This window comes from Shewanella sp. NKUCC01_JLK (genome assembly GCF_019345615.1).
GTDB classification, from domain to species: domain Bacteria; phylum Pseudomonadota; class Gammaproteobacteria; order Enterobacterales; family Shewanellaceae; genus Shewanella; species Shewanella oncorhynchi.
The window spans coordinates 1-57,671 of the sequence record NZ_JAHKRD010000006.1; the positions used below are offsets into that span (position 1 = coordinate 1).

Consider the following 57,671-nt stretch of genomic DNA (forward strand, 5'->3'; position numbering starts at 1 on the left):
GATTGTAGTAATCTTCATAGGTGGACCCGTCCTCTTTCTGATGAGTTTTAGCGACTACATCGTGGCCCATTGCGAGGCCGATTAAAAGTGGATGGGTCCATTCCATTATCCCTGTTTTAGAAGGTCACTGGTGCAGCAATGACAATCTTAGGTAAGTTATCAATACCTATGTCTGCCCTAAAAAGCATTTGCCCCAAAGCTTGCTAGCACTCGTTTAGTAAATCGAAAACTTACGAACGAGTTTCCCTACAAATTCTTATCTGTTTACCCAATGTTTGGCCCTACCGTAAAGCGACTAACAATGTATGGGTATACAGTCGTATTTAAATTTAGATGCTTTTGAGCGTTTTTAAACTCATTATTTTGCGCGTTTATCCAGCCTAAAATTAATAAAACCCTTTAAAATCACTTGTATATGCTTTTCCAAAATTAGTTAATAGGTTTGGAAAACGCGCATGCGCGTTTTTCCAGATGGTGTATTGGATGAAAGACTGATAAATTCTCTTTAATACATATAGTTAACTGTGCGCGTTTTTACTGGTCTAATGAGGTAAACGCGCATGCGCACTAATAAAATGTTAGGCATGAATAATGAGTCGTAGATACCTCAATCTTCAGGAAGCAGAGACGGCGCTTAAACGAGAAAAGGCAGTTGAGTGCTTTCTTGGTGGCTGCGAACGCGATGGCCGTGCTGGCATAAAGTGGCTAAGCATTCGCGGTTCCGGACCCGGAATAGATGTGTCACTTTATGAAACAGCCGATTTGGGTGATGAATCATTCCTTGATATTTATGAATTTGGTCCGCTTGATCCAGATCTGGAGCTTGAGGAGGCCGATGAAGTCATATCGTTCGCTTCGTTTGGCCAAGCGATAGAGTTTATTGAACAGAGATTCGCTGGATCATCTGAAAGGTTATTGAATGAGCTAATGGTTCAAGAAGAATATGCCGACTTTATATCGAGAGGCAGGAAGTAGAAATGCCTAACAATCGCAGGCACAGCGACGGCCTTTCCGTTGCGGCTACGCCTTCACTGCAAAGCCGCGCGTGCTGCAGGCGTTAAGTGGCCTATGAATAAGCGGCAGATTGTCACATTAATGCATAAGCTCCATTACGGAGATGTGGATACTTCAGATGGATATGAGCATCTGATGGTAGATGGGAAGCTTGAACTATCTAAGTTTGAGCGGTTTGTTTACAGATACATAAACGAACCAAATATGGTGTTTTATGCTAATTCACAATTGGCTGGGGTCGGAGATATTCAAGATGCATTTGAATTTACGAGAGCAAACATGGCAGAAAGTCGTATTCGTATAGCCAGCAAAGATTTCCGGGCAAAAATTATTATCGAACCGATCGGAGCAGGCATCGGCCACTTAACAAGTCAAAGCACTCAGACGCCGACAAGCGGCGCTGGTGTTTGAAGCGTTATATGTCATTTAGGAAAGTTCGATGAAATGTCCCGTGTGTTCTGAGGAGTTCGGTTACTTACGATTGAAAGACTTGGAAAAAACAAAAAAGGAAACATTATTTCATTGCCCTAAATGCTCGCAAAAACTTAGCAATTCATCACTATTAGAAATCCAGAGGAAGGTAGATTTTTTCATCTATGGAGGACTAGTTTTCTTGATGGTAGTGCTTGGGATTGAATACATCGTCTCAGGTGAGTCAATGAGCACAGTTTCTACAATTTTAATAATGACTATTTGTCCTATATCGTTGCTTTTAGGTTACTTGCAAATTAAAAAGATAGATACAGCAGAGTATCGGAAAGCTGGTGAAAAAAATGCCATATAACAAGTTACTTAATTTCGTTCCGGCCACAAAAAGCGTGGCCTCCACGGGACTGCCTACGCTTCGCTGCGGCAGCCCATTAGTAAAGCGTTAGGCAACACCAAGGTGCTGTGGATTATGAAAAAAGGAGATAAGGTGTCTAGTACGGTAAAGTATGTTATAGGTTTAGGGATTCGAGCTCCAATAAAATCAGGACTATATAAAGTTGATTCCAAAGAAATAATTGTGAGCTATCCCAGAGTTTTTGACTTTGGAATCGAACTGGAACTTCCAAAGTCTCTAAGTACTCAATTCGAAGTTACATGGGATGATCCTGTTTCCTATCGTAGATTGAAAAGTGATACTCATGAAAGGTTTCTTCCCAAATACGAAGCAATGGCAGCAATAAATAAACTATTACTTGCATTCAAGTTGTCAAGAATTGGAAATTCAGAAGGCAGCGGCGTTAGAAGTGTAGGAAGCTGTGACCAACTTTACAGTTATGCTTTAGTCGATAATAGTTTCCAAGGTCTGACTGTGGGTTTAAAGATTCAACAGCAAGATTACCCTCATTTAATGCCTAATGCACAGCATCCAGAGGATAATGCAGGTACTACGGAAATAGCGAAGCGGTATATCGATAACGATGAGCCTGTAATTGCAAAAAGAATTGTACGCTCTTTTGAACTTATAGAGTTGGGCTTGTTCTCTGAATCTTTACTTGTTTCATTCTCTATACTAGATGATGTTACTCAGATGATGCTTCAGGAGTTGCACCATAGAGTCCATAACTCGACTGTTGAAGAACAAGAGAGATACACAAGTAATATTAGAAATAACAGGTTAGAACGTTACTTAAATTCATGCTTGGAAGATCTACATGGTAAGAAGATGCAAGATCTATGGGGGAGTTTTAACACAGCGATTATATGGTTTAATCAACTTCGAAATCAAATTGCACACAATGGAGCTTTAATCACTCACAGCGAGGCAAAGGTGGGTTTGTACGTAGCATTAAAAATTATTATTACACTAGATCAAGAACAACTATTACGTTCGGGTGTTAATGCTGACATGTATAGAGCAGCCAAAATGCAAGCATCTTGGAGCGAAACCCCTCCTAGTTGGGTTCCTTCGGGACAAGCTGCATCATCAACAGACTTTAGTGGGTAGAAACTTAAGTAGACTACCAACTACTTGCTGGTAGTCTAGTTGCCTAACAAACGCTTCAAGAGGGACAGCCAACGCGTGGCATTTTTACCATGCGTTGGTTTTTGTGGCTACGATGTTATGCGGAAAGTTGGTCGTGGCGTTGTCTGCCCCTTAAGCGGGCGTTAGCCCTTAATAGGAATATAATCTTGAAATACTTTCAAAAAGGCAGTGGTGAATATTTAGTCTTGGTTCATGGAGCATTAACAGATGGCTCTATGTGGCTCCCACATGTAGATTCCTTGGCTCAGTATTTTGATGTCGTTTCAGTGACTTTAAGTCATTTTGATAATGATGATAACTTAAGTTTTGGTCTTAATTCACACGCTCAAGAACTATGTGGCCTTGTGAAACAGTTAGTTTCAGAGAAGCCCGTGAATGTTGTTGGTTGGTCTTATGGTGCCGATGTTGTATTGAACATGATAGCAACGTCTCAATTGCCACTGTCTAAGGTGTTTTTGTATGAGCTAGGGTATCCCGGCTGTGTTCAAGAAGATGAAATGAACACTTGGGTTGCGGATGCAAATTCAATGTTTGAGCCTGTTTTTAATCATGTACATCAGGGGAACTTGAGTTTAGCTGTTGAATCATTGATTGATGGTTCTGGGAATTGTCCGGGTTACTTTGATAAACAAGCCACTGAGATAAAGAGTTTACAGTTAAAGCAAGCTTATACATTGCCTTTGCAACTAAATCAGCAAGAACGTCCATCGATTGATGTCCAAAGTCTATCGAATATTGAGCTGTCTTTGATATTTGGGTATGGGGATAAAACACGAGACTTATTTAAACTGGCCACACAGAGTGATGCACGAGCGTCGAGATGCTCAAAATTGGTGGTTATTGAAAATGAATCCCACATGCTACCTCAAGAAAATCCAGAAAAGTTTTCAAGTTTACTCATTGAATTTCTGGGTAAAAAGGGCTAACAAACGCCTCAAGAGGGACTGTCAACGCGTAGCGTTTCCAGTCCCATTGAGCCGCGGTGGTTACGGTTGTTGTGATTGAGTTTAGTGGTAATGCGTTGCCAGCCCCTTAGGCGGGCGTTATGTTGAAAAAATGGGAGTTCTAAATGAATGAAGGTGTTCGAGAGGGGGAATGGATTAAAGTCGGGGTTAACGACATAGATGCATATGTATTTAAAATCATATCAAGCACTGAAATTTTAGCTGGCTATTATCAAAATAGAATAAAAGCTATCAAGGAAGCATTTGTTTGGAATGGAACAAAATGGGATTTCAAAAATTCTAGTCCATCTGGAAGTTATCTTCGGGGTTCTGACGAAGCTTTGGTAAAAAAAGGCCCTGCTAACTTTTAATAAAATATAGGAATATTGAAATGTCTAATATTGAAGTAACTCTCCCAGCCGTTGATGGAAGTTTATATTGCCCACACGAGTTTGGTGAATCATGCAAACTGGCAATACACACTTTATACTCTGATGATTTTGCTGCACCTCCTAGAAGTATGGTTATAGAGGTTAAAACCAACAGCGGAAAATCAGTAAAGGTCTTTATTCCTTATGATCATGAAAGTCTTGCATCAGTCCAAATTGACGGCCAAGAAATTTAATAACATAACAAGGCGTTGCAACTCGCGCCTTCGGCGCTGGACAGTTTTTAAGTTGAACTTAGCGTTACCCATAGAAATTTTAATTCGAAACTCACTAATTCGAGCTAAAAGTCTAACTCGGAAATGTCCCAAAGTGTGTTGCGTATGTCTTTTAAATGTACAGGTTACGTGAATGCACGAAAGGTGTACCTAGTTAACTGGACACCCAGCCTTAATGGCGCAGTTGTTAACCTCCGACTATGCTTGGGTTAAGCATTAAACAAGGAGGTTTGTATGCCGCGCCCTCGCAGAACTCAAATTAGTCTTGAAGATACGCCCTATTACCATTGCTGTAGCCGCGTTGTTCGGCGTGCGTTTTTGTGTGGCGATGATACCTATTCTGGAAAAAACTATGACCATCGCCGTGGTTGGGTTGAGTCACTACTGTTTGAACTTGAAGCCGTTTTTGCCATTGATGTGGCAGCCTTTGCGGTGATGTCGAATCATCTGCATGTGGTGCTGCGGGTCGACATCGACAGTGCCAATCGTTGGACTGACCGCGAAGTACTTGAGCAATGGCATAAGCTGTTTAAAGGTGATGACTTAACGCAAAAATTCGCCAAAGGTGAGTTAGTTGAAACTCACGAGGTCAACCGATTAAGGCATTCAATCGCAATTTACCGCAGCCGATTATGCGATATTTCATGGTTTATGCGCTGCCTTAATGAACCAATAGCAAGACAAGCAAATCAAGAAGATAACTGTACTGGCCGTTTTTGGGAAGGACGGTTTACCTACTTCTTTTATAGAGAATCAACCCTTACTCGATGAAGCCGCTGTGTTAACCTGTATGGCCTACGTTGATTTGAATCCGATTAGAGCCCAAATAGCGGATACGCCAGAACAATCCGACCATACCAGTATTCAGATGCGCATTCGGGCCGCATTAAAAGGTGAACAACCTAAAAATCTACTGCCTTTTATCGGTAATGAGCGCGAGAACCAGCCCAATGGCATTGCGTTTTCCTTAACGGATTATCTCGAATTAGTGGATGATACAGGCCGAATCATCCGCAATGATAAACGTGGGGCAATAAGTGAAAATGTCGCTAAGTTACTGACAAGATTAAATATCTCACATGACAATTGGCTCAAGCTGTCCACTGAATTTGGCAAGCTATTTCATGGTCCGGTGGGTACGCTGCAAGAACTCACTGATTACTATGAACGTCTAGAAAAGCGACGACGGCACTTTGCGGCAAGCTGTCAGCACTTTCACAGCAACTAACTGTAATACTGCTTAACCAAACCAATCATTGCCCATGTGTTTTATTGGGTGGGTTAGCATGTCTTAAATACACTAATTTTTAATGAGTTAGCTCATTTCTATGCCTTAGCTTTAGCTCTTCAACTTTTGATGACTCTCATTTAAGCAATTTTAGCTCGTACAAGTTGTAGACAAACCAAAAGTGCATTATGTTGTTGATCTAAAATGGATGGCCAGATTTTTTGTCCTCACGATACAGTTCAAGTTACCAGAGGCATTAATTACTATAAAGAAGTGTATAAAAATGATAGCAACACCGCTAATTTGTCTGATTCGTGCGATGATTCGAATGGATTTCAAATAGTAGCGGCCACAGGAATCGGGGGCGGTGGCCCAGATAGTGGCGTTGAGCCTAGAATACCAGGTAGCGGAACAGTCAAATATAAATATTCATGTGAATTATGGAGATTCCCTAATGGTCTTGGCGGTTATTACTTTATGAACAGAAATTGTAGATACAAAATAATTCCACATTAATACACCTAGGTAGTTTTAAATGATATTACAAAAAACACTTATCTTATTAATGGCTTCAATATTGATAGCTTGTAGCCCTAACTATAATGAGAAGCTAATTACTGAAGCTGATATGATCAGTAATGTTGAGACTTTAATGGCTAAAATTAAGAAATATAACATCAAAGAAATTTCTTACTACTCTGAAGAAGTAATCATTTTAAATGGAATTGTTATTAATCCCCTTAAAAAAACTTTTGGAAAAAGTCCTAACGGTGGTTTTATGATGACTTATACAGAAAAAGCCGCAAAGAAAAACTTTGAGAATTGGAACCAAGTTCTAGTCGAAGCACAGCCCCCTACAAGCTTATCCCAAGATAACCTAAATGAGATACTTGTAGATATGGCTGAAATTGGCGTTACTGATTTGTTTGATGACACCGAATATAACACCGTTCGTATTCAGTGGGGGAATTCTGTGATGTCGGGAATAAACGGCCTAGTTTTTGGTGAGAACAAAGATGCAGAAGCATTTCAAGAATACGCAAAATTTGATGTGTTCAAAAAAATATCAGATGGAACCTACTTCTTTCAATTGCTTTAAATAGTCTTTTTATCTATTGATAATCCAACTGTTTCAGGTTCTCAAGCGGATAATTTTTAAATCTACAGATTACACGAATGCACGAAAGGTGAGCAATGGTGATTAGCGAGACGACCGTCCGCCCCATGGACGGGGGCAGTCGAGCATCCAAGGATGGACTTGCTGCGTGTCGGTGAGTAAGTACCATGGCAAGCCTGTATGTGTGGATACCAGCCAACGCCTAGCAACTAAAATGACAGTTCACTCAGCTATACTAGCCTGCAGAATTTTCCAATGCGTTTTTACCAAATCGAATTGACTCATCATTGCTATTAGTACTGTCAAATCAGTCTATAAAAGCAGTCGGCATTTATTAAGCCGCATTTAAAAGCTCTAAAAGCAAAACGCTCCACAGAGACTGTAGAGCGTTTTATTCAGCGAATGGCATTACAATAGCAGATTAATACTTGTGTTAGCCTTTCATGTCCTTTTCCATATCTTCGTAGGAAGTATGGCGAACGTCTTTGCCTTTCACGTAGTAGATAATGTATTCACAAATATTTTTACAGCGGTCACCGACACGCTCAACTGCGCGTGCAGCCCATAATACGTCGAGTATGTCTGGGATTGAACGCGGATCTTCCATCATATAGGTCATTAACTGGCGAATAATGCCTTCATATTCACGGTCAAGCTTAGCATCTTCTTTATGCAGCTCTAACGCGGTATCGGCATCCATACGGGCCAAGGCATCTAAAGTCGCATGCAACATCCGAGTCGCATGACGCCCCATATTTTCAATGCTAACTAACAAAGGCTGCTGATTATTCAAACGTTTATCTAATGCCGCTTTTGCAATCCGCACACAGGCATCACCAATACGCTCAAGATCGGCGATAGTTTTTGAAATAGCGATAATCAAGCGTAAATCACTGGCCGCAGGTTGACGCTTAGCAATAATACGCGTGCATTCTTCGTCAATGGAGACTTCCATTGCATTGACTTTATGATCGCCTGCAATCACCCGCTGAGCTAACTCGGCATCGAGGGCACTTAAGGCATCAATCGCCTGCTCCAGCTGACGTTCAACCAAGCCACCCATCGCGAGCACTCGATTACGGATATCATCCAGCTCAGCGGTGAACTGACCCGAAATGTGCTTACTTAAATTCATGTTTTCCATTGCGTTCCAACCTGTTACTTAACTGTTGACCCATACCAAGCCTTGGTGGCCTTATCCGATACTCAAGCGATTAACCGTAACGTCCTGTGATGTAATCTTCAGTCTTACGTTTTTTCGGCGTGGTGAAAATCGTATTAGTATCAGCATATTCAACTAATTCACCCATATACATAAAGGCCGTTTGATCCGATACCCGCGCCGCCTGTTGCATGTTGTGAGTCACGATAACCACAGTGTATTTCGTCTTAAGCTCAGTGATTAACTCTTCAATCGTCAGCGTCGAAATCGGATCGAGTGCCGATGTTGGTTCGTCGAGTAATAGCACTTCTGGCTCAATGGCTATCGCACGGGCAATCACCAGTCGTTGCTGTTGACCGCCAGATAAACCAAAGGCGTTATCGTGCAATCTGTCTTTAACTTCGTCCCAAATCGCCGCGCCGCGCAATGAACGCTCAGCCGCTTCGTCGAGTTCACGACGGTTATTCAGCCCTTGCAATCTCAAGCCATAAACAACGTTTTCGTAAATCGACTTAGGGAAAGGATTTGGGCGTTGGAACACCATACCGACATTACGGCGCAAAGCCGCGACATCAATCTTTTTGTCGTAGATATTCTGGCCGTGCAGCAATATCTCGCCGCCAATATGACAATTATCAACTAAGTCATTCATGCGGTTAATACAGCGCAATAGTGTCGATTTACCACAACCACTGGGGCCGATAAAGGCAGTAACTTGCTTCTTGGGGATCTTCATCGATACATTAAACAGCGCTTGCTTATCACCATAGCGCAAATCTAAGTTACGGATCTCCAGCGCGGTGTCGTTCTGGCTTAAGTTAGCTAAATCAAAGTTATTGGTTTTCATTGCTGTCGAATCTATAGAAATCATATTTAGTCCTAATACTTTCAGGATAATCGCTGATTAGTGCTCAAGCGAACGATATTTTTCACGTAAGTGGTTACGCACGCTAATGGCCGTCAAGTTGAGTGCCACAATCACAGACACCAGCAAGAAAGAGGTCGCATACACCAGAGGACGTGCCGCTTCAACGTTAGGACTCTGGAAGCCCACATCATATATATGGAACCCTAAGTGCATGAACTTACGTTCTAAATGCACAAACGGGAAGTTAAAGTCCAGTGGTAATGTTGGCGCTAATTTCACGACACCCACCAACATCAGCGGTGCCACTTCACCGGCAGCACGAGCGACCGCCAAAATCAAACCCGTCATGATCGCTGGACTCGCCATCGGGATCACAATCCGCCACAGGGTTTCAGCCTTAGTCGCGCCCAATGCCAAACTACCTTGACGCACCGCGCTTGGAATACGACTTAACCCTTCTTCAGTCGACACAATAACCACTGGCAGCGTCAAAATCGCGAGGGTTAATGCAGACCAAATCACCCCTGGCGAACCAAAGGTAGGAGCAGGCAAAGCTTCAGCGTAAAACAATTGATCGATGGAACCGCCCATCATGTACACGAAGAAACCTAAACCGAATACACCATACACAATCGAGGGCACACCCGCTAAGTTGATTACCGCAATACGGATCATCTTAGTAATAGGGCCTTTCTTAGCATATTCATGTAGATAAACCGCCGCAACCACGCCAAATGGCGTCACGATAACCGCCATCAACATCACCATAAATACAGTGCCGAAAATCGCGGGGAACACGCCGCCCTCAGTGTTGGCTTCACGCGGATCGTCACTCATAAAGCGTCCAATACCGACAAACCACTTACCAATTTTGCCTATGAGTCCTAAGTGATTCACATAGGTCACATCAAGAACGGTATCGAGCTTCAGTTCAACTTCTTCGCCGCGCATATCTCGGACAATAACCGAGTCACGCGCCGCATCATCACGCAGGGCAAATAACGCTTTTTCAAGCACTAAGTAATCTTCTTGCAGTTGAGCTCTCTTGGCGACCAACTCAGCTTTAATACTGTCGGTCAGTTCCCCATCCAGCTCGAAACGACGCTCCTGCAAACGCAATTTTTCAATGGCGTAGTTAATCGAGCCAATATCTTGCTTCTGCAAATCGACCGCTTTGTCCGATAAGGCAACTGCGCGTTCGATATGCTCCATTAAGGAAGATTCAATCGCATCATTCACTAAATCGAGACGCTTGCCATTTTCAATCACAGCTATCGGATAACCGTAGAAGTTACCGTTTTTAGCCCGCTCGATCAGTGCGACCTCGCTTGGCACAGAACGGCTAACAATGTCCGTACCTAATATCCAGCGGAAATCCAAACCCACAAATTCACGGTTACCGGTTTTCACTAAGTAACGGGTCACAAACTCGCCCGGATGTTGCTTAAACACGTGTCCAGCAGCAATCAAACGCTCAGTCGGTACTTCTTCCCTATCGTAAACCTCACCAATTAAGGTCGAACGTACACCCGTGTTATCTTCAAGCTCCCACTGGTAAACGGTTGCAGGCCAAAAGTAACTTAAGCCGCGCCATGCGATTAACAATAATAAGCCTAAGACGGCAATCAAACTGATGCTCACGGCACCGCCCGTCATCCATATCCATGGCGAGCCTGATTTTACCCACTTACCCATTGCACAAACCTCTCAAGGTCACTGGCGAAATAGTATTTAATGTCATTGTCTTATCCCCGTTACAGCGAGCTATAGCGTTCACGTAGACGCTGTCTCACCACTTCTGCAATGGTGTTAAAGAAGAATGTAAAGATGAATAGTACGAACGCAGCAAGGAAGAGCACACGATAATGCGAGCTACCGATAGCCGATTCAGGCATTTCAACCGCAATGTTTGCCGCCAAGGTTCGCATCCCTTCGAACACACTCCATTCCATGATGGCAGTGTTACCAGTGGCCATCAGTACGATCATGGTCTCGCCAACGGCGCGGCCAAGGCCCATCATAATGGCCGAGAAAATTCCCGGACTGGCGGTTAACAACACCACGCGTGTCAATGTCTGCCAAGGCGTCGCACCTAAGGCTAAGCTGCCGTTAGATAAATGACGCGGTACAGAGAAAATGGCATCTTCAGCGATGGAGAAAATCGTTGGGATCACCGCAAAGCCCATGGCAATACCGACCACCAGCGCGTTACGTTGGTCGAAGGTGATCCCCAGTTCGTTAGTGATGAATTGACGGGTATTACCATCAAACAGCGCCACTTCGATGATTGGGCTGACCGCAAAAGAGAACCACCCCACGAAACAGACCACAGGGATCAACATCAGCTCTTGGTACACTTCGGGTAAACGTTGTTTCCACTTACCCGGCAACCTACTCCAGCCATAGGCAGATGTGAGTATCGAGGTCGGCAATAAGATCAGTAGAATTAAAATGCCGGGGAGATGCTCTTCAATCAGTGGCGCTAACCACAGACCCGCCAAGAAACCTAAAATCACCGTTGGTAAAGCTTCCATGATTTCAATGGTCGGTTTCACGAAACCGCGCACTTTAGGCGACATAAAGTAAGCAGTGTAAATCGCACCAGCAACGGATAAAGGCACGGCAAATAACATGGCATAAAATGCCGCTTTCATTGTGCCGTAGGCCAATGGCATTAAGCTCAGCTTAGCTTCGAAATCGTCAGAACCTGAGGTCGATTGCCATACATATTTAGGCTCTGGATAACCTTCATACCACACTTTGTCCCACATAGCGCTCCATGACACTTCTGGGTGGGAGTTTTCCACACTGAAGATATGCAGCTTTTTGTCCGCCTCAACGACTATGCCATTTGAGCGTGGGGTAAAGCCCATTTTACCGGGGTTTTTAAGGTCAAACTTTGCATCAAACAGTTCACGATGACTCGTGGTATAGAGTAGTGTTAGCTCACCCTCAGGGCTCACTGTCGCGAAACTCTTACGATAAAACTCAGAGGCAATCGAACTAATGGGCGATAAGTCATCAAACTGACGAATCTCTTGATATAAACGCCCTTTTTCACCATTAACTTGGAAGTACTGCGCCACAATACCTGTGTCATAACTGACCAGTAATGAACTCGCTCCCGCCAGCAAAGCCACGTTATTGACTTGTGCCTTAGCACGTTCAACATCAATCACCTGCAGCAGATCTAAGCTGTCAGTATCACGGATGTCATACACGAAAATTTTATTGCCAGTTTGCAACATCAATTGACGTTGATCGGGCGTCATCAGCTCGTGGGAGACTTTCTTCGGCGCATCTTGAATTTGTGACGTCGTAGAAACCCACTCCACTTCTTCAGTCATCATGTTCTCTTGCCCTTCGAGACGAGTGAGGCGCCAAACACCACTTTCATCTTGATAAGCAAAACTCATTTTGTCTGAGCTATAAGTGAAGGTCAGCTTATGAATCGCGCTGCCCGTCTCATCGACGGTAATGGGGGTTTCACCTGCGGGATAACGCAGTTTAGGTGTGATTAAACGTTTGTTATTGGGGTACGTTAAACCAAACTCTAGGCCCGCCACTATGACCTGACCATTACTTAATCCCAGCGCAAAACGTTGTTCGCTCGGTACAGCAACGGCGGCGCTGGTGACGGTAACACCCGCTGGTAACGTCGGGGTAAAGCTAGAAAGTAAGCTACCGTCGGCAACAGTATAGAAGTCCACTTGACCATGAACACTCACACGGTACATCACCTCATTTTGCTCTTCAGCACCCACCATTAAGGTCGGCACATCCGCGTGTTGATAGCTCACACTCTTAACGGGTGTGACATCAGCACTGTCGAAAATGGGTTTAATCACATACAACAGATAAAAGAAGATCAACAATAAGGCGACAAATACCATAGTGCCGCCGATAGTGACGCTGATTTGCGCCGCTTTATCCTTAAATGCCCTGCGATTCGAGCGTCCGCCTTTAAGCATACTGTGCGATGCAGAACCAGGTTGAGTGACCTGACTTTCCATTAAGAACCTCTATTATTAATAGCTAGCGAGTTTTTTCGCTAGGATTTGCCGAGTGCTATGCTTACACTGTTTGAACGTAAACTGAGCAATAACAACATCCTTTATTCTAAGTGCGTTGGATTATATGACGCAAAGATGACAGTTGTGTTACACCCCGTTTTAAAACAGGTGCCTTTTACAAAAAATAGGAGTCAGTCACTATGCTACGATACTTAATCACACTACAAGCACCTGATAGAAAAGGATTAGTAGAACAAATCGCCCATGCAGTGAGTCGTCATGGCGGCAACTGGCTCGACTCAGAATTACGCCATATTGACGGTGTCTTTGCCGCGATATTGTTACTCAAAGTGCCGTCACTGCGCATGGACGAGCTCATTGAGGCCCTAGAATGCATCGATAGCCTGTCCCTCACCTACTCTAAAACCTCGGTCGCCCTTAAGCCCATCAAACGCTTAAGTTACAACCTAGTGGCCTATGACAGACCCGGACTTGTGCTCGATATATCCAATAAAATCAATGCAATTGGCATCAATATCGAGCAGTTTAGTAGTCAATATGAAACCGCAGGCCACACAGGTATAGCACTCTTTCGGGCCACCATTGGCCTTGGACTCACAGATCTAGCCCAAGAAGATCAACTGGTAGAATCCCTCTATGCTCTTGGGGATGATCTCGTGCTCGATAGATTAAGCCGTTAATCTTGTTTACTTTTACGGCAAGCTAACACTTAGCACACCAACATATTTAGAGAGTGCACTCGCAATGGCACTTTCAAAAAGCACTTTAAGAGCGCTTAAAGCAATGCTTAAAAACCGATATTCGCGACAAGGTGTTCAAATTAAGTTAAGCCAGTGCAATCAATACTGGATAGTTGGAATAGTTAGAATGCGCATAGGAATCAGGCAAGTGGGTTTGTAAGTTGATGTCATCATTCGAAATTTATTAACCATCTAATAATGCTTAATATTTTTACTATAAAAAGCCCACAAAACCCGATTACTGAACAATAAACACACTAACACCAACAAAATTTAATGTTGTAACTGCCTTTCGATTCATGCTCCCTTGGTAGAATAACCCACGAAACACCATAGCTCCGGTTCAGAATGACCACTTTGCCGCTTTCGAGCTTTACCATCTTTATGTTTTATCAATTATTTTAGGGAGTAGTACGTATGGAGCAGTTATACGAACTGGCCCAAGCCATGATACACAATGATCTGGCGGTTTTAGCCAATCCTAAAATCGCCATCATGGTCAGCGCATTAATTTGTGGCTTTTTAGTGTTAGAAAATGGCTTTATTCCCACCGCATTTTTACCCGGAGATAGCCTACTCTTTCTCACTGGAGTGCTGATTTATCAAGATATTCTTCATATCGGTATTATGCCGTTATTGGTTCTAGCAACCTTTACAGGTACAGCTATAGGTTATTTACAGGGTCGATTTTTAGGGCATACCCAAATTTACCAAAAACTGCTGTCGAATATTGATATCAAACATCAGGAAAAAGCGACCCACCTTATTGATAACTATGGAGTGATAACCCTGCTACTCGCACGTTATATTCCTTTTGTTCGTACCGTTTACCCCTATATTTTAGGTGCAACGGGTATTTCTTCCCGTCGTTTTTTACTCATTAACTTCATCAGTTCAATGGTGTGGATTTTTTCCGTTGTTGGTTTTGGGTATCTCATTAGCCATACCCAATTAGCAACAAAATACCAAACACAATTTATGAGCATAATCATTTACTTACCAGTAGCCCTGCTTACTTTCGGTATTATTGCCTTAGTGTACAAATGGTTAAATAAAACAAAAGAGGTTTAGGTGCACTCAGTCAATCGACTCACTTATCGACTTACTTATCGAAAAATCCTATCTAAACTGGCTTGGATAATCTTGTATACTGACGGCCACGCAATGACGATATAACGAAAGCGTGCAGTTAGATGACGCGCAACAAGTGCAATATCAACTCATTGTTGGTGATGAGTTACTCCCGCTCAATCCATTGATAGGCAAGCAATTAACCTTGACCCACACGGGTAATATCTTCTGCTGCAACTGCGGTAAAAAGAGCAATATTACCCAGCCGCGTGAGACTTGCCCAAACATGTTGCAACTTTGTAGTTAACCCCTCTCTGGGATCGGTTACTTTTTCGCTCGCAACTGCAAGCGCTTAGCTTGACTGAGGATCTCATTTAAAAACACGGAATCCGTTTGTTTTGCTAATAGCACGGCTTTATCGGAGGCTCTTATCGCCTGTTCAAGTTGTCCATCCAGATCATAGGCGGTCGCTAAACTGTCCCATAACACCTCTGAATGAGGAAACGCACGCGTCCCCTCTGCGAGAATTTCAACGCCCCAAGCCGTTTTTTGTTCATAAGTGGCCTTGAGCCCATAAACATTATATTGCTGAGCAAAGAGTGGAAATTCATAGCCAAACTCAGCGCTCTTTTGCCGATAGAACTGTTTTATATCCTTAAGTGGCATAACGGCAATTTCAGGCACGGCATTCCAACCGGCAAAAAGTGTCTTTAACGCCTCAATATTGCCTACAAGCGGCGTACTGTCGTGGGTTTCATCGGGAAAGTGCTTGTAAAACCAATGCAATTGCTTTGATGTGTTATCCGTAGGGCTTGTACCTAAGCGGTCTTGCAACTGCTTAATTTGCGCCGCAAACGCGCTCGCCATCTCATTGGGCTCACTTGCCATACTCAAAAACCAGCGCAGTGGTTTCGCACGCTTAGCTTGTAATAACTCGACCGACTTAAGCACTAGCCAATCACTGTCCCACCATAAACTGGGACTGATTGAAATCACCGCATCAAATTGGCTATTTGGCGTCAAGGCGACATAACTGCTAAACAGCCCCGCGAAGGAGTGACCCGTGAGTATTTGATAATCTGAGGTGCGGTATTTTTTGCCTAACTCACTGAGCAGCTCTTGCTCTAAAAACTGCCTGAACCTTTCAGCACCACCGGAGCTGTCTTTAAATTTATCGATTTGAGTCGGCGTGAAATACTTCATTCGTTGATCCGAACTCACGCCAACGGTGATCATTTCTGGAATAATGGCATAAGTACTTAAAAAACCGACATTCGCAGCCACATGCTCAAATTGGGTAGAGCCATCTAGTACGATTAATACCGGATAGTTAAAATCGTTGGAATGTGCATAGGTATCTGGCAAATCGATTTGTAAGTTGATGTCATCATTCAAGATTTCTGAATAAATTACCGTCTTATCCGTCTGTGCGAAGACAACCGTTGAAAAGAAAAACATCAGCACTAAAACCAACCGCATAAGTACACCTCTATTTGTAATGCTAGGTAACTTACTGGTTTTTATCATAAGACTCAAATCATTACCCTCAAAAAGTCTAATTAAGACGATGGAGTTGAGTACAGTTTACAAAGACGCACTTAATCAGCTCATTCAATCGACTCAGGTCATTAACGCCATCAATCGACTTACTTATCGAAAAATCCTATCTAAACTGACTTGGATAATCTTGTATACTGACGGCAACGCAATGACGATATAACGAAAGCGTGCACTAGAACGCATGATGAGCGACTAAGCTGCACCAGAACGCAACACATTAGGATGACCATGTTAGGAACGCTAAAAAAGATGCGCGTGCAGTTAAATGACGCGCAACAAGTGCAATATCAACTCGTTGTTGGTGATGAGTTACTCCCGCTCAATCCATTGATAGGAAAGCAATTAACCTTGACACACACGGGTAATATTTTCTGCTGCAACTGCGGTAAAAAGAGCAAGAAGAGTTACTCGCAGGGCCATTGTTTTGTCTGTATGCAAAAGCTGGCGAGTTGCGATATGTGCATCATGAAGCCGGAAACTTGTCATTACGACCAAGGCACTTGCCGCGAACCAGAGTGGGCCCAGAGCCACTGTTTTGTGCCGCATTATGTATATCTGTCGAATACTTCGGGCGTTAAAGTCGGCATTACCCGCCACACTCAACTGCCCACCCGTTGGATTGACCAAGGTGCTACCCAAGGTTTACCGATTTTTAAAGTCTCAACAAGACAGCTCTCAGGCTTAGTCGAAGTAGAATTGGCAAAACTGGTTAATGATAAAACCCATTGGCAAGCCATGTTAAAAGGCCATGCCGACGATATTGATTTAAATGCTAAGGCTGCGGAACTGATCCCACAAATTGAGGCTAAGTTGCACGAAATCGGCATGCAAAAAGGCGATTACAGTATCGAGCGTTTGCACGAAACGATTCAGCCAATTCATTATCCAATTGACACCTTTCCGAAAAAGATCACTTCGCACAATTTCGATAAAGATGTGGTCGTCAGCGGAATTTTGCAGGGGATCAAGGGGCAGTATTTAATGTTTGATACGGGCGTGATTAACATTCGTAAGTTTTCATCCTACGAGATCACAGTCGAGCACGACTGAAACAGTCTGAAATCAAAATGGAACTTCCCTCCGTTAAAATGAAAAAGCGCGGCAGTTTTCACTGTCGCGCCCTTTATTGAGATGGCTGTCACTAAAGTACCATGTCCCACAGTTCAAAAATGGGAGCTAGCACCACAAACATGGGACCAAGACACCTCAATTAAGCACTAATCCCGTTTATCTGGCGAATGCTCCAACCAAAATGCTGACTCAATTCACTTAGAACTGAACTAAAGCTCAAACGCTGACTAAAGAGCCACATTAACCGACGGCATATTGGCCAACATACTGGCAATGAGACTGTCGAAATTTTCGGTTAGCTCATCCATCTTTTTAATGTTGCCAAAACCTTGGGCAAGCACTCGCCAAATTGGCTCATCAACGCCCTGTATTTTAGTGGGTTTAAAGAGCGCTATCACCACGGTACCTTTGTCATACTTTTGGGTATTCACACCGTCGGTTGACAGCCCAGCGACTAACCCTGTCACTGCCAAAATTTGTTCATCGCTCATTTCAGTTCCCATAGCGACGCCAAAGCCAACCTGAAAATCCGCCAGTAGTGGATCTTCGACCCAGCGATATCCCTTACTCTGCAAAGTTTGCTTTAATACGGCTTGCATGTGTTGCAACACTGGCTGCGGATCTAAGCGTTTATCTGTGATGATTTTTTGAAATTTAGGATGCCAAGTGAATGTCATTGCCGTTGACGGTAATTCACTGAGATCGCCAGACATCACGATTGTGGTTCGCAACGGCTGCGCCGCGTTATCCGTCACAGTCACGCACCCAGTAAGACCTAAAACGCTGCTAAAAAGCAGTATTAACACTCTCAAATACCGACTTAACACTCGGTCGGGAACCCAGCAAGGAACTCGACTGAACTGTCGATTTAGCACTCCACTTAGCTCACTATGTAATGATGAATTCATCATGCCCTGTTACCTCAATCTATAAAATGCTGTCTAAGGATAGTTGCTATTACTAAAACTGAAAGCTGATATCCATCATAGTGTTAAATCAGCATATTCCAATATATCTTGATATTCGTACTAACACAGAAAACCATCAAACTGCGCTAGCCCTATTCTCACGCCATTAATCCCATCGAGGCATGTACATATTTTGTTATTCTTTTTAGTTTATAAACTCGCTATGTCGTATAGGCGCGGCAACATTTAATCGCTAGAATGCCTCGCCTGCGTTGCAATCAAATGTCGCAATTATAAATAATAGCAACACAGTATTGCGTACCGTCCGATGAGTAAATCGCAGGCTCAATGCGGCAAATAATCACAATGCCATAAAACTAAAATAAAGGTGTGGATCTATCTATGGAGTTAATACTCGCTATCGCGTTGTTTGCCTTTTCATCTGGGATCACCCCAGGGCCTAACAATATTATGCTAATGACCTCAGGGGTAAACTTTGGCGTAAAACGCAGTATTCCGCATCTTATGGGAATAAGCCTTGGCTTCCCGACCATGATCCTCGCGATAGGTTTGGGCTTAAGCGCCCTATTCCAAAGCTATCCTATCATCCATCAAGTGATTAAAGTCGTCGGCATAGGTTACCTTTTGTATCTGTCTTGGTTGATTGCCAACAGCAGTAGCAAGATGGAAGGCAAAGCCATTGCTAAACCCTTCAGTTTTATCCAAGCCGCGGCCTTTCAATGGGTCAACCCTAAGGGCTGGATCATGGCCGTGGGCGCGATTGCGACGTTCACGTCAGTACAGCAGGATTTGACCCCGCAGGTCATCACTATCGCAACGGTATTTTTGTGCGTCGCATTTCCCTGCGCTATCGTCTGGCTAGGCTTTGGCGTAGCCCTTAAACGCATTTTGAAAAATGAGCGCCAACAGAAGATTTTTAATATCAGCATGGCGCTCTTGCTTGTGGCGTCTATCATCCCTATGATCGCCCCCTAATTTTTAAGCACGAGCAAACGACCGCCATGAACGAAATTGACATGATCACTCAACAAACCGACAACTGGGTGAAAAAAGTGATCATGAAATACAATATCTGCCCCTTCGCCAGACAAGAAGTCGAACGCGGCAGTATTCGGTATCTGGTGGTGGAACAAACTAAAGTCAAACAAGTGCTTAAGGCATTGATCGAAGAATGCCAATACCTCGACGCCCACCCCGAAGCCGAAACCACACTGTTTATTCTACCCCGTGGTTTTGAGGGGTTTTATGCTTATCTCGACCTCATCGACATGGCAACCGATACGCTTATCGAACACGAGTACGAAGGCACTTATCAACTCGCCACCTTTCACCCAGACTATTGTTTCGATGGTGAACCACAGGACGGGGCAGCCAACTTCACCAACCGCGCGCCCTACCCAACCCTGCACATCATCCGCGAAGCCAGCATGGAGTTAGCCCTTGCTAACTACAACGATCCCGAAACCATCCCAGAACGTAACATCGCCTTTTGCGAACGTAAAGGCAGCGACTTTTTCGTCAAACTGTTAGCAGAGTGCATGGGGAAATCCTCATAACAGTCCAAATACGGCAGCTTTAATGAGATTGCGGCCCTTATCACTGAAACGGATGAAGCCCTTTTCGATGATAACGTCAATATCCAGCCAACCTATGTTGAGCTAATTAAAGCGATGATTGTTAACCATGTAGGGCTTGAGCAAGGCAACAAGATAATCGAGCAATTGGAAATCAGGGCCTACTAATTAACGTAGATGTTAATGATTTTAAAGTGTTTAAAATCAATTTTATAAAAATCTATCGGCCAGCATATCAGCAACATCTTCATCATGGTCGATACTAAAGGCCATAAAACCATCGGTTTTAGGAATCGCTTGATAGACTTCAGTTTGTGTAAACTGCACTAGGCATTCGTTAAACACTGCGCGTATTTGCCGTGCTATCTCCTCCCACTCACTAAAGTCATCCTCGGGTAAGCTCTGTTGAATCGTCTGCAACTCATCCTCTGAAAGCAGGTAACATGTACTAAAACATTGATACTCCCAGTCACCTGTATTGAATTTAAGTTCTTGGATGGCCTCAGGGCTTTGGTATGACTCAGCCCATTCCCCAGACTGGTAATAGGCCAATCGCTGCTGAAAATCTGCCTCTGTATTAAAACAAAGATTTAATTCTGCGTATTCGGCATGGGTGTCAAAAGCAAAGGCATAAAAGGTTTTATCAGGATGAGCTAATAAAAATTGCTCAACCTCAACCGTTGTAAACCGCAATGTCTCAGCTTTGATTCGAGCAATAAGAGCATTATCTAATGGCATAAAGATGTTCCATTTACACAATATTTTTTGTGTCTCAGTGCATCACTTAAATTAAACCGACGTTACTAAACTCAATGCTTTAGTCATTTTTTACTGACGTCAAGCATTGAGATTAAGCTGAATTAAAGGATTTGTACGCTCCATTTCTCATTGCCATAGCGACGATTTTTATAGCTATCGATACGCCATTCATCGGCTTTTTTAAGAGCAATAAACAAATACTCATCTTCGAAGTTAGTGTTGGTTTTAATATAGATTTCGGCTCTGCTTTTATTTTTAAAAGTAATTTGCACTTCAAGAGGATGATCGCAACCATTAAATTTTGAAGGAAACCCGAAGGAATTACGCACTTTTCCGCCGTAAACACGGGGCTTATCGGTGCAAAAATCGTCAAATAACGGCGCTATTTGCTCATTCAGTAAAGCAAACCAATCGGTTTGCTTCGCATAATGGAATTCAGCCACTGGCAATTCCTGCCGTAGCTTATCTTCTTCGGCAGTTCTTTCGGTATAGAGGGTATTTTCGATACTGTTCCAGCGCGTACAAAAAGATAACACTCTCTCTGTTAAATATGCTTTTAATTCAATATCATCCATTTAAATTATTGACTCCTTTATTTATAAGTCTGTCGGTCAAACCCGCCAAGAGTTTATACCATATCGAGACAGACGAATGACTCTTTACCGCGATTAAACGACGTATTAAAACCAATCCTTTACGCTCAAACGAGCTTGCACCACTGCAAACTCGGCAGCAAGCCATAACACCAAGATTTACAATGCTATAGATTTAATCCCCACACCTCAAAGGCATCACGACTTAATTGTTCCCTAAAATCTGGGTGAGAGATGGCGATCAGCGCTTGTGCCCGTTCGCGCAGTGAACGGCCGCGTAGATTAGCTGCGCCGTATTCGGTCACAATGTAATGCACATGGGCCCGAGTGGTGACAACCCCTGCGCCAGGTGATAACACGCTTGCAATACGAGAAAGCGTTCCCCCCGCGGCAGTGCTGGGCAGCGCAATCACAGAACGACCACCTTCAGATAACCCTGCTCCGCGGATGAAATCCATCTGGCCGCCGACACCGGAATAGATTTTAGTGCCAATGGAATCGGCGCACACTTGGCCTGAAAGGTCGACCTGCAACGCCGAGTTAATCGCCATCACATTAGGATTTTTACGGATAATGGCCGTGTCGTTGACTTGCTCTATGTCCATAAAGATAACCGCAGGATTATCATCAACATAGTCGTATAATTTCTGGCTACCCAGGGCGAAACCTGTGACGAGTTTTCCCGGATAAAAACGCTTCTTGCTGTTGTTAATCACGCCCTTTTCAACCAGTTGTAATATACCGTCAGAAAATAGCTCTGTGTGGACGCCTAAGTCTTTATGTTCGGTTAAGCAAGACAGCACGGCATCGGGGATCGCACCTATACCCATTTGCAAACAATCGCCATTACGCACCAATTGAGCAACATTTTTACCGATCGCCAAACTCACCGCATCCCCCGTCGCGAAGGAATGAATGGGCAACGCCGCGCTCTGCTCATACACAGCGGCAAAACGGTCGATATGGATAAAGCTGTCACCATGGGTGCGCGGCATTTGTGGATTAATATGAGCGATGATCTTACCCGCGACTTGGCAAGCTGCGAGCGTTGCTTCAACCGAAATGCCTAAGGAACACATGCCATGCTTATCGGGTGGCGACACTTGGATAATTGCGGTATCAATTTTTTGCTCGCCGGAACGAAATAACTTAGGCACTTCAGACAGGAAAATCGGCACATAATCCGCGTCACCACTTTGCAGTAATGCCCGCGTTGGCAGCCCACCGAAAAAACATCGATGGCGTAAATGCCCCTGTAAACTGGGATGGCTTAAGGATTCGGCGCCTTCAGTATGTAACTGTAACAGGGTGAGATTTTCTTTGGTGAGTGCATGCTGCGCCAACGCATCTAATAAAATGCGCGGTGTGGCGCCCATGGAATGAGTCCACAGCGTCTCGCCGCTTTGAATTAAAGCAACCGCATCGAGCGCGCTATGACAAATGATTGGAGGCATAATGAATTCCCTTCGCTAAGCATGATGGCGGCAATCGCCCTAGCGGCAGTGTAAGGGATATCCTAATTAAGCAACATCGATTTCAATGGCTTAGCGCGACTGTTTACTGATAATTTGCGCTATATCAAAACTCGGCACTTTGCCCTTGATGATGAAACTCAGTACAGGGTTAATCCAAGCGCTTCGAAAATCTCATACTGGCAATCAATAACCCAATACAAGTAAAACCTATCATCCACAGGGCATCAAATTGCAGATCTATCACTTGGGCATCGCGCAGCACTATGGCCCGTGACATGCGCATAAAATGGGTTGCGGGTAATGCTTCGGCAATCCATTGCGCCGCGATAGGCATGGCTTCGTAGGGGAACATAAATCCCGACAAGAGAATCGATGGCAGGAGGATAAATACCGTCATCTGCATCGATTGCAACTGAGTTTTAGCTATGGTCGAAATCACTAATCCTAAGGTTAAACTGGCGCAAATGAACAACATAGCGGCAAGGGCGATAGAATCAAGCCCGCCGCGAATGGGCACATCGAACAACAGATGCCCTGCGCTCAGGATAATGGTCACTTGCACAAAGCCGACCATCACATAGGGCACGATTTTACCCAGCATCAACTCCAGCGGCCGTACTGGCGTAGTGATCAAAAACTCCATATTGCCCTGCTCGCGCTCACGCACTATGGCGGCGGAAGTAAACATCACCATGGTCATAGTCAAAATTACCCCCAACAGACCGGGCACTATGTTGACCACAGAACGTTGTTCTGGGTTGAAATATTGCACCACTTCAAAACTCGGCATCGCCGTTTTTAGTGCTCTTCCTGCGACTTCATCCAGTGGCATTTGCCTTAGGCTACGAATAGTTGAAGCGACAACCGTATCTGAACCATCCACCAGCCATTGGCCAGCGGGTTGTGCGATATAGGACTGGGCTAAATATTGCTGACCCACAAAGCTTGGGTGACGCACTAAGCGCTCATCAAGATCGGCGGGCAAATACAGCACAGCTTTGACTTCGCCGCGAGTGATCGCCGCCTCAGCCTCGGCTGCACTTAAATAACGCTGTTTAAAATCTACGACCTGCGTTGCTTCCACCGCCTTAACCAGTGCGCGACTGTAGGCAGAATCACTCAAATTAACTAACCCAGCAGGCAGATGGCGAGCATCGGTATTGATCGCATAACCAAACAACATCAGTTGCACTAACGGGATCATGACTATCATGCCAAAGGTCATGCGATCCCGCGACAACTGCCGCAGCTCTTTGACCACAATCGCAAAAATCCTACGCCACATGGTCAGTCTCTCCCTTGGAAACCCCAGCCAAGCGCTCGCCAGTACAAGTGACAAACACATCTTCTAAGCTAGCGCGCACTTCTTCCATCGTCCGGCTGGCAACCCTTGGTTTAAGCCAAGCAAGCGGATCTTCAATATCGCTGCGCACTAACACCCGCAAACGACTGCCAATTTGCGCCGCCGACAATACCGCGGACTCGCTGATCAGTGATTGTTTTAAATTACGTAAGTCGTCCCCTGAGATCTCAACCACCCGAGCGCCCATCGCCGCCATCAGTTGCTGGGGTGAACCGTCGGCACGTTTTATCCCCCGCTCTAAAATCGCAAGACCATGGCAACGCTCGGCCTCATCCATATAGTGAGTCGACACAAGTATCGTGGTGCCTTGGGCACAGAGATCGAATAAGCGCTCCCAAAACTCGCGCCGATTTTCAGGATCGACCGCCGATGTCGGCTCATCGAGAAACAATAATTCGGGGTGATGTAAGGTCGCTGCCGCTAAGGCCAAACGCTGTTTCTGGCCGCCACTCATGGAGCCCGCCATTTGTTTCTCGCGGCCGACTAAATCGTATAGCGTGACTAACTCGGCTATTCGCAGCTTTGATGCTCGGCGGTTAAGGCCATAAATTTGCGCGACAAACTCTAAGTTTTCCCGCACCGAAAGATTGTCGTACAGGGAGAATTTTTGCGTCATATAGCCTATGCGGCGACGCAGTTTTTCCTCGGCGCCGGGTAAGGTTTCACCCAAAACACGAATATTCCCCGATGTTGGACTCAGCAACCCAGTCAACATGCGAATTGAAGTCGATTTTCCGCAGCCATTGGGGCCGAGAAATCCATAAATGGTGCCCTTGGGAATCGCGAGGTCGAGATTCTCTACCGCATTAACACCACCAAAGGCGCGGGTCATACCTTGGGTCTCGATAGCAAAATCAGCGCTTTTCATGGCTGCTCCACTTTTTGCTGCACTCCTTGCAGCACATCGAGTTGCAGCACATCGAGTTCAACTTCTAATGCCATGCCAGTAGGTAGGTCCTGATCTGTGGCGGAAATCGTGATATCGGTCAAATACATCAGCCGCGCACGATCACGTTCATTCAGCGCATAAAATGGCGTGTAAGCAGGTTGACTGCGGATATTGCGCACAGTGCCAGCAATCGGTATCTCGCGGCCATCCACAAGAATATTGACGCTATCACCCGCCTTCACTCTGTCTAACCAAGTCGCGGGCAGGTAAACCCGTACATAGGGATTATCGCTCGCCAGCAAACCAATCAACTGAGTGCCTGCGGCAATGCGATCGCCGACTCGCCAAGGCAACGTATCGACAACCGCATCACGCGCCGCTACCAAGCTCAAGTCTGCTAAGGCTTTTTGTTCGATAGCGACACTGGCGCGAGCTGCGGCCACCGCCGCTTTGGCCTGCTCTAGCTGCTCGCTACGGGTGCCATTTTCTAGCAATCGCAGGCTTTGCTGAGCCTCAGCTTGCTTGGCTAAACTGGTATCCCGCGCCGCACGGGCCGTATCTAAATCCGCTTGACTCAGCACTTTCGTGGCATACAAACGGTTGGTACGCTCAAAGGCTCGCTGAGCTTCTTTCACACTAGCATTCGCCCCGTCGAGCACGGCCTTGGCGCGTTCTATATCCTCTAAACGCGCACCTGTGACCGCCTCAGAAAGTTTAGCTTTAGCCTGTTCAAGCTCGGCTTGGCGCAGGGCGAGGCGCGCATTGGCTGAGGTTGTATCGAGCTGAATTAACACCTCACCCGCCTTAACCTGTTGACCTTCAACCACATTCACTTGAGTAATCAACTCACCTACAGGCGCAGTAAGTGTCAGCCTGTCCCGCTCGACAGTACCAAGCACTCTGGGCGGCGCTTCGGTGCAGCCGACTAATAGCAAGATCACACAACCCACATTCACGTGCGTCAGAATTTTAAAATTCACACTCATTACGACTTCCTCGGTTCACGCAGTACACCTTGGGTAAAAACCTGCATATTGTGCAGCGCTAAACGCTGTAAACCATCAGCATCGGCACTAAAAAAACCGAACTGACGCATTAACACCGGGGGCGCAATAAGCGGAAAGACCATCAGACTCACGAAACTGAGGCGTGCTAAATCGGGATCTAATCCCTCCTTCAATAGCCCCGCATTGACTAATGTGGATTCGAGCCATTGCCGCGAGAGGGATAAAATTTGCTCAAAAACAGACAACATAATGCGATAGGGTTCTGAGCCATCGCCTTCCTGTAACACCCGTATAATCAACCGTGGCAATCCCAGGTTAGGTGCCATAACACGATAATATGTCTGCATAAGTTCACCCAAGTTATTAGGGGCATCCGCGGCGGATATTTCGCGAAAACGCGCTAATACGGGCTCAAGGGTTTCCCGCACCATTTGTTCGAACAGGCCCGATTTTGAACCAAAATAATAACGAATAAGCGCAGCATCAACCTCGGCTTCGCGGGCAATTTCGCGGGTAGAAACGCTGGGATAACTGCGATGACTGAAGAGACTTAAGGCTGCGATAATTAAGCGTTGGCGGGCATCGGAATCCCCTTTCGGACGACCAGGAGTCTGCGGCTGTGATTCAGTTTGGGCGGTAAATGGCACAACCCCCTTTGGGCGACCGGGAATAAGCGACATGGCAAGCTCCAGCAAAATTCATCTATTGATGAATATACTGAAAAGCCGCGTAAAAAGGCAGCAGTTAAATTCCTCATTTTCATTGATATTGAGGAATTTAACCCTAGCACTGCAAGGCTAAAATTTGAGTACCGTTCAATCGAAAAATTAAGCGGCCTTCTATTAAAGATTTATACAGTAAAAGCTTATGCGCCTTTCACTATCGCACTCAAACGGGTAATGAATTGCTGTACGGCTTCAACCGTGTCAAAACTAAAGGCAAGGCCATAGTGGGTTTCGGTCAAACTCTTATGTAAACGTTTGGGGAAACGTGTCATCTCGGCATTGTGGAAATAGTCGTATTTGGCATGCACGCCTGCAATAGTGGCAAGTTCGCCGGAAAAGACTTCGAATGCAGGGCGAATAATCAAGTTTGGTGATTTACCGTCGAGGTGTAAATAGAAAGCCTCTTTGGTTTCTGGGAGCATGTATTCAGTAATGTTTTTTATGGTGAAATTAGTGCGACATTGCAGTCCACTTAAGCAACTCACCATCTTATTATGTTCTATCGCCAAACTTATTCTCCCGTGTTTGTTGTCTATTTAGATTAAACCTGCCCATATCGCGCTACTTTTTCTACTCTCAGTCAATCCATGGCTCAGATGACTGATTAAGATAAGAAGAATATCATCTCGGCAATGTTGGTTTTTATCCCGTTTATCCCACTTTACCTCAGCTCAGCCTAATCGGTTTAGTCTTAAAATGCACTAAAGTGATACCCATATCCCAGAGTAAATGAGCGAGTTTGAATTATTTATCACAAAAAACCTTTATATACAGAACGATAAACCGATTAATTCAAACGCTAAGTGGGTGTCACAGAAAATTCTTTTGTGTAAGCAAATCGATATTTCAAACACGATAAAACACAATTTAGTTTATTAGGCATTGCTTATCATCAGGTTATCAGCCTTTAGTTTGACATTAAAACGAACCGTTCAAAATGCGACCCTGCGATTGCATTTTATAATGATTGTTTTACTTGCCAGCTTAAAATGTTGCGTCTAGGTTAATAAGCTTGAGTTAAGTCCTGTTGATAATGGCTAAGTTACGGCAATCACATTTGATGCCAACCTAAACTAGCGCATTCACGCTATCCCGTCGTATTCAGGCCTTAAGTCATGTTTTACCCAAAATGAGTAACCCGCGCTTGAGCGCCTATAAACCGAGCCATGCCAGCCGATTTCAAGCTTATTTACGGCAAATCCTGCATTAACTGACTTGCCCTAAACTGTCGCAACGGACTGGCGGCCACAATCAACAAGACCAACAACACGAGATATAGCCATGAAGATCAAAAAAGCCCTCATGCTCTTGGGTCTGTTCGCTGTCAGCCCAGTAACGTTAGCCGCAACCGGAGTCGCCTTTATCCATGGTACGGGTCACCAGACCAATGCCTTAGCCGATTACTGGACACCCGAATTTGTTAACTCAGTGCGCCAAGGCATCCCAGTGCCAAACAATTACACAGTGATCAACTGCGACTTTGACCAATATATGTGGGAAGAAAGCGCCGCAGGTTGTCTGGCCACGCAGCTCAATAGCTTTATTCAAGCCAAAAATATCGACGACTTAATTCTGCTGACCCACTCCAATGGTGGCAACGTAGTGCGGTGGATTTTATCTAACCCTACGTGGGACAGCCGTTATCCTGCAGTGATCAACGCCACCTCAAAGGTTATCGCCATCGCGCCTTCCAGTGCTGGTACGCCGCTGGCCGATGCGGTGAACCAAGGTAATGTGTTCGAAACCAGCTTAGGCTGGCTCTTAGGCTATGGCAGCAATGCGGTGAAACAACAGCAAGTCGGTTGGATGGCAAACTATAACAACGCTTGGCTTAATGGCACAGCGGGTCGCCCATCACTGGGTAAACCCTTCGAAGTCGTGGTGGGCTCAGATGTTGATTCCGCTATTTGGGACAGCGACAGTTACTGCGCGGGTTATCAATACCAAGTCGCGCTCGAAACCACCCAAAACTGGCTCGATAGCTGCTCCGACGGCTTCTTAAATTGCAGCTCACAAAAGGCGGCTGGCACTGTCTGGTTTACCGATAAACAAAAGACCCGTGGCCAAGAGCCCTTAAGCCATCAGCAGAGCCGCCGGGCGTGTTTCAATTTAGACACGCTGATCCGCAACCACATTTAAGGAGCACTAAGATGCACACACTCAGCAAACTTGCCAGTGTCTTGGCGCTAAGCGGACTGCTTGCAGCCTGCCAAGATGAAGCCACACCCATAGATCCCAAAACCAATGCCAGCCCAATGTACGCCAAAGGATTAACCTTAGCTGCGCCGAGCGATACCGATCTCGTCGATAGCAATATTGCCAGCCCAACACTCACGCCCATCAACACCAGTACGGATTACATTAGCTTTATCACCCCGCTGTACGGTGAGTATCAAGCGAGTATGCTTAAGCTTGAGCAAGCCAGCCAAAGTGACGAGTATTGGGTCAATGTAACAGGCGCACAGCTTAATGCGGGCGTGGGCCTCACCATGAGCCAAGCGTCGAGCTTAGTGCGCATTGCACCTCGGGGCGATACCCGCTCTGGCGCCTTAATGCATGCAGAGGCTATTGCCCCTGAGCGCGTACAAATTCAGCGCGTTACCCCTAATCAGTCACCCCAAGGCAAAGCAGCCAATAGCAGCGGGATAAACACCAATGAGTCACTGGTTAAATCAATGGTCAACGCCGATGCTTTGGCTAGCGCAGGGTTAACCGATGATTCGAGTGCATTGCAAATGTCGGCGAAAGCCACACCGGGCCAATATCGCCTGCAGGTCAGCCAGCCGTTAACACCGAGCGCCAGCTACTTAGTCAATGTGAAGGAAAAAGGCTCGCCCTATCAACTGAGCGTCAAAGCCCCCACCGCCATCGCGGCGGATGCGCAAAACCTTGGGCTTGAACTCGCTCTCAGCCAAAGTGATAACACCTTTGTACCACAGGCAAAACTCAAACAAGCCGATGGCAATATGCAACCGCTGGCGATGGTAAAACAAGGTGAGACATGGCAAGCGGTGATCCCCGCGGGCGTCGCACTTTCGAGCAGTAATGCAGGTTTCAGTGAAATTGAAATCACAGTACAAACCCAAGTCGATGGCCGACCTGTGCAGCGCACGGTCAAATCTGTCTTTAAGTCCTATGTCAATTCGGCGAGCATCAAGCCCGAAGTGCTCACGGTTTGGGATAAAGGCTTGCCTAACCAAATCAACTTTGAGTTAACTGTCGCCGAGGCGGGACGTTTTGGCTTAAGTGGCACGTTAACGGGCACCAACGCCGAAGGTCAAAAGGTGGCGATTCTACGCACCCAAGCGGCCAATTGGCTGACCCCAGAGTCGCCGAAGTTAAAGCTGATGTTAGATCCTAAGCTTATCCAAGCCTCGGGTTTACAGCCGCCCTTCGAACTCAATGAATTAGAACTGCAAGATCAAGGTCAAATGGCCAGATTAAGCTATCAAGCCAAGGCACTAACCTTAACGCGCTAATCCAAAGGGACGAATGTTAAGGGGCTAACGTTAAGATACTCAGCTTAACGTGCTGATAAGTCAGGCTTGTTAGCCTTAAGTTCCTCTCTAATACAAAGTGCCCAATCATGGGCACTTTTTTATTGTTGATCTTTTGCAATCTACACCCAAAAGCCATCACCTTATTTAACATCTAGCGTAAAGCACAAACTGTTGACAGAAAAATGACAAGCTAAAGACTATTTACCACACTTCACCCTGATAAAATTTACATTGATTATCAAGGGTTATTCCTTTTAAATAACAATCATCAACGGCATAATGTCAACGTCTTGACGTCAGACCTTTGAATGACAAGCATACGGTTCTTTATAACAATACGTATAACAATAAGAGTGACTCACGGCGCAAGTTTTTACCGTGCCATGGTCAATACTCAATAAATGGACATCGTTATGAGTGACAGCACATTTTTCTTTGGTGAATGGCAAATCAATCCCAGCGCCAATAGTCTGCTCCTTGGCAAACAAGTCAAACAACTTGAGCCCAAGGCGATGGATGTGCTGCTGTTTCTCTGTCAACGGGCGGGCGAAGTCGTCAGCAGTGATGAAATAGTCAGCCACTGCTGGCCAGGTGTAGATACCGGCGACAATCCACTACACAAGATTATCAATCAGTTACGTCGAGCATTAGGCGACAGCGCCACCGATCCCACCTATATAGAAACCATACGCAAACGCGGCTATCGCACCTTAGCCGAAGTGCGTTTTCCTATCGGACACCAAGCCACCGCCAGCCCACAGAGTTGGCAAGGCGGCTCGCCCTTTCCGGGGCTGCAAGCCTATAGCGCTAACTATGCCGAGGTGTTTTTTGGCCGCAGTGAACAAATCAGCACTTTGCTTAACCGGATAAGTCAACAAATCCTGTTTGGCCGTGCCTTCTGCCTGATCTTAGGTCCAAGTGGCAGCGGTAAATCTTCCCTGATTAATGCGGGTGTTGTGCCCAATTTAATGAAGGGCGACGGCTATAACGGCATTGGTGTCGCGTCATTCAGCAGCTTAGATTTTGCCGATGTGAGTAAAGGACAACTACTCACCGATCTTGCCAGTGCTATGCTCGACTGGGAAATCAACGACATCCCAGTATTCGAAGGCATGAGCGCTGAGACTCTGGCGATTCAACTCGTCGAAGATATCCAAAGCGTGATCAACCAGTGCACCCAAGCGCTCAAGGCTAAACCCTTTTCCAATCCGTTTTTTGCCTTGTTTATCGACCGATTAGAAGTGTTGCTCTCATCACCGCTATTTAGCGATCCCGAACGAACCCAGTTCATAGAATTATTGGAACAACTCGCCACCTCAAAAGCCGTGATTATCATCAGTGCCTGTCGCAACGATTTTTATCCTTTATTGGTCAATTACCCAAGCTTAATGGCGGGTAAAGCCCGCGGCGCCCACTTTGACTTAGCGCCGCCAACACGCACTGAGCTATTACAAATGATCCGCCTGCCCGCGGTGGCCGCCAACTTAAGCTGGGAAGTTGACAGCGACACCGCGATGCCGCTCGACGAAATGCTCTGCAGCGATGCCGCCAGTAACCCAGATGCGTTGCCCATGTTGCAATACACTCTGCAGGCCTTGTATTTGCAGCGCAGCGCCGACGATAAGTTATTAGTCTCGGTTTATCATGCACTTGGCGGTATTGAAGGGGCGATTGGTAAAAATGCCGAGCAAGCGATTTCCCATTTAAGCGATGCCGAAAAAGCCAGCCTACCACGGATTTTATCCCTGCTAGTGACCCTGCGCGAAGATGAAAAGTCCATCACCAGCCGCACCGCTCGCTGGTCGCAGCTGCAAAGCACGGCCGAAACCGCCCTAGTGCAAGCCATGGTCGATAGCCGCTTATTCGTGTCACATCTGCAAAATGGAGAACCCTGTTTTAGCATCGCCCACGAAGCACTTTTACGCCGTTGGCCGCGGGCGACGGCTTGGATTAGCGAGCATAACGACAGCTTAAGCATTAAGAGTCGCCTACAGCATCTTTCAACACGCTGGCTCAGCGAAGCCAAACACAGCGCTTATCTGCTCGCCGAAGGCAAGCCGTTAAAAGAGGCCCAAAGCCTCAGCCAAAATCCGTTATTCGATTTAGACGATCCCGAAACTGCCTTTATCGCAGCCTCCAGCAAACGCGCCAATATGCTGCGCTGGACGAGGCGCCTAACCGTCGCCCTGCTGTGCGTCCTCACCTTAACCTCCGTCATTATGAGCGTGCGCAGCATAGAAGCCGAAAAACTTGCCCTGCAAAAACGCCTCGCCGCCGAAGATTTGCTCGGCTTTATGGTGGGTGACTTCGCCGACAAGATGCGCGGCATCGGCCGTATGGACTTACTCGATGGGATCAGCAATAAAGCACTGGAATATTTCAGTGATTTTTCCAATAAAGAAGATGATACGCACTTAAGTTTTGATGCACGCTTCCAACACGGCCAAACCTTAGAGGCCATGGGCGAAGTGGCCTATTCGCGCAATAAAATCGATGAAGCTCGCAGCGCATTACTCGCGGCACAAGAAAAAATGCTGCCACTACTCGAATTGCAGCCGGAAAACTTAGCCCTACTGAAAACCTTAGGTGCCAATGCGTTCTGGTTAGGACAATTAAAATATGATGTCAGTGATTGGGCGGCGTCACGCCCTTTTTACGAGCAATACTTAAAATACAGCCAAACCATGTACGCCCTTGCGCCAGAGGATAAAGATGCGCTGATGGAGCTGTCCTATGCCCATAACACTTTGGGCTCAGTTTCGATGAAACAGCAGGAATTTGCCAAAGCGCAGCAAGATTTTGAAGAGTCATTAAGGCTTAAATTGCTCGCCTTGGCAAAAGCGCCTGAGGATAGTCAGTTGATTGCGGATGTGGCGGATACGCGCTCTTGGTTAGCCAGCGCTGCGGTTTCACAAGGCGATGTAATTTCGGCAATACGAATCCACACTCAGCTCCAACAAGAATTAAGCAAAAATAATAAGCAGCCATATATTTTAGATAGGCTATCAGCTAGTCATCAAATTCTTGCAGAATTATATGACTATCAAGCCCAACCCGAACAGGCTCTAAAACAAGCCAGACTTGGTTTAGAAGCTATTTCAGCGGCACTAGAGAAAGATCCTAATAATGATATTTGGGAAAACCAAAAGTATTACCAATATTTCAAAGTCTTAGTTTTCTCTCATTCTGTAGGTGATGAAATTGAAAGATTAAAATCATTAATTGACTCAGATATTGCATTAAACTCTTCATCAAAGAAAGATGATGTTTATGCCAGTTTCTTTCTGGCAGCAGCAAAAAACCTACAACAACAAGGGAGATTTTCTGAGAGTATAGAATTTGTCATGCAAGCAAAAAATGAATTCTTTAAACTATCTAAAAAATACCACCAAAACACTAATTACATATCTAAATTATCAGAAAGTATTTTATTAGAGGCGAAAACTGCTAAAGACAAAAATATCAAACATAAACTATGCCTCGATTCAAAAAAATTACTTTCACCAATAATTGAAAAAGATAAATCACCAAACTTTACTGTTCCCTACATTAAGTCTATTGACTGCTTAGGTGAAGTCATTAATGATGAGTCTTTAAATAAGTTATTAATTGAATCTCAAATACAAAACACTAGATTTTAACCCAAAAAAAAGGAAGTTAATATGTTTGCACCACAAGGCTTAGCTCAATTTATAAAAGTCAATGTAACCCTAGAAAATGGTGAACCCGTATTTATTTATACCGATGCCAATGGTCAAGTGTGCCAAGGTGATATCACCGTCACTCAAGCTGGCACAATAACTTACTTACTCAATGATCAAACCCTTAAAGGTTTAAAATTTGTCGGTGTAGGCTTTGTGACCCCATTTGATGGCATTATCGATGCCGTTACCATTAGTAGCGATGGCATGTTAGTGCAATTAGTCGATTTAGATAAAACACCAGGAACCACAAAGTTCCAATTTGTATTAAGTAATACAGCTAATACATTACTCGTTTTAAGTCCAGATCCTCAAATTATCAATCGCCCACAAAACTAATCTCTGTTAAAGGGACAGCTAACCCTGTCCCTTCATCTACGGCGAAAAGCGGGGAAAAAGCGGAAAAGCGGGGACAGCCATGTCTTTTTGTGCTTTATCCCCTCTTATACTAGCCTTTACATTATCTTGATTATTTATCTCAGGACAGCCATATCTTTTCTAGATAAATGCCTCCTGAAATGAGCTCAAAATGCTCTGCTGCTACGGCGGAGCATTTCTCACAAGACATCCGCTTATCCTCCGTTTTCCCATGGCAAAAGCGGGGAAAAAGCGGGGACAGCCATGTCTTTTTGTGCTTTATCCCCTCTTATACTAGCCTTTACATTATCTTGATTGCGTCTGTTTGGAGCGGATGATGACCTCGGCCAGAAGAATGCTTATCGATGCTAATACAACGCCCTTCTATCATGTGATAAATCGCTGTGTCAGAAGGGCTTTTCTGTGCGGTGAGGATAAACTCACAGGCCGCAGTTATGAGCATAGACGTGGCTGGATTGTCGATAAAATCAAAGCATTATCCACCATCTTTTGTATCGATATCTGCGCCTATGCGGTGATGAGCAATCACTATCATTTAGTGCTTAAGATTGACGTGGAGAAGGCTAAATCGTTAACGCAAAGAGACATTATCAGTCGCTGGTGTCAAATCACCAAAGGCCATGCTATTGCCACTAAATATATGAATGGTGATGCATTAATCGACGGTGAACGCATGTTACTCGATGCCTTAATTGCCGAGTGGCAAGAGCGATTAAGCAGTATCTCTTGGTTTATGCGATGCCTAAATGAAGAGATTGCCCGTAACGCAAATCGAGAAGATGAGTGCAAAGGTGCCTTCTGGGAAGGCCGTTTTAAATCCCAAGCACTGTTAGATGAGCAAGCATTACTGGCGTGTATGATGTACGTTGATTTGAATCCTATTCGAGCTGGCATTGCCGATTCTTTGCAATCTTCTGATTTCACCTCGATCCAAGAAAGAATTAGTGCACTCAAGCAGGTAAATAACACCATCATCTCACCGCAAGCATCAGTCCAATCCGCAAAAAATAAGCCTCAAACGATAAACAAATCTCTCGCCAAGTTCGATGCGGCGACACACTCTAGTCAACAAACGGGCATCCCTTTTCATTTTGCGGATTATCTGGAACTTATCGATTGGACTGGCCGCGCCATTCGCCATGATAAAAAAGGCTTTATCGATAATCAGCGACCAAAACTGCTCAATGAGTTAGGGATTGCATCAGATGCTTGGCTCAGCTCTGCTAAAGATTTTCGCCGCCAGTACAGTGGCATCAGTGGTCGTTGGGATGCGATGTGCGCTTTCAAACTTCAGCAAGGTGGTAAATGGTGTAGAGGAAAATCGAGTAGCGAAGCTCTACATCCAAATCAACCTTTAGGGTAAACGAACCGTTCCTCACTCTTTATCTGCAGTTAAATTTCGACACTAAAATCCTTTGCGCTTGCCGCTTAATAGCCAAAAATCCACTCATGGGTACCGCTCTTTCAACTTAGCCATGCCCAAAAACCTCGCACGTTTCAGCTAAACCTGAGAATTTACCGTGAGAAGAGTAAATTTAAAACCTTTATAAACAATAGATTAAATCGGAAGGTAAGCAGAAGGTATCTTTTCTTTGCGAAGAATAAAGTCATCATCAGAAAAGCGCTTAGCGCAGATGACATTAGGTTCACGGAGAATGATAACAATGACAAGCTCACCTAAACTGACACGTTCACAACATCCATTATCACTTGTGGGTGAAGGCAATGGTTCACAGTGCACTGCGCAGCAAGGCTTGGTCGAACCTTCGTTGCCGTTAACCTTCTTCGAACATGCCTCGATTGAAACGATTCAACAATTTATTCAGCATCTGACTGAGCCGGTGATTATCGTCAATGCCCAAGGTTACATTTACTTTAGCAATAGCAAAGGTGCTGACTTACTGACGTGCCCGCAGGCCAGTTTGAAGGGACAAGATTGGCGCAACTTTTTGACTGAACACCACCAAGCTCGCTACGACAATCTGCTGAGCAATGATATTAAATTAGGCAAAAATTGCGGTATCCCAGTGCAGCACTCCGCCGAAGAAATCACCCTCATTACAGCCTCAGGCAAAGCAAAAGATGTTGAGCTTTCCATTTCCTACATCCCCAGCCATGAACCTCTGTTTGTGATGATGATGCACGATTTGACGCAGCACAAAGCGGAAAATCAAAAGCTACGTAAATTGGCCGCCACAGATTCACTGACTGGGCTGGCGAACCGCCGATATTTTGATGAAATGCTGCATCACTATTGGGAAGAATGCACAGGTAAGTTGCGCCCGATCAGCGTGGTGATTATCGATGTGGATTACTTCAAAGTGTTCAACGACCAATTCGGCCATATCCAAGGGGACGAATGTCTACGAAAGATTGCCAAAGTGATTGCTGACATAGTGCCGATAGAAGTTGGCCTGGCAGCGCGTTACGGCGGCGAAGAATTCGCACTAATTCTACCAAGCCACAATGCCAAAATGGCACTAACGATTGCCCAAAAAGTGCAGCAAGGGATTAATGACCTGCGCTTTACCGAGCAAGGGCTGCGCGATTATGTCTCTGTGAGCGCGAGCCAAGGGATTGCGAGCGAAATTAATGGCCAGTTCCGTACCTCACTCGCCATGCTATGCGCCGCCGATACCGCATTGTATCGCGCCAAAGCTGATGGCCGTGACAGGATCAATACATCGCTTTAATACCTATTAATTGGCGACTTATTTGCCCGCGGCTTAGTTATCCGCGATGGATCAACAACGGGATGAATGACCTCAGTAGGCGCTTTAGCGCATTGAGGAAAACACGCAAAGCACACGAAAGGACTCATGAATATGGACAAGCTTGAGGCATCAAGAAATATACGGGCAGTGATTGAAAAAAGCTTACCCGTGAGCACGTCACCCCTTGCCATATTCACTTACCAGTGTTGGTTGAAAACCAGCGCAGGTGGGCGTGTGTTCCATTATAAAACCGATCGAGAAGATACCTATTTCGCGGTGGATATTAATTCACTTGGGCATATTGAATGCGTGATTAATACCACCTTACTGCGGGTTGAAGCAATATCAACCTTAGGTGGACTTAACGACGGTCAGTGGCACTTATTGTCTATCTGCCATGAATACCATGAAATCAGTTGTTATGTGGATGGTGAAATTACCCATACACAACTCAATAACCTGTCACTGGTTGCCGACAATGAATTTTTAATTGAAAACGTGTCTTTACCGAATCATCGCGATACACATTTCGATGGTGAAATATTTGGCATCACCTTGCTTAATCGATTATTAACCCGAACTGAAATCGTTGACTATTACCGTAATCCAGCGCAACAAAGATCGATTAGCGAAAATAACCTTTACATTTACCAGCATCAAGATGCACATAATATTCGTGGTGAAAACTTTATCCCACTTAAAAGACAAAAAGTGCTGCTGGTCATATTTAATGACACTGAATATCAATTCATAAAAACCACTACGGATAGCAACACTTATAATCAACAACTGCCTAAGATTATTCCACCCCACGAACGCCGAGCCTATATTATTGAATGTAACTATAACACTTGGCCTAATTTTAGTTATTTAGTTAATTACACGGCGAGTAATCAAGCGGATATTACACTCAATGTTGAAGTGTTTAAATCGCTGACAGCCTATCGCTCTAATATTAAAGTCACCGTTGCAAATGAACTCGAACGGGATTGTCTGATTATTCAATCGACCGAAGAAGAATTAAGTGCTGAAGTGCGTATTAGTGAAAACTTAGTGATCACTCAAGCCAAAAACTTTGTTAATTTCATCAATGAAGTTCGCGCACACATTCCGGCCGATAATATTATTACCGGTGGCCATTATTATAGTGAGCAGCAACTCTCGGTCAGCACGGGTAAACAAATGATTGCCTACCAACAGGCTTGCCAACTGTTCAACCGCAGATTACAAAAAAAACCACTGGCGATCATCAAATGCACGTCAACTGAAGAAGTCAAAATCGCCTATAAAGCGGCCATCGATTATAACTTGCCGATCAGCGTGCGCTCGGGTGGGAATGATCACGAAGGTGAAAGCACTGAAACGAATACCGTAGTGTTAGATCTGCTGAAGATGGATAGCCTCACTTTAGATCCCATCACAGGTATTGCGGCCATTGGCCCAGGTAATCGTTTTATCAATCTCACCACAGCCCTTGCCAAACAAGGCGTGATGATCCCCCATAGTACGAGCGGCAGCGTTGCCTTAGCGGGATTTATTATGGGAGGCGGCTCAGGACCTTGGACCCGCAAATACGGCATGTGCTGCGAATCCCTATTACAGGCAGAAATCGTCCTCGGCATTGGTGAAACCCAAGTCGTCTCTGTTGCCAATAAACCTGAGTTACTCTGGGCGCTCAAGGGTGGCGGTGGGTTAAGTTACGGCATAGTGACCCGCTTTTTTGTTCAAACCTTTCCACTACCGCCTTGCCTTATCAAGTTTGAATTAGAATGGAATTGCTACGATAAACAAACCCATGAACTCATTGAGCACACCCCAACCAAAGACATTTTACAGCGCTGGGAAGCCATCATAAATGCCGACAGCACTGGCTGTTTGATTGGCACTAATCTCAAGATTAATGCCAAACATTTACCCGTAGAACAACACAAAACACCCGACATAGACACTGAGTCGATTACGCATAACTGCTTGATGTATGGTTTTTGGGAGGGCAATTCCGCCAGCCTAAACCACTTTATCCAGACACAATTTAATGAATTTGGCTTAGTCCCCAATGATATTCGCATCGAGGGTATGGGCGGACTCACCAAAGCCTACGGTGAAAACCTAATGCCCAGTTGGGAAAGGGAATCTTTTCATCATCTGCAAGCTGACTTACAAGGCATAAGCCGCTCACCTAATCCAGCGGATGTAGATGAACCCGCGCCCCATAAAGTCACCTCGCGCTTAGTGAATCAAACGGGCCTGAGGGACGGTTATAAGCCACTGCTTGAAAGCTTAACCTCTCGCTATGTGCTTGAAGGCAATCGTCAATTGGGGCTATTTACCTATGTTACCCTTGGCGCTATAACTGGTGATTATTATCGCACTATGGGCGAAGAGCAAAAGAGCCGCAGCGCCTTCCCCTACAAGGACAGACAATACACGATTCAATATCAAACTTGGTGGAATAACGCCCTGCAAGAGAAGCAACAATTGCAGGATAGCCAAGTGTTTACCCGCATTAATCGTGCACTCGATTGGATTGATGCCAGCCGAAACTATGACATCCCCAACACCTCGGGCGCTTTTATCAGTTTCAAAGATAAGGCCATTCCTACAGATGTGTACTTTGACCACAATTACGCCGCGTTAAAACGGATTAAGGCGGCCTACAGCCAAGATAGCTTTAACCATTTCCGTTCACGTAAAAGCATTATTTAAGTTAATACATCGACATAGCCTAAGGTGAGTTTTTAAGGCAAAATCGACGCCGTCCACAGGACGGTGTCGCCCTTAAATTCTTCAGTTACAGGTTGCCTATGCCAAGCTCAGCTTTAGCTATCATTTTTGCCCTATTGGCGGCCATTCTTATGGGCACTATCGGTGTATTAGCGCGCTTTGCCGCCCTGCCCGCCGAGCATATTACCTTCTACCGCTTACTGCTAGGTGCTCTATTTCTATTGGCTTATATGCTGCTTACAGGTAAAGGCCATCAGATTCGCCATAGACCGAGTAAACGCAACTTATACCCAAACAACCTCAAAATGCAGGATTCAGCGGAAATTTAACGCACTTTAGGCAAGGCGGTTATTTGCGGACCTAGTGGACTAAGTTAAAAATAACCAACACAGCAAAAAGTGCGTTAAAAACCGCCGGGACGGAGCGCCTAGGGCACTCCACTTCCGTGTTGCATCAATTCAAAAGGTAGCCGACATTTTGTCATTGATGCGCCTTGAATTGAAGCACCCTAGGCGCTCTGAAACTCGTATCTTGAGGTAGCTTGGGTATATAAATGGCGCTATGCTCGCGGGCTTTATGGCGTTTTACATTGAAGCCATTCAGTACACCCAAATGGCCAAAGTGATCATGATTATTTACTTAGCCCCTGTGGTGTCGGCTATTTTCGCCCATTATTTCTTTGCCGAAAAACTCACCCGCTTAAGCATGGCAAGCGTGGTCGTCGCACTAATGGGTTTTATGTTAATGATCCCCACAGGGCCGCAGCAAGCGAGCAATCACACTGAATTATTAGGCTATTTTTATGCCCTACTCGCTTTATTAACCTACTGCGGTTTTATGTTAATCAACCGAAAACCTAGTCTGAGTTCGCCCTATCAAAGCACTTTAGTACAGCTTAGTGTCGGCGCTTTGTGCCTACTGCCCTTAGTGATAAATGCACCGCTGACGCCAAGTTTGCCGCAAATGGGCTGGTTAATTGCGATTGGATTCTTCCCCGGATTTTTAGCCATTTTGCTGGCGGTAAAAGCCCTACGCCAATTGCCTGCTGTCACTTTTGGCACCCTCGCCTATGTGGAACCGGTTATCGTAGTGACGTTAGCATGGTGGATATTTGGTGAAACCTTGAGTCCCATGCAATTAATCGGTGTCGGCTTAATTCTTCTGGCCGGCATTAGCCAAGGCTTTATCAGTCAGCGCAACGTATTGATTACGAGCGGCTAACCAACAACACTTTGCCAAGTAGCTGAAATAATGTGAAGAAAATAGTGTAAGCTCAACAGAGGATTGATTGAACATTGCACCGAAGACGTGCGACTAAGACTTAAGATCAGGAGGTCAAATTGAGAAAGCTACTGTTAGTCATTAGTATATTTTTGCTCAGCGGTTGCTTAGGCATGCCTAAACTGGTTCAACCCGTGAATGATTTTGAGCTAAATAAATACTTAGGTAAATGGTACGAAATTGCACGATTAGATCATTCATTCGAAAGAGGCTTAAGCCAAGTTAGCGCAGAATACAGCCTGAAAGAGGATGGCGGTGTTAGAGTCATTAACCGTGGATTTTCCGCGGCTAAAGACGAATGGAAAGAAGCCGAAGGAAAGGCCTATTTTGTGAATGGGGATTCAGAAGGCTATTTGAAAGTCTCCTTCTTTGGGCCATTTTATGGATCGTATGTGGTCTTCGAATTAGATCATGAAAACTATCAATACGCTTTTATATCGGGACCCGACACAGGTTATTTGTGGCTATTGGCTAAAACCCCGACTGTGCCACCCGAGGTGCTGCAAAAGTTTGTTGAAATGTCTAAAGCCCGCGGCTTTAATACCGACAATTTGATTTATGTGCAGCAAGAGTCAGCGCCCTAACGAGTGCCACCAATGCACTAAAATCGAGTGCGCGAAAGCTAATCGCTAGATAAAAAGACAGCCAATGGATACAAAAACGCCGCAATGAATTGCGGCGTTTTTATTTATGTTGCATTTAGCTGCACTGTATTTACACATGCAGCTAAATAACAAATAGCGTTAGACTTCGATGCCTTTGCTAGCAAGGAACTCATCGTAAGTGCCTCTGAAATCATTCACGCCTGAATGAGTGACTTCAAGGATACGGTTTGCCAGAGACGATACGAATGCACGGTCATGACTCACGAAAATCAAGGTCCCTTCGTACATTTCCAGCGCGTTGTTCAGTGATTCAATCGATTCCATATCCATGTGGTTGGTCGGTTCGTCGAGCACTAAAATATTGGCTTTTTGCATGATGAGCTTGCCGAATAACATACGACCTTTCTCACCACCAGACAGCACTTTGACTGACTTTTTAATGTCGTCAGAGCCAAACAACATACGGCCTAAGATGCCACGTACCGATTGGTCGTCATCTTCTGGCTTGCGCCATTGGCTCATCCACTCGAACAGCGTCATTTCGTTAGCGAAATCAGACTCATGGTCCTGTGCATAGTAACCAATGTTAGCGTTTTCAGACCATTGGATAGTACCTGCATCCTGTGGGATATCATGGATCAGGGTACGTAACAGAGTTGTTTTACCAACGCCGTTTTCACCCAGTACCGCAATGCGCTCGCCCACTTCAACAATCAAGTTTAAGTCTTTGAATAGCGGCGTGTCGTAGCCTTTAGTTAGGTTTTCAATCACTAAGGCATTACGGAATAATTTCTTCTCTTGCTCGAAACGAATGAAGGGGTTCACACGGCTAGAGGCTTTTACTTCATCTAACTTAATCTTGTCGATTTGACGGGCACGAGAGGTGGCTTGTTTCGCCTTAGAAGCGTTAGCCGAGAAGCGTGCTACGAAGGTTTGCAGCTCAGAGATCTGGGCTTTTTTCTTCGCATTATCAGACAATAAACGCTCGCGAGCTTGAGTCGCTGCTTGCATGTATTCGTCGTAGTTACCTGGGTAAACGCGCAATTCGCCGTAGTCTAAGTCAGCCATGTGAGTACAAACTGAGTTTAAGAAATATCTATCATGGGAAATGATAACCATAGTACTGCTACGTTGGTTCAACATGTCTTGTAACCAACGGATAGTGTCGATGTCCAAGTTGTTGGTCGGTTCGTCAAGCAGCAGCACGTCTGGATCAGAGAACAGGGCTTGTGCTAGCAATACACGTAGTTTTAAACCCGGTGCGATTTCAGACATCAAACCAAAATGGCTTTCAATACCGATACCTACACCTAACAGTAATTCGCCTGCACGGGATTCGGCGGTATAACCGTCCATCTCAGCAAAATCCATCTCTAGGTTGGCGACGGTAATGCCATCTTCTTCACTCATTTCGGGTAAAGAATAAATACGGTCACGTTCTTGCTTTACCTTCCACAGTTCGCGGTGGCCCATGATCACGGTATCAATCAGGTTGAATTCTTCATAACCGAACTGGTTCTGGCTTAATTTACCCAGACGCTCATTCACATCTAACGAGACGTTACCGCTGCTAGGGTCTAGATCACCACACAGGATCTTCATGAAGGTCGATTTACCACAGCCATTCGCGCCGATAAGACCGTAACGGTTACCACCGCCAAATTTAACTGAGATGTTTTCAAACAGTGGCTTAGCGCCGAACTGCATGGTGATATTTGCTGTTGTGATCAAAATGAACTTCCAAATCGAGTAATGTTGGCCGAGCCCGCTGGCGCCGCTTTAAATAAGCATAAACCAAATAACGCTATGCCGAAGGGGTAAAAATAAACGTGGCACTATAGCAGTTTGGGCTAAATTATCAACTAAAAAGGCGGCTAGAAAGCCAGAGGGAATGCCGAAATCACCGCACTATGCCTGTATGAGAAGCGTAATTAATTTTACCCTATTGGCTTAGCTTTCAATGTATTCGAGCAGAATGACAATCTGATGACCCTTAGCGTCGCAAACCTTGACGATGCTAAGGGCCTATCTGTTTAGGGACTATCTGCTAAGGACTCATGTGGTAAGTGTTAATGTGGACATAGCCCTAAGCTAACTCAAGATACCCGTTTCAACATTTTGAGTTTGCTTAGGTATCGACAGCTTATAACTTCTGCCGTCTTAAGCGGTTGGCGTTCGTCACCACAGTGAGTGAAGACAAAGCCATGGCGGCACCTGCGATCACTGGGCTTAATAGCATGCCCGTGAGTGGATAAAGCACGCCAGCCGCAACCGGAATACCTAAGCTGTTATACACAAAGGCGCCGAACAGATTCTGCTTAATATTGGTAATCGTCGCCCGCGACAATGCCAATAAGTTAGCAATCACTATCAATTGCTGCGACAACAAGGTGATGTCCGCACTTTCAATCGCCACCTCAGTGCCCGATCCCATCGCGATCCCCACATCCGCGCTCATCAGAGCTGGCGCATCATTAATGCCATCCCCAACCATAGCCACCACATGCCCTTGCTTTTGTAAATCCAGCACATGTTGTTGTTTTTGCTCGGGCAGTACGCCGGCAATCACTTCGGTGATGCCCACTTGGTCGGCCACCGCTTGCGCCGTTTGTGGGTTATCCCCCGTTAACAGCACCACACGAATGCCCCTTTGCAGCATGGCCGCGATGGCTTCTTTGGCATCGGGTTTAATCGGATCAGCCAGCGAGATAGTGGCCACTAACTTGCCCGCTTTAGCGATATAAATCGGGGTTTTACCTTGGTGCGCAAAACTTAATGTCGCGTTAGGATCTAAGGCACTGCCATCGGAATTGACAATATTCAATGCCGTCATCAAGGCGAAATTACCAATCGCCAGCGATACGCCATCGACCTTGCCCTCAATCCCCTTACCTTGATGGTTCGTAAACGCCTGTGTGTCGGGTAATTGCGGGAGTGATTCCTTGGCATAACTGACAATCGCCCCCGCTAACGGATGCTCAGAGTGCTGCTCAAGGCTTGCAATTTCGCCCAGCAAGGTTTCTTTGTCGGCATCACTCAGTGTTTGTACTAATACAAAGTCAGTGACTTGTGGCTTACCTAAGGTAACAGTGCCGGTTTTATCCAACACCACACAATCGACTTTACTGGCGGTTTGCAACGCCTCGCCATTTTTAACTAACACGCCCATTTGGGCTGCGCGTCCCACAGCCACCATGATAGACATAGGCGTAGCCAGCCCCAGCGCACAGGGACAAGCTATGATGAGCACACTCGTCAGCACCACTAACGCATGGCTTAAGGCGGGCGCTGGACCTGCAAAATACCAAATAGCCGCCGCCAGCAGCGCTATCGCCACCACAGTCGGGACAAATACCGCTGAGATCTTATCGGCCAATCGACCTATGGGTAATTTTGACGTTTGTGCCTGTTGCACCAGTGCAATGATTTTGGCGAGTTTGGTATCTTGTTGTCCCGCCGTCACTCGGTAAACTAGGCTGCCATTGCCGTTGACTGTGCCCGCGCTCAGACTATCTCCCCGATTTTTAAGGACTGGAATAGGCTCACCTGTGAGCATGGCTTCATCGAGTAGGGATTGTCCTGTTTCGACCTCACCATCAAGGGCAACTCGGTCACCGGGGCGCAAACGCAGCTTATCGCCCAGTTTCAACTGACTTATCTCAACCTTTTCATCCCCCTTATCCGTAATACGAATCGCAGTAGTGGATTGCAACCCGAGCAGTCGCTGCACCGCTTCGCTGGTTTTGCCCCGCGCTTTGAGTTCGAGTCCATGACCTAAGTTAATCAAACCTAGAATCATCACACTCGCCTCAAAGTACACATGGCGAGTATCCATAGGGAATGCGCTCGGCATAATGACCACCAGCATGGAATAGGCCCACGCGGTACTGGTACCCAGCACAATCAGCGTATCCATGTTGGTGGTTTTGGCTTTGAGCGCCCGCCACATTCCTTGATAAAAATGGCCACCTGTGGTGATAAGTAAAGCCAAAGTGACCAGTCCCATGATGCCCCAGCCAAGCTGCATCGCTGGACTGTTGATCATCATTTCGCCGCCCAATAATCCCCACAGCATCATAGGCACGCCCACAACCAGCGCTGCTATGGCTTGGCGCATCCGCAGCCGATACTCGGCGGCATCTTCAAGGCGTTTTTCTTCGGCGGCGACTTTTGCATCCACCACTACCTGCGCCGGATAACCTGCTTTTTCCATCACAGTTAAGGCAGTATCGGCGCTCATCTTGCCTTCTACCGTCACTTGTTTATCGGCGAGATTAACACGCGCTTCAACGCCCGCTTGGGCGGCAAACGCCTTTTCAATTTTTGCGACGCAGCCAGCGCAATTCATATTGGCGACATAGAGTCTGGTCATAGACATAGGAGATCCCTCACTTGATGTTTCACACTATAGGTCTAAGATAAAGTCTCCCATCACTGGAGAGTCAAGGATGAATTTGCTCAATGTGATCACATCGACAATTAATTGCTGGGCGAAATGGGTGATACCATTCAGTTGGAAAAATAGAGGTCAAAATGAAGATAGGTGAAGTGGCGAAACAAACGGGCTTAAGTGTTAAGAGTATCCGTTATTACCATGATATTGGCTTAGTGTGCGGCGAGCGCAATGAGGCGGGTTATCGAGTTTATCGCCATCAAGATATTGAAGCACTTAAGTTTGTGCATCAATGTCGCGACTTAGGTTTTAGACTAGAGGATTGCAAATCCTTGCTTGGTCTTAAGGGCAATGAAAGCCGTAATGCCGAGGACGTTAAGCAGCTTACCCAAACGCACCTTGCCTATGTCGAAGAGCAAATCAATAAGTTACAGCAGCTTAGGTCGCAATTGCAGCACATGGTGACCCAATGCCAAGGCGGCGATCAGCCCCACTGCGCCATTATCGACAGCCTAAGTCACGAGACTCATGGCAGCCTCGAAAATCACAAGAGCCAGCAAAATGCTGGCTCTGAGTGTTGCGGTAAAAGCCAATCGCGATAGCGATGGCCAAGTTCAATAACGGTAAATACCGCGTTATTGACTTCTCACTATGGTTGGCTTTAGCGCCGCGGCGTTATCCAGTACCAGTGTTGCAAGCTTACCCGCTGGGGTAAAGTTAAACACTTGCCCATAAAATGCCAGCTCAGTTTCTAATCCTGCGGCCTTGTGCTCAGGTTTCCAACCGCCGTGGGGTTCATCCTGATAAGCGATATAAGCCGTGGGTACGCCTCTCACTTTCAACGCCTCATAAATCTGCCGCGACTGCTGTGGTGGTACGATTTGGTCACGTAATCCTTGAAAAATTAATAAAGGCTCATTCAATCCTTCAAGGTGATGCAGGGGCGACAGTTCCCTATAGCGGGCATGATTTTCACCATAGGGACCGATGAGCAGATCTAAGTAGCCAGTCTCGAATTTATGGGTACTCTTGGCGAGCTGTTCAAAGTCACTGATCCCCGCATAGCTCACCCCCGCTTGAAATACATCATAAAATGCCAATGACGACATCACAGTTAACCCACCAGCGCTGACACCTCGAATCGCCAGCTTTTGTCCATCAACCCAGCCCTTATCGACTAAATAACGGGCCGCATTGACCGCATCCTCCACATCAACTTGGCCCCATTTTCCGTAGATACTTTGACGATAAGCACGGCCAAAACCACTGCTGCCACGGAAATTAACATCGAGAACCGCAAAGCCTCGGCTGGTCCAAAATTGAATGTCACTGCGATAAGCTAGACTCGCCCGCGCCGTAGGACCGCCGTGTAACATTACAATCAAGGGCGGACGGGTATCATTAGGCGCAGTATAGTTGGGGTTAACCGGACCATAAAAATAACCGTAAGCTTGCTGGTTAGCACCAGTTTTAAAAGTAATATTTTTAGCACGGGAGATATAATTGGGATTAAGTTTTGGTAAGTTAGGGGTATACACCAACTCAGTACCACGACCGATCACTTTATAAATGCCCTTCTCTGGCGTCGCCTTAGCGCCGACAAAATAGACAGCATCTTCCCCTCGGATCACTTGGGTGATTTCACCAAAGTCGACGGCCAAAGATTCGGTCAGACCTGAATCTAGATGCAGTCGAATTAAAACGGCCTGACTACCAAGCATATAACTGGCAATAATAGTTTTTTCGGATTCAAAGGCATAATTATGATTGCCTAAATACCAATCAGCCACCGCAAACTCGGCCTTTTTCTTTAGCACTGGGTCTAAGGTATTTTGTGCCGTGACTCGATAGATATTCCACCAGTTACTGATATCCGATACGACATACAATTGTCCATCGGGGCTAAATAACGGCTGCGACACCGAAGAATCTGCGGGCGTGTTTACCTTACGAATATTGTGTAATTGTCCTTTACGGTCCAGATCCCCAAGCCAGAGCACGCTATTATCCCATGGCATATAGGGATGTTCCCACGTGATCCACGCCAGTTGGCTGTTATCGGGCGAGATGGCTGGCGAAGAAATAAAGTCATGGCCCGAAACAAAGGTATCGCCTTCACCGGCAAAATTAAGATTAATGGTAACAAGACTCGCCTTAGGCTCACCCGCTTGACGATGATCTTCGCGCACACAGATAATCCTCGACCCTTTAGGGTAAGCAATACAATCTGCATGGCGAGTACCATTTGGCGTTAAAGGCAAAGGGGGTTGATTAGGGGCAAAACGATAAAACAGTTGGTCCTGTGCCTTAGTGGCAAACAGACTCTGACCAATCCCCAAAAAGGCGGCACCACCGTATTCATGAACGGCGGATTTAACATTAAACGCAGGCGGCACTATGTCGGTAATTTTTCCACGTTGGTCGAGGCGTTTGATCCCGACTTGGCCTTGTTTTTCACCATCAGATTCAGAGAAATAAATAGCACCATCAACGCTTTGCAACTCAGCCACATTATCGGCCTGCTCAAACACTTCAGTCGCCGATAGCGGAGACTGCCAACTACCATAGGGCGCAACTATGCGCGCGCCATTATCACTAAGATGCGGCGTCTCTTTGTTCGAGCGCTCGCAAGCACCTAAACAAAATAAGCCCCCCAGCATCCATAAATATCCATGTAGCTTCATTGTTTCTCCCCAATGTTTGCCAACTGCACAAACCGAAACAAAATATGAACTTGCAGAAATGAGTTATGTGTAAATTAGTTATTTTTTAAATTTTTTTAAGAACCAATTTACCACTTGCACTTGTTGTACTTGCGTTAAACCAAAATAAATACACACCCAAGGTGAGATAAGAAAAAACCATGGGATCACGGCCACAGAACGGCCACTAAAGAGCAGAAAAAAGAAACCGCAATAAATCACAACCAACCCTAAGATACCCACGATCAACATCATGCGCTTAGTGATTTTCTCAAGCCAGTGGGCTTTTTCCTGCCAAGACATCCGGATTTCAAGCTCCATTACATGTGATCAACATGTTTGTAAAGTTATGTAAAAAAACGGGAGAGCGATTGTTGAAGGTTAACAACTAAATGTCAACTCCAACAGTGAAATCTAAATAAATCCAAAAGCTAGAGCATAAGAACCATTATCTTTATTTACCCTATAAAAAAACCGAGCCTAAGCTCGGTTTATATGCAGATCAATAAGATATCGCTCTAAAGACGAATACCACCATCGATTTCAAACACACGACCGTTAACATAATCGTTTTCAATAATAAAACGTACGGTAGAAGCTATCTCGTCGGCATGACCTAAGCGGCCAACAGGCACGAGTTTCTCTAAACGCTCCAACGCTTCTGGCTTCATTGCCGCCGTCATCTCGGTCGCAATCACACCTGGTGCTACGGCTGCACTACGGATATTGTAGCGCGCTAACTCCTTCGCCCAGCCAACAGACATAGCCGCAACACCCGCTTTTGAGGCCGCGTAATTTGATTGGCCCATATTACCCGCCTTAGCAAGGCTAGAGATGTTAACAATCACCCCCGCTTGACCCGATTCAATCATGGCCGCTGCGGCCTCACGGCCACAAAGGAAACTGCCGGTCAGGTTCACATTGATCACCGATTGGAATTGCTCGTAAGACATACGATCAGTGACCTTGCCGTCTTTGGCTTTGACTAACATGCCATCACGCAGAATACCGGCGTTGTTCACTAATACGTTCACTTGACCAAAATCTTCGAGAATATAGGCAAAACCCGCGACGACGTCTTCTTCGTCGGTAATGTCTAAGGCATAACCTTGGACTTCAGTGTCCGATCCAAGCTCTGCGCAGGCTCGCTCGAGTTTTTCTTGGTCCACATCGATAAGCGCTATCTTAGCACCCGCCTGCGCAAAATTTTGCGCCATTGCTAAGCCTAAGCCACCCGCGCCGCCAGTAATGACGACAACCTTATCTTTTAAATCCATCTGGTGATCCCTTGTTATCTGTGTCTATTTTTTAAGTGGTGCAAATTGTTCAAATATACTGGAAAAATCTCGGCGACCATTGCCTTGTCTTGCATGATTAACATACAAGCTGCGGGCTAAAGCGCCCATTGGCGTGCTAGAGTTGCTCAATAATGCAGCTTCTTGTGACAGACCGAGATCTTTGACCATCAAATCTACCATAAAGCCACCCTGATAGCCCTTAGAAGAAGGCACTGTTTCCATCACGCCTGGGCAGGGATTGTACTTCTCTAGCGTCCAGTTTCCGCCACTGCTGACCTTCATAATGTCGGATAACACTTTGGGATCGAGACCATGATCGACGCCCATTTGCAGGGCTTCGGAAGTACCGATCATCAACACAGATAACAGCATGTTATTGCAGATTTTCGCGACTTGCCCCGCACCTGGACCGCCAGCGTGGAAGATATTCACACCCATAGCCTTAAGTACGGGCTGCGCACGTTCAAAAGCGTTATCCGAGCCACCACAAATAAAAGTTAAAGTACCCGCCGCCGCGCCTGCCGTGCCGCCAGAAACTGGTGCATCCATAAATTCGATGCCGCTTTTAGCCGCTTCGGCCGCCACTAATTGTGCGCTTTGTGCATCGATGGTCGAGCAATCGATCAGTAAAGTATCACCCGCAACCACTTCAAGCAGACCTTTGTCTGTTCCATTGCCTAAATATAAACTTTTCACATGCTTGCCCGCAGGCAGCATAGTAATCACCACAGTTGCGCCCGCTGCAGCGCCGCAGGCTGTACTTGATACTAAGGCGCCTTTTTCAGCCAATTGCTGCATAGCTTCTGGGACTAAATCAAAGACGCGAACCGTCATGCCTGCTTTTAATAAATTGGCCGCCATTGGGCCGCCCATATTACCTAAACCGATAAAGGCTACTGTACTCATGCCATCACTCCTGTGTTGTTCTTTTTAGTGTTGTGATAATGCTATCAAATTGATTATGCTGACTTTATCACAGAGTAAAGCGAGCTTGGCTAAGCAGATAAACACAGCGCTTAGCCAACTCGGCCCTTAAACGCTTAACTCAGTTGGTTAAAGGGATGCGCCTCGCCCCATGGGGAAGCCAATATTTGCTCAAGTACCGCTGTGGGTACTGAGTTAACATCCTTAAAACGCCATTGCGGTTTCTTGTCTTTATCAATCAAGAGTGCACGAACGCCTTCGCAGAAATCACCGTGGGCGCACACGTTAACACTCGCAGTTAATTCCCATTTGAAACATTGAGCTAAGCTAAGCTTAGTCCCTAACTGCCCTTGGATATAGACCAAGTGCCAGCTGATAGGGCTACCCGCAAGGAAGGTGTCCCGCGCTTTCATTAACCACTTTTCTTCCGATACCAAAGTTGACATGCGTGCTGCAATATCCTGCAGACTGCCCGCCATAAGCCTGTCAATTATGTCTTGGCTTTCGGCTAATACACTGTCGCCCTTAGGAATATCCACTTGATTAGACAGCTCGTTGATCATGCTATCTAAACGTTGATGATTAAGAGCTGGCGTATCACTCCAATCTAAGGTTGCCATGGCATCAAACATCAGCTCTTTGTCGTCGCGGTTCAGGTAATGATCCGCAAGGCCCACATAACAGGCATCGGCGGCATTGAGTTGATAGGCGGTCAATCCCAAAAACAATCCCATCTTGCCCTGCATACGATTAAGGAAATAACTGCCGCCCACATCGGGATACAGGCCGATAGTCACCTCAGGCATAGCGATACGAGAAGTTTCGGTAACGACTCTGTGGCTCGCGCCCGCCATCAAACCGAGGCCGCCGCCCATGACAATGCCATCGCCCCACACCAACACAGGTTTGCCAAAGGTATGCAGTAGATAATCGAGGCGATATTCCTCTTCGAAGAAAACCTTTGCTTCCTCAGTCACTTGCCCATTAGCGGCAATGGAAGCATGGTATAAAGCGCGCACATCACCCCCGGCACAAAATGCCTTCTCACCGCTACCATCTAATACGATGCAAGCAATAAGGGGATCTTTCTTCCACAGATTAAGCTGCGCCGTCATAGCGCGCACCATGACTAAATCTAAGGCGTTGAGGGCTTTTTCCACATTGAGTGTGACCACCCCAACCAATTTGCCAGAAGCAGTGGCTAAGGTTTGAAACACCACATTTTGTGTGGTCGTGACCTGATTTGCGACATGCTCGACCACGTCATTATCTACTACATTCGTCATTAGCGGTTTCTCCACTCAGCTTTACGTTTCCCTAAAAACGCATTCACGCCTTCGGCCTGATCTTCAGTATCAAATAATCCGACAAATAACTCACGCTCAATCGGTAGCGCTTGGCTACGCGCCATAGTGCGCCCCGCTTGAATAAGAGTCTTACATGCAGTCACGCTGCTTGGGCTTTGATTCGCCACTTTGACGGCTAAGGCGATTGCCGCATTAAGCGCTTCGCCTGTGTCGACCACTTCTTCCACTAAACGTAGATTCAATGCTTGAGTCGCATCGATACGCTCGCCGCATAAAATCATCCGTTTAGCCCACCCTTCACCGACTAATGCGGTCAGATTTTGAGTGCCACCCGCACAGGGTAATAAACCGACCGTCGCTTCGGGTAATGCCATTACAGCTTGAATTTCGGCGATACGAATATCGCAGGCCAACGCGACTTCTAAGCCGCCGCCCATGGCATAGCCGTTAATCGCGGCAATCGACACACCGCGGAATTGGCTTAAGGTTTCAAAGGCTTCACCAAAATGCTTGGCCATCGTTGCCGCATTACCTTTGTCACCATCGCTAAACAGTTTTAAATCGGCGCCAGCGGAGAAGAACTTTTGCCCTTGACCCGTTAACACTAAGGCATAAATATCTTTATTGGCATTCAGCTCAAGCACTTTGGCTTTAAGCGCCTGCAAACTCTCGGCGGTCCAAGTGTTGGCTGGCGGATTGTTCATGGTCAGAATCGCCGTGTGACCTTCGATACGTTCAACTAAATATTCCATCTTTATAGACTCCTTTTTCAGTTATCGCCGACCTGTAAGTCACGCATATTGCGAGTTAAATTACAGGATTTGTCCTGCATTTTCATCGAGTAAACGACGGGCGATAATTAAGCGCATAATTTCGTTAGTGCCTTCTAAAATCTGATGCACACGCACATCACGGAAATGACGTTCCAGCGGGTACTCCCTTATATAACCATATCCACCATGAATTTGCAGCGCCGCATCGCAGACTTGAAAACCCACATCGGTGGCAAAGCGTTTCGCCATAGCGCAATAAGCCGTGGCCTCAGGATCGCCACTATCGAGTTTAAAGGCCGCAAGGCGCACCATTTGGCGGGCTGCCACTAACTCGGTTGCCATATCGGCAAGTTTAAATTGCAGCGCTTGGAAAGCCGCTAACGGTTTACCAAATTGCTGACGCTCATTCATATATTGAGTTGCGCGCTCTAGCGCCGCTTGCGCAGTGCCTACTGAACAAGTCGCGATATTGATACGACCACCGTCTAAGCCTTTCATCGCGAAGGCAAAACCTTGGCCTTCTTCACCGAGCAAATTCGCTACTGGCACGCGCACGTTTTCAAAGGTGATTTGACGGGTCGGCTGGGCATTCCAGCCCATTTTATCTTCAGCTTTACCGTAGATAACGCCAGCGGAATCCGCCGGAATGGCAATGGCCGAGATCCCCTTAGGGCCAGCTTGACCCGTACGGCACATCACGACTAAAAGCTCAGTTGCGCCCGCACCCGAGATAAACATTTTCGAGCCTGAAATCACATATTCATCGCCGTCGCGCACCGCTTTAGTTTGCAAAGATGCAGCGTCCGAACCCGCGCCCGGCTCAGTCAAACAGTATGACGCTAACATCTGCCCAGTGGTTAACGGCTCAGACCAAGTCTGACGCAGGGTTTCAGTGCCCCAAGTCGTCACCATCCAAGTCGCCATATTGTGAATGGTCAGCATGGCCGTGGTCGCGGTGCAGCCTTTGGCAAGTTCTTCAAAAATAATCGAGGCATCGAGGCGCGATAAGCCCATGCCACCTTCGGATTCTGGCGAATACAGAGAGCAAAAACCTAGCTCACCGGCTTTTTGGATCACGTCTTTAGGGAAATGATGTTCTTCATCCCACTTGGCGGCGAACGGGGTTAATTCTTCCGCGGCAAACTGGCGCGCAAGATCGGCAAACTGGCGTTGGTCATCGTTGAAATTAAAATCCATTGGGCTCTCCTATGACTCTGTGGTCACTTTTTATTTAATAAATTGGGCGCCATAAAGACGCCGTGGTTTATAACCGAGCTTAGCGTAGGTTAATGCTCATATTTGGCGTTGAAGCTACGGCAATATCAGACTCGAACCAGCGTGAAGTGATGGTTTTCGTCTCGGTATAGAAACGCACCGCTTGCTTGCCATAAGCATGTTGATCGCCGTAGAAACTGCCCTTCCAACCGGTAAATGAGAAGAAAGGTAATGGCACAGGAATAGGCACGTTAATACCCACTTGGCCGACTTCGATTTCATGTTGATATTTACGGGCCGCCGCGCCGCTGGCGGTGAAGATAGAAGTGCCGTTGCCGTAAGGGCTAGCATTGACTAATTCGATTGCCGCTTCTAATGAGTCCGACTCCATGCAGCACAGTACAGGGCCGAAGATTTCTTCCTTGTAGATGCTCATCTCAGTGGTGACTTTATCGAACATGGTTGGGCCAATCCAGTTGCCCGACTCGTAACCTTCTACGGTAAAATCGCTGCCATCGAGTAAACACTCGGCGCCTTCGGCTTTACCTTGAGCGATAAGTTTAAGCACCCGCGCCTTAGCGGCTGGGCTGATAACCGGGCCATAACCCGCTTCTTTATCGTCCCATAAACCTGGGCGAACTTTGGCTAAGGCTTCTTTTAATTCTGGGATCCACTCTTTAGCGGCGCCAACAAACACAGCAACCGAAATCGCCATACAACGCTGACCCGCCGCGCCCACAGAAGCGCCGACTAAGTTGTTGATCACTTGCTGTTTGTTTGCATCTGGCATGATAACGCAGTGGTTTTTCGCGCCCGCAAAGGCTTGCACGCGTTTTAAATTATCGGTACCCGTTTTATAAATATATTGACCCACAGCCACAGAACCGACAAAGGAAATTGCTTTAATCGCAGGGTCTGCCAGCAGGATATCTACGGCTGTTTTATCGCCATGCACTAATTGCAATACGCCCTTAGGTGCGCCCGCCTCAACAAACAGCTCAACCAGACGCTGCGGCGTCATAGGATCTTGTTCTGAAGGCTTTAAAATGAAAGTGTTACCGCAGGCAATCGCCAATGGGAACATCCATAACGGGATCATCGCAGGGAAGTTAAATGGCGTAATACCGGCACACACACCGAGCGGTTGAGTGTAGCTGTAAGTGTCAATTGAACGCGCGACGTTCTCGACAGTTTCACCCATCAATAATGACGCTACGTTACAAGCATGTTCAGCGACTTCGATACCGCGCCATACATCGCCCTTGGCATCTTCAAAGGTTTTACCGGTTTCCTTTGCAAGAATGGTCGCAAGTTCGTCGTGATGTTCTTTTAGCAGATGTTGATAACGCAACATGACGCGCGCGCGTTCAGACACTGGCACTTCTTTCCAGGTTTTAAAGGCCGCTTTGGCGCTGGCAATCGCAGCGTGAACTTCTTCGCTAGTGGCAGCATTAATCACAGCAATCGGCGAGTTATTCGCGGGATTGGTGACAATAATCTGTGATGTGCCAGTACCTTGGATAAACTCGCCGTCAATGTAATGCTTTACTTGTGTGGTCATGTTGCAATCCTTTCCTTGTAGAGTGATGGGCTGGCGGTGCGATATTATGATTATCCTCAAGGGAAGTGATTGCCCTTGCCAGCCCCGTCTTGTTGATTTAACTAAAACCTGATTTGACAAAAACCTTTGCGATTAGACCTCAATGGCCATCGCTGTTGCTTCACCACCCCCGATACACAGCGAGGCGACACCGCGTTTAAGGCCGCGGGCTTTTAAAGCATGAATTAAGGTCACCAGCAAACGTGAACCTGAGCAACCAATAGGATGACCTAAAGCGCAGGCGCCGCCATTGACGTTAACTTTAGCCACATCTAAACCGAGCTCAGACACGGCAAGCATAGTCACCATGGCGAAGGCTTCGTTGATTTCAAATAAATCGACTTCATCCGTTGACCAACCCACATTAGCCAGCAATTTCGCCATAGCGCCAACCGGTGCAGTGGTAAAGAGTGAAGGCTCTTGGGCGTGGGTGGTGTGGCCTTTAATGGTGGCTAATACAGTTAAGCCTAAACGCTCAGCTTCGCCGCGAGAGGTCAGCATCAATGCCGCTGCGCCATCGGAAATAGAGCTAGAGTTGGCCGCTGTGATAGTGCCATCTTTGGTAAAGGCTGGGCGCAGCGTAGGAATTTTTTCAGGGCGGGCATTACCGGGTTGCTCGTCGGTATCGATAGTCACATCACCGCGACGATCACTAACTGTGACAGGCGTAATTTCGGCCTTAAAGGCACCCGAGTTAATCGCGGCATTGGCTTTTTCGAGCGAACTTAGCGCAAAGGCGTCCATCTGCTCGCGGGTGATCCCAAAATCATCGGCTGTTTTCTGGGCAAATGTTCCCATGGCGCCGCCAGTATAAGCATCCTCAAGACCATCTAAAAACATGTGATCTAACACTTTGCCGTGGCCCATACGCATGCCGCTTCGGGCTTTATCTAATAGATACGGCGCTTGGCTCATGCTTTCCATACCGCCAGCGATCACGACTTTTGCACTGCCCGCTTTAATCAAATCATGGGCTAACATGACCGTCTTCATGCCTGAGCCACAGACTTTGTTCACTGTGGTCGCACCAACGGATAAGGGTAATCCCGCACCTAAAGTGGCTTGACGTGCAGGCGCTTGACCTAAACCAGCGGGTAATACGCAGCCCATCAAGACTTCATCGACATGTTCACCCGCCAATTGTGTTTCCGCCAACAAGCCCTTAATGGCTGTCGCGGCTAGAGTCGGTGATGCAACAGATGACAAACTGCCTTGAAACCCCCCCATAGGGGTGCGTTTAGCGGCAACAATAACGATATCTTGATTTAACGGTTCAGTACTCATGCAGGCTCCAACCCAAATTGACCACAAGGCCTAGTGCTAGCCTCGGGACGTTTAATAAAATCGATAATAAAACCACTCTGACGTTTACGCGAACGTAAAGCAAGTATTCCTTGGTCTAATGTGTCGATTTTATCGGGTGAAAATTGTCAGTAAGGATTTACAGCGAAATAGGAAATTGATGAGTACTAAGCTCAAAAATTGAATTCTGTGGTGATCAACTAAGTGGAATAAATGTGGACCTTGGAGCGCAGAGAAATAGAAAGCCACGGCGCGTAAGAACATCCGTTCTAGCGCAGCTTCTTTGAACATAATTTAGAATTGCCTCGGCGGCTTGTTGATATTACCGACTAACTTTACCCAGTTAGCACATGCCTTTACGCACTCAGCGTAGTAAACCAGATCGTTCTAGTAATGAAAGTAGGTCACCCATATCTTTGTAGGGAATAAAACAGCTGGACTCAGGCTACTAGTGATTTTCCCCTCTGGTTATGAGGCCAATGTCAGACAATGTCA

General features: G+C 46.1%; 48 protein-coding genes and 4 pseudogenes. 26 read left to right on the forward strand and 26 right to left on the reverse strand.

Annotation, left to right across the window (positions count from 1 at the left end; translation table 11 throughout):
• Positions 1 to 591 precede the first annotated feature (591 nt).
• The 9 genes and pseudogenes from KO537_RS07775 (at position 592) to KO537_RS07815 (ending at position 6,921) form a co-directional block, all read left to right on the forward strand.
• Positions 592 to 975, forward strand: a complete 384-nt coding sequence (locus KO537_RS07775) for a hypothetical protein (protein ID WP_219234187.1) — start codon at positions 592 to 594, stop codon at positions 973 to 975.
• A gap of 93 nt (positions 976 to 1,068) precedes the next feature.
• The gene (locus KO537_RS07780; RefSeq protein ID WP_219234188.1) at positions 1,069 to 1,425 is read left to right on the forward strand and encodes a hypothetical protein; all 357 of its coding nucleotides are present in this window, start codon (positions 1,069 to 1,071) and stop codon (positions 1,423 to 1,425) included.
• A gap of 28 nt (positions 1,426 to 1,453) precedes the next feature.
• Entirely contained in the window at positions 1,454 to 1,798 is a 345-nt protein-coding gene (locus KO537_RS07785) for a hypothetical protein (RefSeq protein ID WP_219234189.1), read from the forward strand.
• Between the two features lie 114 nt (positions 1,799 to 1,912).
• Positions 1,913 to 2,947, forward strand: coding sequence for a hypothetical protein (locus KO537_RS07790; protein WP_219234190.1), 1,035 nt, complete (start codon positions 1,913 to 1,915; stop codon positions 2,945 to 2,947).
• Between the two features lie 185 nt (positions 2,948 to 3,132).
• The gene (locus tag KO537_RS07795; RefSeq protein ID WP_219234191.1) at positions 3,133 to 3,912 is read left to right on the forward strand and encodes an alpha/beta hydrolase; all 780 of its coding nucleotides are present in this window, start codon (positions 3,133 to 3,135) and stop codon (positions 3,910 to 3,912) included.
• A 143-nt stretch (positions 3,913 to 4,055) separates the two neighbouring features.
• Positions 4,056 to 4,301 carry a hypothetical protein gene (locus tag KO537_RS07800; protein ID WP_219234192.1) on the forward strand — a complete coding sequence of 82 codons (246 nt, stop codon included), beginning with the start codon at positions 4,056 to 4,058 and terminating at the stop codon, positions 4,299 to 4,301.
• Positions 4,302 to 4,321: 20 nt separating this feature from the next.
• Positions 4,322 to 4,555, forward strand: coding sequence for a hypothetical protein (locus tag KO537_RS07805; protein WP_219234193.1), 234 nt, complete (start codon positions 4,322 to 4,324; stop codon positions 4,553 to 4,555).
• 273 nt (positions 4,556 to 4,828) lie between these two features.
• A pseudogene (locus KO537_RS07810) lies at positions 4,829 to 5,822 on the forward strand (transposase).
• A 535-nt stretch (positions 5,823 to 6,357) separates the two neighbouring features.
• Positions 6,358 to 6,921 carry a hypothetical protein gene (locus KO537_RS07815; protein ID WP_219234194.1) on the forward strand — a complete coding sequence of 188 codons (564 nt, stop codon included), beginning with the start codon at positions 6,358 to 6,360 and terminating at the stop codon, positions 6,919 to 6,921.
• Between the two features lie 451 nt (positions 6,922 to 7,372).
• On the opposite strand, the gene phoU is transcribed toward KO537_RS07815, so the two are convergent.
• From phoU to KO537_RS07835, 4 genes are all read right to left on the reverse strand, one after another.
• Positions 7,373 to 8,083, reverse strand: coding sequence for a phosphate signaling complex protein PhoU (gene phoU, locus KO537_RS07820; protein ID WP_028760530.1), 711 nt, complete (start codon positions 8,081 to 8,083; stop codon positions 7,373 to 7,375).
• Between the two features lie 70 nt (positions 8,084 to 8,153).
• Positions 8,154 to 8,972 carry a phosphate ABC transporter ATP-binding protein PstB gene (pstB, locus tag KO537_RS07825; RefSeq protein WP_028760531.1) on the reverse strand — a complete coding sequence of 273 codons (819 nt, stop codon included), beginning with the start codon at positions 8,970 to 8,972 and terminating at the stop codon, positions 8,154 to 8,156.
• A gap of 33 nt (positions 8,973 to 9,005) precedes the next feature.
• Complete coding sequence (gene pstA, locus KO537_RS07830; protein WP_028760532.1) at positions 9,006 to 10,664, reverse strand: phosphate ABC transporter permease PstA; 1,659 nt, start codon at positions 10,662 to 10,664, stop codon at positions 9,006 to 9,008.
• 59 nt (positions 10,665 to 10,723) lie between these two features.
• On the reverse strand, positions 10,724 to 12,982 hold the full coding sequence (locus tag KO537_RS07835; protein WP_219234195.1) for an ABC transporter permease subunit: 2,259 nt from the start codon (positions 12,980 to 12,982) through the stop codon (positions 10,724 to 10,726).
• A 200-nt stretch (positions 12,983 to 13,182) separates the two neighbouring features.
• Here KO537_RS07835 and KO537_RS07840 point away from each other — a divergent pair, with 200 nt between their 5' ends.
• From KO537_RS07840 to KO537_RS07850, 3 genes and pseudogenes are all read left to right on the forward strand, one after another.
• Entirely contained in the window at positions 13,183 to 13,683 is a 501-nt protein-coding gene (locus tag KO537_RS07840; protein WP_219234196.1) for an ACT domain-containing protein, read from the forward strand.
• Positions 13,684 to 14,160: 477 nt separating this feature from the next.
• On the forward strand, positions 14,161 to 14,814 hold the full coding sequence (locus tag KO537_RS07845; protein WP_219234197.1) for a DedA family protein: 654 nt from the start codon (positions 14,161 to 14,163) through the stop codon (positions 14,812 to 14,814).
• Positions 14,815 to 14,926: 112 nt separating this feature from the next.
• A pseudogene (locus tag KO537_RS07850) lies at positions 14,927 to 15,067 on the forward strand (DUF2797 domain-containing protein); the annotation flags it as partial.
• 71 nt (positions 15,068 to 15,138) lie between these two features.
• Here KO537_RS07850 and KO537_RS07855 read toward each other — a convergent pair.
• On the reverse strand, positions 15,139 to 16,293 hold the full coding sequence (locus tag KO537_RS07855; protein WP_219234198.1) for an alpha/beta hydrolase-fold protein: 1,155 nt from the start codon (positions 16,291 to 16,293) through the stop codon (positions 15,139 to 15,141).
• Between the two features lie 309 nt (positions 16,294 to 16,602).
• Here KO537_RS07855 and KO537_RS07860 point away from each other — a divergent pair, with 309 nt between their 5' ends.
• Complete coding sequence (locus tag KO537_RS07860; RefSeq protein WP_173245730.1) at positions 16,603 to 17,424, forward strand: DUF2797 domain-containing protein; 822 nt, start codon at positions 16,603 to 16,605, stop codon at positions 17,422 to 17,424.
• Positions 17,425 to 17,672: 248 nt separating this feature from the next.
• On the opposite strand, the gene KO537_RS07865 is transcribed toward KO537_RS07860, so the two are convergent.
• Positions 17,673 to 18,356, reverse strand: a complete 684-nt coding sequence (locus KO537_RS07865) for a DUF4136 domain-containing protein (protein ID WP_219234199.1) — start codon at positions 18,354 to 18,356, stop codon at positions 17,673 to 17,675.
• Positions 18,357 to 18,755: 399 nt separating this feature from the next.
• Here KO537_RS07865 and KO537_RS07870 point away from each other — a divergent pair, with 399 nt between their 5' ends.
• Both KO537_RS07870 and KO537_RS07875 read left to right on the forward strand, forming a co-directional pair.
• The gene (locus tag KO537_RS07870) at positions 18,756 to 19,349 is read left to right on the forward strand and encodes a LysE family translocator (protein ID WP_113938904.1); all 594 of its coding nucleotides are present in this window, start codon (positions 18,756 to 18,758) and stop codon (positions 19,347 to 19,349) included.
• Positions 19,350 to 19,375: 26 nt separating this feature from the next.
• A complete protein-coding gene (locus KO537_RS07875) occupies positions 19,376 to 19,930 on the forward strand; it encodes a DUF1415 domain-containing protein (RefSeq protein ID WP_219234200.1) in 555 nt (184 codons plus the stop codon).
• Positions 19,931 to 20,158: 228 nt separating this feature from the next.
• On the opposite strand, the gene KO537_RS07880 is transcribed toward KO537_RS07875, so the two are convergent.
• The 8 genes from KO537_RS07880 to KO537_RS07915 form a co-directional block, all read right to left on the reverse strand.
• Positions 20,159 to 20,686 (reverse strand): DUF4303 domain-containing protein, encoded by a 528-nt coding sequence (locus tag KO537_RS07880; protein ID WP_219234201.1) that lies wholly within the window; start codon positions 20,684 to 20,686, stop codon positions 20,159 to 20,161.
• A gap of 122 nt (positions 20,687 to 20,808) precedes the next feature.
• Positions 20,809 to 21,282: an NTF2 fold immunity protein gene (locus KO537_RS07885; RefSeq protein WP_011919026.1), complete on the reverse strand. Its 474-nt coding sequence runs from the start codon at positions 21,280 to 21,282 to the stop codon at positions 20,809 to 20,811.
• A gap of 185 nt (positions 21,283 to 21,467) precedes the next feature.
• On the reverse strand, positions 21,468 to 22,754 hold the full coding sequence (locus tag KO537_RS07890; protein ID WP_219234202.1) for an acetyl-CoA hydrolase/transferase C-terminal domain-containing protein: 1,287 nt from the start codon (positions 22,752 to 22,754) through the stop codon (positions 21,468 to 21,470).
• 169 nt (positions 22,755 to 22,923) lie between these two features.
• Entirely contained in the window at positions 22,924 to 24,060 is a 1,137-nt protein-coding gene (locus KO537_RS07895) for an ABC transporter permease (protein ID WP_219234203.1), read from the reverse strand.
• Positions 24,050 to 25,006 (reverse strand): ABC transporter ATP-binding protein, encoded by a 957-nt coding sequence (locus KO537_RS07900; RefSeq protein WP_212600059.1) that lies wholly within the window; start codon positions 25,004 to 25,006, stop codon positions 24,050 to 24,052. Before KO537_RS07900 ends, KO537_RS07895 begins: the two co-directional genes overlap by 11 nt.
• The gene (locus tag KO537_RS07905; protein WP_219234204.1) at positions 25,003 to 26,013 is read right to left on the reverse strand and encodes an HlyD family efflux transporter periplasmic adaptor subunit; all 1,011 of its coding nucleotides are present in this window, start codon (positions 26,011 to 26,013) and stop codon (positions 25,003 to 25,005) included. The genes KO537_RS07900 and KO537_RS07905 overlap by 4 nt, the downstream gene beginning before the upstream one ends.
• Complete coding sequence (locus tag KO537_RS07910) at positions 26,013 to 26,714, reverse strand: TetR/AcrR family transcriptional regulator (protein ID WP_105249686.1); 702 nt, start codon at positions 26,712 to 26,714, stop codon at positions 26,013 to 26,015. The genes KO537_RS07905 and KO537_RS07910 overlap by 1 nt, the downstream gene beginning before the upstream one ends.
• A 185-nt stretch (positions 26,715 to 26,899) precedes the next feature.
• Complete coding sequence (locus KO537_RS07915; RefSeq protein WP_113938914.1) at positions 26,900 to 27,247, reverse strand: hypothetical protein; 348 nt, start codon at positions 27,245 to 27,247, stop codon at positions 26,900 to 26,902.
• 793 nt (positions 27,248 to 28,040) lie between these two features.
• Here KO537_RS07915 and KO537_RS07920 point away from each other — a divergent pair.
• The 10 genes and pseudogenes from KO537_RS07920 to KO537_RS07965 all read left to right on the forward strand — a co-directional run bounded on the left by KO537_RS07920 (position 28,041) and on the right by KO537_RS07965 (position 41,641).
• On the forward strand, positions 28,041 to 28,898 hold the full coding sequence (locus tag KO537_RS07920; protein ID WP_113938915.1) for a hypothetical protein: 858 nt from the start codon (positions 28,041 to 28,043) through the stop codon (positions 28,896 to 28,898).
• An 11-nt stretch (positions 28,899 to 28,909) separates the two neighbouring features.
• Positions 28,910 to 30,238 (forward strand): DUF4785 domain-containing protein, encoded by a 1,329-nt coding sequence (locus tag KO537_RS07925; protein WP_219234205.1) that lies wholly within the window; start codon positions 28,910 to 28,912, stop codon positions 30,236 to 30,238.
• A gap of 434 nt (positions 30,239 to 30,672) precedes the next feature.
• Entirely contained in the window at positions 30,673 to 33,900 is a 3,228-nt protein-coding gene (locus KO537_RS07930; RefSeq protein ID WP_219234206.1) for a winged helix-turn-helix domain-containing protein, read from the forward strand.
• A 21-nt stretch (positions 33,901 to 33,921) separates the two neighbouring features.
• Positions 33,922 to 34,299 (forward strand): DP-EP family protein, encoded by a 378-nt coding sequence (locus tag KO537_RS07935; RefSeq protein ID WP_011071844.1) that lies wholly within the window; start codon positions 33,922 to 33,924, stop codon positions 34,297 to 34,299.
• Between the two features lie 355 nt (positions 34,300 to 34,654).
• On the forward strand, positions 34,655 to 35,701 hold the full coding sequence (locus KO537_RS07940) for a transposase (protein WP_173497120.1): 1,047 nt from the start codon (positions 34,655 to 34,657) through the stop codon (positions 35,699 to 35,701).
• Positions 35,702 to 36,002: 301 nt separating this feature from the next.
• Complete coding sequence (locus KO537_RS07945) at positions 36,003 to 37,031, forward strand: diguanylate cyclase (RefSeq protein WP_168823125.1); 1,029 nt, start codon at positions 36,003 to 36,005, stop codon at positions 37,029 to 37,031.
• A 132-nt stretch (positions 37,032 to 37,163) separates the two neighbouring features.
• Positions 37,164 to 39,758 (forward strand): FAD-binding protein, encoded by a 2,595-nt coding sequence (locus tag KO537_RS07950; RefSeq protein WP_168823128.1) that lies wholly within the window; start codon positions 37,164 to 37,166, stop codon positions 39,756 to 39,758.
• A 98-nt stretch (positions 39,759 to 39,856) separates the two neighbouring features.
• Positions 39,857 to 40,057, forward strand: a pseudogene (locus KO537_RS07955) (EamA family transporter); the annotation flags it as partial.
• Between the two features lie 268 nt (positions 40,058 to 40,325).
• Positions 40,326 to 40,997, forward strand: a pseudogene (locus KO537_RS07960) (EamA family transporter); the annotation flags it as partial.
• Positions 40,998 to 41,116: 119 nt separating this feature from the next.
• On the forward strand, positions 41,117 to 41,641 hold the full coding sequence (locus KO537_RS07965; RefSeq protein WP_168823132.1) for a lipocalin family protein: 525 nt from the start codon (positions 41,117 to 41,119) through the stop codon (positions 41,639 to 41,641).
• Between the two features lie 159 nt (positions 41,642 to 41,800).
• Here KO537_RS07965 and KO537_RS07970 read toward each other — a convergent pair whose 3' ends face one another.
• Both KO537_RS07970 and KO537_RS07975 read right to left on the reverse strand, forming a co-directional pair.
• A complete protein-coding gene (locus tag KO537_RS07970) occupies positions 41,801 to 43,393 on the reverse strand; it encodes an ABC-F family ATPase (RefSeq protein ID WP_081729050.1) in 1,593 nt (530 codons plus the stop codon).
• Positions 43,394 to 43,805: 412 nt separating this feature from the next.
• Positions 43,806 to 46,040, reverse strand: coding sequence for a heavy metal translocating P-type ATPase (locus KO537_RS07975; RefSeq protein WP_219234207.1), 2,235 nt, complete (start codon positions 46,038 to 46,040; stop codon positions 43,806 to 43,808).
• Between the two features lie 155 nt (positions 46,041 to 46,195).
• Here KO537_RS07975 and KO537_RS07980 point away from each other — a divergent pair, with 155 nt between their 5' ends.
• Positions 46,196 to 46,657: a MerR family DNA-binding protein gene (locus KO537_RS07980; protein WP_219234208.1), complete on the forward strand. Its 462-nt coding sequence runs from the start codon at positions 46,196 to 46,198 to the stop codon at positions 46,655 to 46,657.
• 33 nt (positions 46,658 to 46,690) lie between these two features.
• Here the strand turns inward: KO537_RS07980 and KO537_RS07985 are convergent, their stop codons facing one another.
• The 10 genes from KO537_RS07985 to KO537_RS08030 form a co-directional block, all read right to left on the reverse strand.
• On the reverse strand, positions 46,691 to 48,739 hold the full coding sequence (locus KO537_RS07985) for a prolyl oligopeptidase family serine peptidase (protein WP_219234209.1): 2,049 nt from the start codon (positions 48,737 to 48,739) through the stop codon (positions 46,691 to 46,693).
• Between the two features lie 78 nt (positions 48,740 to 48,817).
• Positions 48,818 to 49,060, reverse strand: coding sequence for a hypothetical protein (locus KO537_RS07990; protein ID WP_028760560.1), 243 nt, complete (start codon positions 49,058 to 49,060; stop codon positions 48,818 to 48,820).
• Between the two features lie 215 nt (positions 49,061 to 49,275).
• Entirely contained in the window at positions 49,276 to 50,034 is a 759-nt protein-coding gene (locus tag KO537_RS07995) for an SDR family oxidoreductase (protein ID WP_011846385.1), read from the reverse strand.
• 24 nt (positions 50,035 to 50,058) lie between these two features.
• Complete coding sequence (gene mmsB, locus KO537_RS08000; RefSeq protein ID WP_219234210.1) at positions 50,059 to 50,961, reverse strand: 3-hydroxyisobutyrate dehydrogenase; 903 nt, start codon at positions 50,959 to 50,961, stop codon at positions 50,059 to 50,061.
• 134 nt (positions 50,962 to 51,095) lie between these two features.
• Positions 51,096 to 52,265, reverse strand: a complete 1,170-nt coding sequence (locus tag KO537_RS08005) for an enoyl-CoA hydratase/isomerase family protein (RefSeq protein WP_173245772.1) — start codon at positions 52,263 to 52,265, stop codon at positions 51,096 to 51,098.
• A complete protein-coding gene (locus tag KO537_RS08010) occupies positions 52,265 to 53,038 on the reverse strand; it encodes an enoyl-CoA hydratase (protein WP_173245775.1) in 774 nt (257 codons plus the stop codon). The genes KO537_RS08005 and KO537_RS08010 overlap by 1 nt, the downstream gene beginning before the upstream one ends.
• 60 nt (positions 53,039 to 53,098) lie before the next feature.
• The gene (locus KO537_RS08015) at positions 53,099 to 54,256 is read right to left on the reverse strand and encodes an acyl-CoA dehydrogenase family protein (RefSeq protein WP_219234211.1); all 1,158 of its coding nucleotides are present in this window, start codon (positions 54,254 to 54,256) and stop codon (positions 53,099 to 53,101) included.
• 79 nt (positions 54,257 to 54,335) lie between these two features.
• Positions 54,336 to 55,835, reverse strand: coding sequence for a CoA-acylating methylmalonate-semialdehyde dehydrogenase (locus KO537_RS08020; protein WP_011919010.1), 1,500 nt, complete (start codon positions 55,833 to 55,835; stop codon positions 54,336 to 54,338).
• A 132-nt stretch (positions 55,836 to 55,967) separates the two neighbouring features.
• Entirely contained in the window at positions 55,968 to 57,158 is a 1,191-nt protein-coding gene (locus KO537_RS08025) for an acetyl-CoA C-acyltransferase (protein WP_219234212.1), read from the reverse strand.
• 129 nt (positions 57,159 to 57,287) lie between these two features.
• A complete protein-coding gene (locus KO537_RS08030; protein ID WP_219234269.1) occupies positions 57,288 to 57,467 on the reverse strand; it encodes a hypothetical protein in 180 nt (59 codons plus the stop codon).
• Positions 57,468 to 57,671 lie beyond the last annotated feature (204 nt).

Coding starts and splice junctions, on each gene's coding strand:
- KO537_RS07775 (WP_219234187.1), top strand. CDS start 592: ATGAGTCGTAGATACCTCAATCTTCAGGAAGCAGAGACGGCGCTTAAA.
- KO537_RS07780 (WP_219234188.1), top strand. CDS start 1,069: ATGAATAAGCGGCAGATTGTCACATTAATGCATAAGCTCCATTACGGA.
- KO537_RS07785 (WP_219234189.1), top strand. CDS start 1,454: ATGAAATGTCCCGTGTGTTCTGAGGAGTTCGGTTACTTACGATTGAAA.
- KO537_RS07790 (WP_219234190.1), top strand. CDS start 1,913: ATGAAAAAAGGAGATAAGGTGTCTAGTACGGTAAAGTATGTTATAGGT.
- KO537_RS07800 (WP_219234192.1), top strand. CDS start 4,056: ATGAATGAAGGTGTTCGAGAGGGGGAATGGATTAAAGTCGGGGTTAAC.
- KO537_RS07805 (WP_219234193.1), top strand. CDS start 4,322: ATGTCTAATATTGAAGTAACTCTCCCAGCCGTTGATGGAAGTTTATAT.
- KO537_RS07815 (WP_219234194.1), top strand. CDS start 6,358: ATGATATTACAAAAAACACTTATCTTATTAATGGCTTCAATATTGATA.
- phoU (WP_028760530.1), bottom strand. CDS start 8,083: ATGGAAAACATGAATTTAAGTAAGCACATTTCGGGTCAGTTCACCGCT.
- pstB (WP_028760531.1), bottom strand. CDS start 8,972: ATGATTTCTATAGATTCGACAGCAATGAAAACCAATAACTTTGATTTA.
- pstA (WP_028760532.1), bottom strand. CDS start 10,664: ATGGGTAAGTGGGTAAAATCAGGCTCGCCATGGATATGGATGACGGGC.
- KO537_RS07835 (WP_219234195.1), bottom strand. CDS start 12,982: ATGGAAAGTCAGGTCACTCAACCTGGTTCTGCATCGCACAGTATGCTT.
- KO537_RS07840 (WP_219234196.1), top strand. CDS start 13,183: ATGCTACGATACTTAATCACACTACAAGCACCTGATAGAAAAGGATTA.
- KO537_RS07845 (WP_219234197.1), top strand. CDS start 14,161: ATGGAGCAGTTATACGAACTGGCCCAAGCCATGATACACAATGATCTG.
- KO537_RS07855 (WP_219234198.1), bottom strand. CDS start 16,293: ATGCGGTTGGTTTTAGTGCTGATGTTTTTCTTTTCAACGGTTGTCTTC.
- KO537_RS07860 (WP_173245730.1), top strand. CDS start 16,603: ATGTTAGGAACGCTAAAAAAGATGCGCGTGCAGTTAAATGACGCGCAA.
- KO537_RS07865 (WP_219234199.1), bottom strand. CDS start 18,356: ATGATGAATTCATCATTACATAGTGAGCTAAGTGGAGTGCTAAATCGA.
- KO537_RS07870 (WP_113938904.1), top strand. CDS start 18,756: ATGGAGTTAATACTCGCTATCGCGTTGTTTGCCTTTTCATCTGGGATC.
- KO537_RS07875 (WP_219234200.1), top strand. CDS start 19,376: ATGAACGAAATTGACATGATCACTCAACAAACCGACAACTGGGTGAAA.
- KO537_RS07880 (WP_219234201.1), bottom strand. CDS start 20,686: ATGCCATTAGATAATGCTCTTATTGCTCGAATCAAAGCTGAGACATTG.
- KO537_RS07885 (WP_011919026.1), bottom strand. CDS start 21,282: ATGGATGATATTGAATTAAAAGCATATTTAACAGAGAGAGTGTTATCT.
- KO537_RS07890 (WP_219234202.1), bottom strand. CDS start 22,754: ATGCCTCCAATCATTTGTCATAGCGCGCTCGATGCGGTTGCTTTAATT.
- KO537_RS07895 (WP_219234203.1), bottom strand. CDS start 24,060: ATGTGGCGTAGGATTTTTGCGATTGTGGTCAAAGAGCTGCGGCAGTTG.
- KO537_RS07900 (WP_212600059.1), bottom strand. CDS start 25,006: ATGAAAAGCGCTGATTTTGCTATCGAGACCCAAGGTATGACCCGCGCC.
- KO537_RS07905 (WP_219234204.1), bottom strand. CDS start 26,013: ATGAGTGTGAATTTTAAAATTCTGACGCACGTGAATGTGGGTTGTGTG.
- KO537_RS07910 (WP_105249686.1), bottom strand. CDS start 26,714: ATGTCGCTTATTCCCGGTCGCCCAAAGGGGGTTGTGCCATTTACCGCC.
- KO537_RS07915 (WP_113938914.1), bottom strand. CDS start 27,247: ATGGTGAGTTGCTTAAGTGGACTGCAATGTCGCACTAATTTCACCATA.
- KO537_RS07920 (WP_113938915.1), top strand. CDS start 28,041: ATGAAGATCAAAAAAGCCCTCATGCTCTTGGGTCTGTTCGCTGTCAGC.
- KO537_RS07925 (WP_219234205.1), top strand. CDS start 28,910: ATGCACACACTCAGCAAACTTGCCAGTGTCTTGGCGCTAAGCGGACTG.
- KO537_RS07930 (WP_219234206.1), top strand. CDS start 30,673: ATGAGTGACAGCACATTTTTCTTTGGTGAATGGCAAATCAATCCCAGC.
- KO537_RS07935 (WP_011071844.1), top strand. CDS start 33,922: ATGTTTGCACCACAAGGCTTAGCTCAATTTATAAAAGTCAATGTAACC.
- KO537_RS07940 (WP_173497120.1), top strand. CDS start 34,655: ATGACCTCGGCCAGAAGAATGCTTATCGATGCTAATACAACGCCCTTC.
- KO537_RS07945 (WP_168823125.1), top strand. CDS start 36,003: ATGACAAGCTCACCTAAACTGACACGTTCACAACATCCATTATCACTT.
- KO537_RS07950 (WP_168823128.1), top strand. CDS start 37,164: ATGGACAAGCTTGAGGCATCAAGAAATATACGGGCAGTGATTGAAAAA.
- KO537_RS07975 (WP_219234207.1), bottom strand. CDS start 46,040: ATGTCTATGACCAGACTCTATGTCGCCAATATGAATTGCGCTGGCTGC.
- KO537_RS07980 (WP_219234208.1), top strand. CDS start 46,196: ATGAAGATAGGTGAAGTGGCGAAACAAACGGGCTTAAGTGTTAAGAGT.
- KO537_RS07985 (WP_219234209.1), bottom strand. CDS start 48,739: ATGAAGCTACATGGATATTTATGGATGCTGGGGGGCTTATTTTGTTTA.
- KO537_RS07990 (WP_028760560.1), bottom strand. CDS start 49,060: ATGTCTTGGCAGGAAAAAGCCCACTGGCTTGAGAAAATCACTAAGCGC.
- KO537_RS07995 (WP_011846385.1), bottom strand. CDS start 50,034: ATGGATTTAAAAGATAAGGTTGTCGTCATTACTGGCGGCGCGGGTGGC.
- mmsB (WP_219234210.1), bottom strand. CDS start 50,961: ATGAGTACAGTAGCCTTTATCGGTTTAGGTAATATGGGCGGCCCAATG.
- KO537_RS08005 (WP_173245772.1), bottom strand. CDS start 52,265: ATGACGAATGTAGTAGATAATGACGTGGTCGAGCATGTCGCAAATCAG.
- KO537_RS08010 (WP_173245775.1), bottom strand. CDS start 53,038: ATGGAATATTTAGTTGAACGTATCGAAGGTCACACGGCGATTCTGACC.
- KO537_RS08015 (WP_219234211.1), bottom strand. CDS start 54,256: ATGGATTTTAATTTCAACGATGACCAACGCCAGTTTGCCGATCTTGCG.
- KO537_RS08020 (WP_011919010.1), bottom strand. CDS start 55,835: ATGACCACACAAGTAAAGCATTACATTGACGGCGAGTTTATCCAAGGT.
- KO537_RS08025 (WP_219234212.1), bottom strand. CDS start 57,158: ATGAGTACTGAACCGTTAAATCAAGATATCGTTATTGTTGCCGCTAAA.
- KO537_RS08030 (WP_219234269.1), bottom strand. CDS start 57,467: ATGTTCAAAGAAGCTGCGCTAGAACGGATGTTCTTACGCGCCGTGGCT.